Genomic DNA, 48,964 nt, shown 5'->3' on the forward strand with positions numbered 1-48,964 from the left:
TCCGTCTGTTTAATTTTTAGCTGTATTTGCGCAATTTCGATAATCTCGTGCCTTAGAATTTTATTTAATAAGGATCCCAGGACTTGCTGAAGTTGATTTCCTTCTATTTTGGTTTTATTGCGTTGCAAAAGAAAATTCTGTGTTTCAAGCAACCAATAGGTTGGAAATGGGATAACAACAAAAAAGATGAGGGCAAACAAAATAAATCTTTGTCGATAGGTGAACTTTCCTTGGAATCGATTAAAAGCTTTTGTTAAATGACGAAACATACTTGCATCTAGAAAATGTTAAGGAATAGGATATGATTTATTCTTTAACTTTAACTGAGACTTTCGTCAATATGAATATTTAACAAGCTTAACAATAAGACAAAAGTTATGGATGTTAGGGGATGATAAGATTGGTTTTAATCAAGGTCTCTTGCTGTAGACGGAGTTTAGTATCACATGTGATTCATTTTAATTTGGGTATGAATTCAGAAGAAGTTCATATAATTTGATCATGTGAAATTTTTGTTTAATTTGTGCGGTTTTTATAGAGAAAATGCAGTTAGAACGGTTTGCAAAGAAAAAGGTTTAGGATCTCGACTTTGCTTTAAATTCTTGACAGATTCATATCGAGTCTTCATCCTTTAAGTGTACTTATTGAACGAGGAAACAACTGTGTTAGAATCTCCAAATTTTATCCCTTACGCCCGACAATCCATTGACGACTCTGATAGAGAAGAGGTGATGAAAGCTATGTCGGGAAGCTTTTTAACGCGAGGACCTTACGTACAAGCTTTTGAACAGGCAATAGCTGATTATTGCGGAGCGCAATATGCTGTGGCCTTTAATAGCGCATCCACAGGGTTAACGGCTGCTTGCCATGTCGGAAAAATTCAGCCGGGAGATCGCTTTCTCACAACCCCGAATTCTTTTGTGATCAGTTCCGGCGCAGCATCTTTAAGAAACGTGTCTCCTATTTTTATTGATATTGAGCGTCAAAGCGGCAACCTCAGTCTAGATCAATTAGCATATAATGTGAATCAGCCCATTTCTCGGGGGAAAAACGTCGTTCTTCCCGTGCATTTTGCAGGAATTCCTGTCGATATGAAAAAGCTCGACCAAATGATAAAAAATCCCGAGACTTTGATTATTGAAGATGCTGCCCATGCTTTAGGCTCGCGCTATCCGACGGGTGAAAAAGTGGGGTGTTGCACATGGAGTGCCATGACAGTTCTCAGTTTTCATCCTGCGAAAAATCTGACAACGGGTGAAGGGGGAATGGTTTTAACGAATGATCCAGATTTGGATGCTCGATTGCGTCGTTTTAGAAACAATGGAATGAAAAAAACGGCTGAAATGTTGAAAGAAATGCCCTGGTATTACGAAGTTGAAGAAATCACAGGGAATTTTCATATGACAGAAATGCAAGCTGCCCTGGGATTGAGCCAGCTCAAACGACTAGATTCATTCATTAAGAGACGGCAAAAACTCGTGTCCCTTTATCGCGAACTATTAAAAAATACACCATACATAACTTTTTTTTCACCCAAACATGATGCTTATAGTGCTTATCACTTGTTTGTGGTGCAAATAGATTTTAAAGCGATAAAAAAAACGCGTGCAGAAGTGATGCAAAAGCTTTATGAGGATGGAATTGGCACCCAAGTGCACTACATACCTATTTATAAGCACCCTATTTATAAATCGTCTTTAGGTGATATTTCTGAGTATTTTCCTGAAATGGAAGCGTATTATTCCGAAGCGCTTTCACTGCCTCTTTATGTGGATTTATCCGAAGAGCAGATTCAAAAAGTTTGCTATTCTTTAAAAAAGATTTTAGGGTTAAAAGCTTAACTATAAGCTAAAATTAAGGCTTTTGCCGTATTAGATATTGTTAAACTGGGTTCATTTTGAAGAATTTGGGCTAATTTAAGGCCCTCCTCTTTTTTTCCGAGCATAAAAAGTGCTTTTGCCACATTTAAAAGTGTCGGAGCATGATCTGCCTCAACTTTTAATGCTTGATCGAAACATTTTAATGCTTTAACAGGATTATTGAGTTGCAAGTATAACGCGCCTAGAGTTTGAAGATCGTAGGCGTTATTGGGGGATAAAGCAGCTAATGCTTCATAAAAAGCGAGGGCAATATCATATTTACCCTGCCTTAAATAGGCATATCCAGTAAAGCGTAGGTCATCCAGTTGCTCTTCCGTCCACCCTAAAGATTTTACCCAATTGATTTTAGCCATGCATTATCCCTGTAAGAATTGTCCGATTCGTCCGACGATGAATCCAAGCCATTCGTTAATTTTACTAATTTGCTTAAAACAGTTTGTGATTGCTTTTTTTTCTTGCTCTTCTTCAGCTGTGCTGCAAGGAATCGCTGCGAGTGTAGCTTCTAGCTCTTCTTGATCCTCATAAGAGCCCAAAGAAGGGGCGACGCGATAAAAAGCAAAGGGTGAGCGTCTCAAATCTCGAATGCGTTGAGGCGGATAGAAATAAGCCCAAGGGGTATGAAGGGGGACAATCCCTAGCAAAATATCAAGCTCTGTTAGCTTGGGATTAATATCAACAATTTGTGTTTGTGGAGGGATCGAAGATGCTGACTTAAGGCTGAGTTGTTGGTCAATTTGCTCCAACATTTTGGTGCGAATTGCATACAAGTTATAGACGCTTAAGTCTAGTTGGTCAATGGTAGCCATACATCACCTCATTTATATCATACTGCTGCATAAATCGTCGTTTTAAAACGTCCGATTAAACAATGTTCCCCATATATTTACAATTAGCTTTTAGGCCATTTGTTTTAAATGGGGAATTTTCGTTAATTTTTAATAGAATTGTTGTGTGTTTAACTTTTCGACCCTTATATTTAGTTTAACACTGTGAGATTTTCTTGTAAATTGGACTCTCATATCTCTTGTCTTTCGTGTGAATCTCATTGCATGAATGCCCTAACTTTGGTAGGCTTTATATCTTATCCCAGTCTAAATTGAGATGTTATGTCAAAAGTCCATCAATCTGTATTAATGAAAGAGGTGATTGAATCCTTCAGTCCCTGTTCTTTGCGTATTTTCATCGATGGAACAGCTGGCGCGGGTGGTCATTCAGCTGCTCTTTTAGCCGCCCATCCCGAAATCGAAAGGTTGATTGCAATTGATCAAGATCCTCTCGCTCTTACCGTTGCGGCTGAGAATTTAGCGCCTTGGAGTGAAAAGGTGACCTTCGTTTCAGGAAATTTTGAGAATTTAGAGAAATTCTTAGATCAACTAGAAATTAGCACTGTTGATGGGATTTTGCTTGATTTAGGGGTATCCTCCATGCAGCTCGATATTGCCGAAAAAGGATTTAGTTTTTCAAAAGAAGGTCCGCTGGATATGCGGATGGATCCCCGCAATCCCCTTACCGCTGCGATTGTTGTGAATACTTGGCCGCAAAAAGAATTGGAGCGGATTTTTCGAGATTACGGTGAGGAAAGGCATTGGCGAGCAGCTGCGCGCGCGATTGTGCAGGCAAGAGCGGAAAAGCAAATCTTAACGACTCAGCAATTAGTGGAGGTCCTTCGACCAGTACTTCGCTTTAACCCAGCTAAAAGAATTCATCCTTGCACACTTGTTTTTCAAGCTTTAAGAATTTGTGTAAATAAAGAATTAGACGTGGTGGAGCGTGTCATTCCTGCGGCGATTAGAAGATTGAAAAAGGGTGGCCGCCTGGGAATTATTAGTTTTCATAGTTTGGAAGATGGGATTGTCAAGAATCTTTTTCGCCATGCGGCCAGTGATAAGTGGGATACGCGAGGATTAGCTGGTCTTTTTCGAGATAAAGATCCAGAGGTGCGCCTATTGACGCGAAAGCCGCTTGTTGCAAATGACGAAGAAGTGGCTGCTAATCCGCGCAGTCGCAGTGCTAAGCTTCGAGTCTTAGAAAAATTATGAATACGCGTAAGGTGTTGTTTTTCCAAATTCTTGTTTGCATTTCTTGCGCGGCTTTTACGCTTTATGGCTTAATCGATCGACAAAATGAATTGACGGAATTGCGTCTTGCGATTCCATCTCTTAAAAAAGAAGTTGAGCGTATTGAAAAAGATAATATTAGACTCAGTTATGAGATAGATCGATTTGAAAGTCCTATCCATTTAATGGAACTTCAAAGGAAGCCTGAATTTGGTCATTTACATTATCCCTATAAAAATGATATCGTTGTATTAGAAGAACCTCAACCACTACAAGATTAAGCACGTCTCTTAAATATTTAAGAGGTTGTGTAGAAGTGTCAAGTAAATCAATCAATAAGAACCCTCACTTTTTCTTTGTTTCTCCCTTTTTGTCGCTCCGTTTTTAATTGTGTCTGGAGATCTTTTACGGTTGCTTTTTTTCTTAACCATCTGATAGCATAATTCCTTTAGTCAAAAAGGAAGGAGAAACCTTATAAATGAGTAATAAATTTAAACGTGCGTGGGAAGAAAGTAATATCGTTGATGATGTTATGTTCGATGAAAAAGACGCACAAGCATTTAAAGCAATGTTAGATCAAAAAGGGGGAGATGTATCCATCGAAGAACCCACTGCGATGATTCCTGGTACCGTGCTAAAAGGAAGAATTGTTGAGATCACGAAGGATCATGTCGTTGTCGATGTGGGTCTTAAGTCTGAAGGACTTGTCCCCATGGAAGAATTCTCCGATCCTTCGCAAATCGTGTTAGATGGTGAAGTAGAAGTTCTACTCGATCAGGCTGAAGATGACAATGGTCAAATCGTGCTTTCTCGTGAGAAAGCTGAGCGTCTTCGTCAGTGGGAATACATCTTGCAGCATTGTGAAGAAGGTTCGATTGTTAAAGGAAGAGTCTTGCGTAAAGTCAAGGGTGGTTTAATGGTTGATATCGGGATGGAAGCTTTCTTGCCTGGTTCCCAAATTGACAATAAGCGTATTAAGAATTTGGATGACTACATCGACAAAACTTACGAATTTAAAATCCTTAAGATCAATATCGAAAGAAAAAACGTTGTTGTTTCCCGCAGAGAACTACTCGAAGCAGAGCGCGTATCGAAAAAAGCAGAAGTTCTTGAGAGAATTCAAGAAGGGGATATTCGTGAAGGAACTGTTAAGAATATTACAGACTTTGGTGTCTTCCTTGACCTGGATGGAATCGACGGTCTCTTGCACATCACAGATATGACTTGGAAGAGAATTAAACATCCTTCCGAAATGGTGCAGTTAGGCGATAAATTGAAAGTGAAGATCCTCAGCATCGACAAAGAAAAAGGCCGTGTTGCATTAGGTCTCAAGCAGAAAGAGCCAAATCCATGGGATCAAATTGAACAGAAGTATCCGCCAGGAACACGTGTAAAAGGTAAAATTGTTAACCTACTTCCATATGGCGCATTCATCGAGATTGAACCTGGAATTGAAGGTTTAATCCACGTTTCCGAAATGTCATGGGTAAAAAATGTGACAGATCCAAGCGATGTTGTGAAAAAAGGTGATGAAGTAGAAGCGATCGTTTTGTCTGTTCAGAAAGATGAAGGGAAAATTTCTCTTGGAATCAAACAAACAGAACACAATCCATGGGATGACGTTCAAAACAAATACCAAGTTGGCACCAATGTAAAAGCTGAAATTAAAAGCTTGACCAATTACGGCGCGTTTGTTGAGTTAGAGCCTGGTGTTGAAGGTCTCATTCATATTTCTGATTTGAGCTGGATTAAAAAGGTTTCTCACCCATCTGAAGTTCTCCGAAAAGGTGATGTTGTAGATGCCGTCATTCTTTCTGTTGATAAAGATAGCAAGAAAATCACCTTAGGTGTAAAACAGTTAAGTGATAATCCTTGGGAAAGCATCGAGAAGACAATGCCTGTAGGCACTCTTGTAAAAGGGGTTGTTAGCAAAATCACAGCTTTCGGAGCATTTGTAGAGCTAGAAAGTGGAATTGAAGGTCTCATTCATGTGACAGAGCTTTCAGATAAAGCATTTGGCAAAGTTGAAGATGTTGTTGCAAAAGGTGATGAAGTGATCGCAAAGGTCATTAAATTAGATCCAGAGTACAAAAAAATTGCATTGTCAATTAAAGAATACTTGATCGATCAAAACCAATGCAACCATGACGACATTGTTGTTGCTCCATCTAAACGCAAGAAAAAAGATGCGGAAGAAGGGCGTAAAGACGATGACGAAAATACCGAATCAGATGAATCTGACGAATCATAAATGATTCACTGCAAGCGCCTCTTAAAACTTTAAGAGGCGCTTAGGATATCCTGAAGACTCTAGCCAATCTCATGAATGATCTAAGTGGCAGTCAAGACAAGAAAAATCCAGAGCAAGCTCAATGCACAGCCTCCGCAGTAGATTCGATAAAATACAAAAGATTTTTCTGCTATTTATCAAAATAGCAAGAAGCTGGGATATAAATAAGCAACAGCAATAGATGCAAAAAAATAACCAATAATTCATCAGTGGTACAAAGATTCTGAGTTGTGTGCCACAGAGGTAAGAGGCAAAAACATGAACAAAGATCTAATTGCAATCTTTGAGTATTTAGAGCGTGAAAAAGGAATTAAGCGAAATATTGTTGTAGCTGCAATTGAGGAGTCTTTGCGAGCTGCTGCTAAGAAAAGTATTAGCGGAGCATCAAATGTGACGGTCACGATTAACCCAAAATCTGGGAACATTGATGTTTACTGCGAAAAAGAAATTGTAGAAGAAGTCGAAGTCGAGGCTCAAGAAATCTCTTTGCAAGATGCGCGTGAAATTGATCCCGATTGTGAAATCGGTCAATTTATTGATGTCGTTGCTACACCAAAAGACTTTGGGCGAATCGCAGCACAAAAAGCAAGACAGATTATTACACAAAAATTACGCAATGCTGAGCGAGATGTTATCTATGAAGAATATAGACATCGAACGAATGAACTCATTTCCGGCACAATCAAACGTTTTGTGCGTGGATCAAATGTCGTAATTGATCTTGGAAAAGTTGAAGCTATCATGCCGACCAAGCATTATCCGAAAACAGAAAAGTATCATGTTGGTGAAAAAGTTTTAGCTCTTCTCTATGAGGTTAACGAAACAGAAAATGGTGGTGCAGAAGTTGTACTTTCTCGCAGTCATCCTGAATTTGTCAAGCAGCTGATGATGCAAGAAGTCCCCGAATTAAATGATGGGATTGTTGTGATCGACCGTATTGTACGTGAAGCTGGTTACCGAACAAAAATGACGGTGCGTTCAACAGACTCAAAAATCGATCCAGTAGGTTCTTGTGTTGGAATGCGCGGGATTCGTGTAAAAAATGTTGTTCGCGAATTAAACAATGAAAAAATTGACATTATTCCTTATTCTCAAGATCCAGTAGAGTTACTGCAAAACGCACTAGATCCTATCGAAATTCGCAAGGTCAGTGTTAATGAAGATGACAAGACAATCTCAATTGTCGTTGATGACGCGGATTTTGCAGCCGTTATCGGTAAAAAAGGAATGAATGCGCGTTTAAATAGCCAACTGATTGGGTATGAACTAGAAGTTCAACGCATGGCAGAATACAACCATGCGATGGCCGTCGAGCGTTCAGAGCTTGCGACCTCTCAAGAACCTTGGCTAGATAAACCACTAAAAAATATTGAAGGTGTGAATACACTCATTTTCGAGCATTTAATCGCAGAAGGATATAGCACACCGCGAGCGATTTTAACTGCTGCTCCGGAAAAATTGGCTACAGTGCCTGGAATTAGCATTGAGCTCGCAGATAAAATATTAGAACAAATAAGAAAACAAAGGACATAAGGCCTTGGCAAAAAACCTTAAGTTAACAATTAAAAATACCCAAATCGCAAAAGCCGTAAATTTGGAAGCAGTTAAAAGCAAGCTGGCAGCAAAGAAAAATGCACCCGAATCTGAAGAGCAACTAGAAGCTAAGCCTGTAAGCAAGCCTTCTAAAAAACCTGCATCGGAAGAAGAGGTTAAAAGCCATAAAGAAGAAGCTGCTGCTCCACGCATCCGAGCTCGTTCCAAATCTGTTTTTGCAGAACCTGGCGAAGGGAAAGGGATTTCAGAAATAGCTTCAAGTGAGGATGTTGAAAATCAGCTATCTGAACAGATAGAAGCTGAAGAAACAATCGATGAAAAAGTAGCTAAATCTTCAGTCGTTGAAGAATCTATCGCACCTATCGCCGACGCCGAGAGTGCCAAAGAATTGATTGAAAAAGAAGAAGAGGCTGTTGTCGAATCTCTTTCACAAGTAGCGGAACCTAAAATTGAAGAGACCGTTGTTTCTGTGGAACAAGAAGAAATCATAAAAGAAGCGCCTAAGCCCGTTAAAGAACCTGAAGCTCCAGCACCTGTTGAAGCTCCTGCTCCAAAACCAGCCCCAGTTCGCGAGAAATTAGGCCCCACAGGGCGTCATATTAAAGATTTGCTACCACCTCCAAAACCACCTGTAGCAAAGCCTAAAAAAGTAGAACCTGCAGCACCTGTACGTACTGAAGCTGATTCTCGCGACGGAAAACCAAAACCGAAAGTAAAAAGACCTACTGAAGTGGCATCACCAGAAAAGCAAGAAGAATTAGTACAAGCTGAGAAAAAAGGGCCAAAGTTTAAAGATTTCCGCGATGTTAAACCGGTTAAGCGTCAGCCTACTCAAATGAGGTCTTTTGATTCACGTGACAGACAAGGTTTGCGTGAAAATGATGAAGATCAAAATTGGAGAAAAAGAAGAGGTAAATCAGCTCGTCAGCAAGAAGAAACTGTTACACGACCAACTTCTCTTTCTATTCGTTTACCTATTTCCTTAAAAGATCTAGCAAGTGAAATGAAGCTTAAAGCTTCTCAATTAATTGCTAAAATTTTCTTGCAGGGAATCGTTGTGACAATTAACGACATTCTTGAAGATGAAACACTTGTTCAATTACTTGGAAATGAGTTTGGTTGCGAAATTACCATCGACACGACAGAAGAGGAAAGAATTCGCGTTACAGATAAAAGCATTAAACAAGAGATTGAAAGTACAGATCCTTCCTTGCTAAGAACTCGTCCACCGGTCGTTGCCTTCATGGGACACGTTGACCATGGAAAGACAAGTTTGATCGATGCAATCCGTAAAAGTAATCGTGCTGCCGGCGAAGCGGGAGCTATTACTCAGCATATCGGTGCATTTTGCTGCCACACAGATGTTGGCGATCTAACCGTTTTAGATACTCCTGGTCACGAAGCGTTCTCATCCATGCGAGCTCGCGGTGCGGATGTCACGGATATTGTTGTTCTCGTAATTGCTGGAGATGAAGGCATTCGTCAACAAACAGTCGAAGCGATTCAGCATGCAAAAGAAGCAAAAGTGACAATTATTGTGGCCCTCAATAAATGTGATAAGCCAAATTTTAATGCTGAAAACGTTTACCGACAGTTAGCAGAACACGAACTTCTCCCAGAAGCTTGGGGCGGTCAAATCATTACGGTGAATTGCTCTGCAACAACAGGCGAAGGCATTAAAACATTGCTTGAAATGTTGGCTTTGCAGACTGAAATTCTCGAATTAAAAGCAAATCCTTCGGCCAGAGCTAGAGGAACGGTACTTGAATCCGAACTTCATAAAGGCATGGGTTCTAAAGCCACAATTTTGGTTCAGAACGGAACACTGCGTAAAGGCGACGCTCTTGTTTTTGAACAACTTTGGGGGAGAATTAAAACAATTCACGATGAATTTGGTCGTGAAATGGATGAAGTTCCACCTTCGACTCCAGCTGAAATTACAGGCCTTTCAGGCTTGCCAGATGCAGGACAAGAGTTCATTGTTGTGAGCAGTGAGAAAGAAGCCAGAAGCATTGCCGAAGCGCGTATGCTTGGAATTAGACAAGTTAACCTGCAAAAGATGAAAAAGGCTTCTCTGGAAAATGTATTCCAACAAGCGACAGAAACAGCTAAGAAAGTCTTGCACGTTGTTCTAAGAGCTGACGTACAGGGGTCTTTGGAAGCCTTGAAAGTTGCCTTAGAAAAAATTAAATCCACAAAAGCGGAATTAGTGATTATTTCAACAGGTGTAGGTGAAATCGCTGAATCTGATGTGCAATTAGCTGCTGCTTCAAAAGCTGTAATTCTCGGTTTTCATACAAAAATTGAAAGCCACGCAGACATTTTAGTTAAACAGTTGGGTGTTCAAGTACGCTTACATGATATTATCTATCATGCAATCGATGACATTAAAGAACTCATGTCAGCGTTATTGGATAAAATACCGATCGAGACTGAGAAAGGACAAGCTGAAGTTAGAGCAATATTTAAGTCTTCCCATCTCGGAATTGTCGCAGGCTGCTACGTGACCGATGGTGTTATTCGTCGAAATGACAGCATTCGTGTTAAGCGAAACGGCCAAAAAATATGGCAGGGGCCGATTTCTTCGTTAAAACGTGTCAAAGAAGATGTTCGCGAAGTTGCTAAAGGACTTGAATGTGGAATTCTTTTAAACAATTTTGGTGAAGTTCAGGCTGGAGATATCCTGGAAGCTTTTGAAGTCACTTATATTTCACAAGAGCTCTAATCATATGTCAGTACAAAGAACGGACCGCCTAAACTCTTTATTACGCGAAGTGATTACGGAAGTGATTAAAAAGGATGTGCGTAATCCCTACGTAAGTGAAATGACAACTGTCACTCGCGTTGATATCACAAAAGATTTGCGACATGCAAAAGTCTATGTGAGCATTATGGGAACCGGGGCAGAGAAGGAGGATACTCTTCAAGCTTTGCGATCTGCAGCAGGTTTTATTGCTGTGAATTCATCTCAGAAGGTTGTGATGCGCTTTTTTCCAGAACTTACTTTTGTTTTGGATGATAGCGTGGACCGCCAAATGCGTATTGAAAGTTTACTTCGCGAAATCGAAGATGAAAAAAGTACAAGAAGTGAAGAATCTGATGACAATGACGAATCTTCCTCAGAATAGTTCAGATATTGAAGGTGTACTTCTTCTTGATAAACCAAGGGGATGTACAGCCTTTAATTTAGTTGCAAGACTTCGCAAGGTGCTGGGTGTTAAAAAAATAGGGCACGCAGGAACTCTTGATCCCTTTGCAACAGGCGTCATGGTCATGTTGATTGGTCGAAACTTTACGCGTCTATCTGATCAATTTCTATGCCAAGATAAAGAATACGAAGCGGAAGCCTATCTTGGTGCCGCGACAGACACTTACGATTGTGAAGGACAAATCCTATCACAATGTGGCAGAGTCCCCACACTTGAAGAAATCCAGGTCGCTTTACAGAGCTTTCAAGGAGAAATCCTGCAAGTTCCTCCCATGTTTTCCGCCAAAAAACAGAATGGCAAAAAACTTTATGAATTGGCAAGACAAGGAAAAACAGTCGAAAGACCTCCTGCAAAAGTATTTGTGCAAATCACTTTATTAAGTTATGCCTATCCCTATTTGTCTCTAGCGGTTTCTTGTAGCAAAGGCACCTATATTCGTAGTTTAGCGCATGATTTAGGGCAATTATTAGGAGTAGGGGCTCATCTCTCCCAGCTTAGAAGAGTGCGAAGTGGCCAGTTTTATTTAAAGGATTGCCTAGATGGTGCTCCATTAAAAGCCTCTACCTATACACTTGATGACCTCAAACGACACATTCAACCAATGCATACATGAAAGTCATTCATCACTTACATGAGTTTCCAAGCACAAATCATCCCATCGTTTTAACGATCGGCAATTTTGATGGAATGCATCTTGGGCATCAGAAAGTGTTACAAGCCCTTAAAGAATTTGCAAAACTCCAAAATGCTCAAACGGCCGTTTTCACATTTGTCAATCATCCTTCCACAGTATTAAATTCAGCAAAATCGACTTGTCAGCTATGTACATTAGATCATAAGCTTTTTCTCTTAGAACAAGCAAAGATTGATTGGGTCATTTTACTTCCTTTTACTTTAGAATTTGCTGGTCAAACCGCAGAGATCTTCTTAGAAAAATTACAGGCATCCATTCCCTTTTCTCATTTAATTCTCGGGCATGATGCCTTTCTAGGAAAAGATAGAAAAGGTGATCGCTCCACTTTAAATCAGATTGCTAAAGAACATGCTTTTGAGCTCACTTATCTTCCTGAATATTCTATCGATACAAAAAAAATATCGAGCAGTGCAATTCGACAACTGATTGCAGATGGAAAATTGTCTGAAGCCAGTCAACTGCTTGGTCGGTCCTATTCTTTTTATGGCATGGTTAAACCTGGACAAAGAAAGGGACGACACCTAGGTTTCCCCACAGCTAATTTCGATGTCACAGGGATGTGCTTACCTCCCTATGGAGTATATGCCGTAAAACTGTGGCATCAAGGGATCTGCTTTCCTGCTGTTGCTAATTTAGGCATTGCTCCCACTATTCGAGAGGAAAATAATCCCGTTTTAGAAGTTCATCTTCTAGATGCTCAAGAAAATGATCTTTATGATTCTTTTTGCGAAGTCGTTTTTCACTCCTTTATCCGTCCAGAACAAAAATTTTCTTCTATTGAGCATTTAAAAGCTCAAATATCCCAAGATGTTCTTCAAGCTAGACAATGTTTGACCTAGTTTAATACATACTCCATGATTTGAGCTCAATAAAACTGTTGACATCTACCGACTTTTTCTAGCATTTGAATGATCATACATGCATTCAAAACTCTACTTCCTTTGCAGCATAGCATCTATAAATCGACCGACTACGAGGTATCGCGAAATGCAGGCACTTTCAGAATTTGGTAGAATGGATTTGTACCAAAATATTTACACTAGATATGAAATATTCGATAAGTATTTAACGACAGAATACTTGCCCACATTATGCGGTGTATTACTAGAAGTCGTTTTTGATTTGAGACCATTTTCAATAGAGCTTCTCATGGAAAAAATTTGTGAGGTGTTCGAGCAAAATTTTAAGAAAATTTCTGGATTGGACGAGGTTTTTTCTTTTCTGGAATTTCTTTTTAAGCTCAATGGAAAGTCTGAACTTAATTCAGAGCTTAAGGCTAAAATTATAACCTTCATTTTTCGTGCCTTTATTTCTTTTCAAAATGATGCAATATGTCCTCCTACTGAATGGGATTATTTGTTTAAAAGATTAAGTCAGCATGTCTCTTTCAGCTCAGATGAGGAAAAAACAGCATGGTTCAATTTAATAGGCTCTGAGCTTAAGGAACAAAAAAACCATTCCCCAGAGGATTATGAGGTTGGGAAAAAAGCTTTAATTGCTTTTTTTGCCTGTGCTTGTAAACAAGAAAGTCCGCTAGAAGAAACTCGGGATAGACTTTATTTGAATATGACGCGCCTGATCCTCATAGATCTTAATAACACCGATATTGTCAAAAAAGAAATCTCCTATTTACTCAATCACCCAAAACGGGAAGATCATGACATCCGATTAATCCTAAGTGCTTTTGAAAAACACGCATTTTCAACATTCCAACGTTATGCTGAGATGAAAAAGTATTTAATTTTTTTGAGTCGTATAAATTCAAATTTACCTACGCCAGATGAAATGTTTCTTTTAATATGTGAGCACTTATTTAAAAAAAGCTTAGCTGATTCGCATGTTTATGCTGCAGATTTTATGGCGTTAGTGTCTGTCTTGATGCTATTTCCAGAAATAGCGAAAACACAAATCTGCTATCAATCCTACGTAAAAAAAGTGCATGAAATTTTAGAGAAAAAAGTTATGCAATGTGACTCCAATCATTTGGAAAGTATTCGCCAGATACGGCGTGAATTATTTGGAAGAGAGCCGCAAGAGAAAGATCGAAAAGAATTAGGCTCGAAAGTTTATGGTAACTTTCAAAAGAAAATAAATTTCATGACGCAAATGTTCAACCTTTTTGGAAGATCAGATGAGCTGAATCAAAATGGTTTTTCGATTATTTGTTTGTATTTTAAACATTTTGTAATGGGTTTGAACAAGGGGGGAATAAAAAAAGTTTTTTTTCTAATTTCAAAAAGTTACAGAATTCAAGGGGTTTCTGAATTCAATAAAAAGCTTATTTTGCAAATCGTTTTGGACTTATGCTTATCCAAACGATTTAGAAAATATGCTATCGACTTTTGTAAAGTTTTTAAACAATGCTTTTGCATAGATCAAGCTTGGCTAGGTGAAATTAAAATGCTTTGCCAAGCGACTCCTTCTCTGGCTATTGAAAAAAATCTAGGATTTTTAATCACTTTAATCCCCACTTTATGCGTGCCAAGCAATTCTGATGGCAGGTCGTCTGTAAAGGAAATAAGAAAGCAAATTAAAATTGAAGCCGCTAAGTTTCTCATCCCTTGTTTAAATGATCCAAAAAAAATCATTCAGATCCTGCAAAAATCCATACAAAATGGCGATACATTTAAAGCATTTATCAAAATTATTCTATTTATTATGGACCATCCATCTCATTCACGCGCGTTCCAATTCAATCTGGGCAGTACAATTCTTGATCGAGCGTTAAGTGAAAAATATTATAAATATGGGGATTTTTGTGAGCTGTTAAAAATTCTAGGAAGAACGATAGAACACTTTGAAGGTTCGATGAATGCTTTATCCAAGATTCTATGTAAACCTTTTTATTTTAGTAACATAAAACATGTTTCAAAGTTATTCGAAGAAAATGGCGCATTAAAAAGTTTAGAAAGCTTTTGGGTGCTGACTCGGCCATTCACAGAAATATTGCAAGAAAATCGTGATGCTGTTGCTTCTAAGATTTATTATAATTGGATGACTGCTTGTGGAGAGGGAAGTGCATTAAATGTTCTTGTGGGGATTTGGAGAATGAAGGTGCGTGCAAGTGGCTATGACAAACGTACATTTGCCCTTTTAAATGAACAAATTTTTGGCCAAATGAATTTCTATAAAACACGCTTACTCGAAATCATGCAAATATGCCATGAAAATATACAGGAGCTTGATAATGATCAGATTAGAAAACAAGCAGACATTCATTTAATGAAGCTCAGTCAAGGCTTAGAAATCATTGCGAAAAAAATATGCGAATAAAATTCTAGTAATAAGGCTTCCACAGCTATTTCAGGAAGTAAAAGAAAAGGTTGGATATTCAAGAAAAAATATAGGCGTTGACTCGTTTCCGAAATTTTAGTATGGTAGTCTACACCTTATTTGGATTAAAGTTAAGAAAAAGTCGCTTTAAGCCTTCAAAATGCATCGTAGCATATGGATCGCATCTTAACTTTGAAATATAAAATTTCTTCTACAGCTTGTTTTGAATTCTATGAAAAAAACGCTTGTTATGAAGTTTGGTGGTGCGTCTGTAGCTTCTCCAGATCATTTTTCGCAAATTGCAGATATCATTTTAGCGCGCAAGCAAGAATATGAACGAATTGCTATTGTGATTAGTGCAATGGGTGATTCAACAGATCAATTAATTGCTTTAGCGAAACAAGTTCATCCTAATCCTCCAAGAAGAGAATATGATATGCTCGTCTCGGTAGGGGAAAGGATCAGCATTTCCTTGCTTGCAATGGCTTTAGCTCTGAAAAATCAGCAGGCTGTTAGCTTTACAGGCAGTCAATCAGGAATTATTACATGTAATCATCATAGCAGTGCTAATATTATTGAAGTCAGGCCACATCGAATTCTTTCCGCTCTAGACTCTGGCAAAATCGTGATTGTTGCAGGCTTTCAAGGTGTCAGTCGCAATGGAGAAATCACAACACTGGGTCGTGGTGGATCAGATACATCTGCCGTGGCGTTAGGTCTTGCTTTAAAAGCTGAATGTGTCGAATTTTTTAAAGACGTTAAGGGCATTTATTCCGAAGATCCTAAAATAAATCCCAATGCCACTCTATTTTCCCAGATGACTTATGAAATCGCTGCAAACATCGTCCAAATAGGCCATAGTGTCTTGCACCCTCGCTGTATCCGTTTAGCAAGCAAAAATCAGCTGGCGCTATATGTGCGCTCCTTTATTGATTTTGCAACATGTGGTTGTGAGGGGACCTTAATCGGTGAATTAAATCAACTCAATGATTGGGTTGTATACGAAGAGGAAAACACGATAGATAACAGTTCGGTGATCTCTTCTTTAAACTGCACGGCAGCACTTTAATGAAAATTTTAACGAAAATTTCTAAAGATATGTCTATTCCGCCTATTGACATCGATTTTGGTGAACAAGAAGAGAGTGTAAACTGTTCTCTTTATCAGGAAATTGTGAAGAACATTCTAAAAAGGATTGTTCCTGAGGATTTGTTTGATCAAAATCAATCGATTTGTGAGCAACTAACAGGCTTGAATCGTGTATTGCCTATTATTAATGTCTCTTCTAAGCAAAATGTACCTTCCACCATGTCATTTTGCATATTCTGTAAATCTCGCCCGAACGTATTTAAGTTTTTTATAGAGATGCTCAGTCGCTGGCTTGTACCAGGAAAACGTCTCAATGTCATTTTGTCACATGCGGTTGATTTTTGTTTTCCTCATTTAGGACCCGATGTATACATGGTTTCAGAAGTTATGATTGCTGTAGAATGCATACATGATCTGGAATTGATCCAAAGAAATCTACCTTTGCTGATTACAGAGCTCAAGTTAGGTGTTAACTCTGGATATTATGCAGGTCGGATTCTTGAGGTTAAGGGATTATCGAATGATGATAAAACTGTACGCGTACAAGAACACATTGCGGGTTTGATTGCTCGTTATCCCAAATATTTTAATTCAGATTTGTTTTCCGAAATGCAAAATGTGTTGGTGATGTGTGAAGATCGATTTAAAGTTGGTCGAGAAAGTTATCACTTGTGTCGCATGATTTGTTATCAATATTTATTTCGAAATTTCCTTTTAAAAGCTGTTAAGAGCGCTCCCAAATCCCGACATATGGATCTAAAAATCTTTCGATCAAAAGTGAAAGTTGGGGGAGAAATTAAAAATGTGCTTTCAATTATCATTGGAATCAATTTTTTGCAGGATAAAGAAGTTTTAGATGAAATGCATCTGATTAAAGGCATTCAAAACTACATTCCTCAAGCTCAGGCTGTTGAAAATTCTTTCTTTTGTAATCGTCGAGGCACTTTTAGTATTTGTACTTTCTATATTGAAATTGAAAAGAAAGATAATAGCCCCATTACCACCCAAGAGATTCAACTTCTCCGTAAAAAGTTATTTACCGAAGTTGAAGAACAAATTGAACAGGTTATGCATCCAGTTTTCATGCCTCGCAATGAAGAAGAGATGATGCGCAATATGTTGATTTTGAGTAATCAGATTAAATATATTCGCGATATTCCCCAGGTGATTATTACATTTGATGAACAAACCCATTTACATCTATTTTTTACCATTATTCTAGTGCGCGTTCTCAAGCCTAAAGATATGTCCATCATGGAAATGTTTAAGAATCGTTCAACTTTTTTAGAGTATATTCACGATGGGTGTAAGCTTGTCGGGACATTGCGTAAGAAACATGAAAAAGAAGCCACGATTTTTCGCGTAAAGGTATCAAAAGATCAATTCTTACGACGCGATCATTCTATTAATCTCTATGAAGCTAGACAGGCGGTGGTATCCGAAATCTCCAGAATTGTGGGAGAGATTCGAGATTTTAATGGAGGGATGATATCCAAGCAAAATGAGCTATTACTTGAGCTTAAAAATTTATTGTCATCGACGCGTAACTATAATGAAATCTTGCTAGAAAATTTCTTCTACTCTTTAAAGCCTGTGATCATGCGTACTTTTTTAGAGGTTGAAGCCCTAAAATCGCTTTTTCTTCTATTGGTCGAAGCGATTGAAGAAAGATTTTTTAATGAGGAGGTCTACACTCTTAAAATTCAAAGCGAATCCGATTTTGCTTTAGCAATGGTCGCTGCAGAGGATTGGGCCTTGGAAGAAGAATTGCAACGCGTATTTAAAAAACTCAATTATCCATCCATTTCTTTAGCAAGTTTTTGCGTTAGAATCTATGAAGCTTCTTATATCGGCTACATTTATCGATGCGATGACTTTTATAAGCAACGTCATTTTTTTCAAGCTATCCAGCAAACTGTTGAAGATTGGGATAGCCATAAAGATGCCTCAAGCGCCTGAAAATAAAAATCCCGCAAGAGATAAAATCAATACAATCGCTAAGGGTGTCTTAACGGGCTTAAAGTGATAAAGCTTGTAGAGGATATTGACGATTGACAGCGTAATCATCATGGGATAGCAAAAAAATAAAATGGGGGCCAGAAAATGAATGATTCCCTCAAAGTGCCACAGTGATACAAAAAATGCGATCACTAATGTGATGACAAGTGACCATTCATAAGATATTTTTTTCCCACTTAAATCTTGATGGATAAATTCTGAAAAAGCTGTAGCAAGCGCGATTTCCGTCGTAAGACATGCAAGAAGAACTGCTGCTATTGTAAAAATGCTTGCATGTTGTCCCAGTGTTTGAGTCGCTACAACCCGTAGCAATTCATCTTTAGGGACGTTCTGAAGACTCTGGCTATTAAAGGCCGCCACCCAGCTAAATCCCCAGCTCACTAAACCTAATAAAATAGCACAAATAAAACTAGCTTTAAGCGTTAGCGTCATCAGAGGTTTAAAGTTTTGTGGTATTTCACTTTTTACACTCTCTTTTAGGGACAAGATGATTGTCGAAGAAAAAAAGAAGGCCCCAAGCAAATCGAGCGTTTGATAACCTTGAATGAAACCATTCGAAAAAGCTTTGTGCCAAGAAAGGGAACTTATAGGAGCCGATGGTGAATTAACAAAGCCGAATCCGATAATGACAAGAACTGAAAACAGTAAAAAAGGAGTTAAAATATAACCTAAAATAGTCACTAAGGCACTTGGTCTCCAGCTTAGCCAAAAAATAATGAGGCAAGAAAGCAGGCTAAATTGCCATAGAGAGATAAGAGGTAAATACATTTTGATGGTAGAGTGGGATAAAGCAATGCAACGTGGTAGCGCACCAAAAGGGCCAATGAGGCCTAAAATTAAGGCTGTCATGATAAAGCCCGGTGTATTTCCCATGCGACCAAAGAACTCCTTATAATTGCCTTCAAACATAGCCATCGCAATAAGGCCCAGAAGAGGGACTCCAATGGCCGAGATAAGTAATCCTATAGAAGCATAAATATTTTGGCTTTCACTTTGAATGCCTACCAGAAGAGGAAATACGATATTACCTGCACCAAAAAACATGGAGAACATTGCCAGGCCAATTGCAAGTGATGAGCGAGAACTCGAGTTCATAGGAATTGCTTATTTAAAAATTGAGAAACATGTATATTTTGTATATGCAATTTTTTAAGATTTAAGCAAGGGCTCTTTCGAACCGATTAAATTAACGAGAATGATTGAGCAACTATTTTAAAGAAATTGGGTGGATTACAAAATGTAAAGCAGGGATCTACGCATAAATGGAGATCTTGTCCTTTCAAAGCGACTTAATGAAAGGGGGCAATTCTTCTTATGCCTCTCAAAATGATCATGTGTAATAGCGAGGAGCGAAATAGATTTTCATCGTCGACAAAACTTTAAAATTTGGCATAAAGGAAACCCTTCGACAGATTTTTTGAAATAAAGATAGATGGATTTGGGTAAAGATAATATAAAGGTGGTTTTTTAGAAAGGCTGTTTGCTTGGAAATCGATGGTAAAATAGCTTAAAAATGCCGCATTTCCATAAGGTTAAAAATCTTGACTTTTGCTAATATAATCATATATGACAGTAGTCAAGCTTTATACTTTGCTAAGGGTTAGTTTACCAATGAAAAATCATTCTCTTAAAATTGCTCCCTCTATTCTCTCCGCTGATTTTGGCCGAATGGCCGATGAAGCCCTCCGTTTAGAGGATGCTGGAGCAGATTTTATCCATATCGATATTATGGATGGAAATTTCGTTCCTAATCTCACTATGGGTCCTAAAATGGTTGCGGCGATCAATCGCGCGACTTCCGTCTTTTTAGATGTGCATTTAATGGTTTATCATCCCTTTGATTATATTGAACGGTTTGTCGAAGCCGGTGCCGATATGTTGACCTTCCATTTTGAGGCAACAGAAGATGTGGAAGAAACATTAGCCTATATTCGAAAATGTAATATTAAAGCAGGACTTGCTTTTTCTCCTGAAACCTCTTTGTCTATGATTCCAAAATATTTAGACAAGTGCGATATGATTCTACTCATGACGGTGAATCCGGGTTTTGGCGGACAAGAATTTATGCCAGAAGTTTTGGAAAAAGTGGAATTTACTCGGGATATTTGTAATAAACTGAATATTTGTGAAGGGGGTAAATATGCACCTGAAGGTGCAGATCCTGCAACAATAAAGCCTTTTTTAATCGAAGTTGACGGGGGAATAAACCCTCAAACAGCTGAATTGTGTGTGAATGCAGGCGCTAATGTTCTCGTCTCTGGATCATATCTTTTTAATGCTCCTGATCTGAAGACAGCTGTAGAGTCTTTACGTGTGAAGCAATAATGCTTCAATTTGTTTTTAATTTATTCACTTTAAGAAGTCGTGGTTAACTATGGTTGCAAGTAATCAAATTACTCCTGGAATGATTCTTTCTATTAGCGGCAAGCTGTATCGAGTAGAATCAAGTGTTAAAGTCACCGTGCCAAAAGGTACCCCTTTTATTAAAACCAAGTTGAAAGATCTTGCGACTAATCAAGTTGTTGAAAAAAACTTTAAAATCGGACAGACGGTCAGTGATGTTCCTCTAACCGAAAGACATTTAGAATATCTATATCTGGAAGGAAAAAACTACTTATTTTTAGATATTCGTAATCTAGATAAAATTTTAATTCCTATTGCAGTGATTGGCTCTAAAGTTAATTATCTGAAAGAGGGAGTTGATATCAAAGCTTCTTTTTACGGGGACACAGTTTTTTCTGTTGAACTTCCACAGTTTTTAGAGCTCATGGTATCAAATGTTGAAAATGAAAAGGGTAAAGGAGCGAATCCAGGATCTAGGATTGCTATTTTAGAAACGGGTGCTTCGGTTCAAGTTCCCCCTTTTATCGATGTTGGAGATATCATCAAAGTAGATACAAAGACAGACGAATATATACAACGCGTTTAGATCGTATTGGGAGGCTTTCAATTGGAACTTAAGCAAATTAAAGAACTCATGGCTGCAATGGGCCGGAGCGATATGAAAGAACTTTTCTTAAAAAAAGGGGATTTTGAGCTCAGATTAGAACGAGGAACTGTCATTCCTTACTTGGAGGCAGAATTTCCTCCATCTTCTCCTCATTTTACAGGCCACTATGATGACTCTTATCACCGCTCTGCAAGGCCTAAAACGGGGGATATACCCTCTTCTCTTCAAACCCCTATTCCTGATGAAGCTAAACCCGAATCAGCTCTCGGAGCTTATGTCAAGTCTCCCATGGTTGGAACATTTTATTCCTCACCAGCTCCTGACGAGCCAGCTTTTGTGAAAAAAGGAGATGTCATTACCAAAGATACTGTGATCTGCATTATCGAAGCGATGAAAGTCATGAATGAAGTAAAAGCAGGTGTAGATGGGGTTGTCGCTGAAGTATTAATTGAAAACGGCCAGCCAGTTGAGTTTGGTACTAAGCTCTTTAAAATTTCTTAGGAATATAGTTTTTTCATGATACAAAAAGTTCTAATCGCCAACCGTGGCGAAATTGCTGTTCGGATTATTAGGGCATGTCACGATTTGAATTTGCAAACCGTGGCCGTTTATTCGGAGGCAGACGCTGAAGCTTTGCATGTCTTGCATGCAGACGAGGCCATTTGTATTGGAGAGGCACCTTCGAGCAAATCTTATTTAAAAATTCCCCACATTCTATCTGCGTGCGAAATTACAGGAGCTGACGCTGTTCATCCTGGCTACGGCTTTTTAAGTGAAAACACAAACTTTGCGTCTATCTGCGAAAGTTGTGGCCTTAATTTTATTGGTCCTTCACCTAAATCCATTGCTCTTTTAGGAGATAAGGCGCGAGCGAAGGCAACCGCAATGAGTGTTGGATGTCCAGTCATTCCAGGGTCCGATGGCGTTGTTTCCGATATTATTCAAGCGTTGGAAGTGGCTAAAGAAATCGGTTTTCCGATCTTTATTAAAGCTGTTGCTGGTGGAGGTGGAAAAGGGATTCGTATCGCTTATCATGAAGCAGAGTTTAATAAGCTCTTTTTGGCTGCTAGAGCAGAGGCTGAAGCTAGTTTTGGAAATCCTGATGTCTATCTAGAGAAAATGATTATGTCTCCACGTCACGTTGAAGTGCAAGTTGTGGGCGATAAACATGGCAATTACATCCACTTGGGAGAGCGTGATTGCACAATTCAAAGACGGCGTCAAAAATTGATTGAAGAGGCCCCTAGTCCAGTTCTTTCGGCAAAACTTCGAGAAAAAATGGGGCAGGCTGCAGTCAAGGTTGTAAAGGCGGCAGGATATCATTCCGTAGGTACAGTCGAATTTTTGTTAGATCAAGATCACCATTTTTATTTCATGGAAGTCAATACCCGTATTCAAGTTGAGCATACTGTCACAGAGGAATTGACGGGGGTGGATCTTGTGCGTGAGCAAATTAAAATTGCAATGGGGAAAGAACTTGCCTATACGCAAAAAGACATTCACTTTGAAGGGCATGTCATTCAGTTTCGCATTAATGCAGAAGATCCTATGAAAGGGTTTACCCCTTCTCCAGGTCAGCTTGAGTATTATCTACCACCGGGAGGTCCAGGCGTGCGTGTAGACAGTGCTTGCTATTCTGGATACAAAATTCCACCTAATTATGACTCAATGATTGGAAAATTAATTGTGCGTGGAAAAAATCGGGATGAAGCGATAGCTGTTGGAAAAAGGGCTTTACGCGAATTCCATATCGGTGGAGTCCATTCCACAATCCCTTTTCACCTATACATGTTAGAAGATGCGAAATTTTTAGAAACAGACTTTGATCTTGCATACATTGATCAACTGATTTCTGAAGGATCACAATTCACACGAGATTAAGGATTTGCGCCCAAAATCTTGGGCGCCCCTTAGACCTATCTTCAAAGCTAATCTAAAATTTATTTAATCTTAACACTGCCTTAATTATTCTGAGAGATATTGCGTGTTATTCGCAATTGTTGAACACAATAAACAATGGGTAAGAATGAGTATATCATTCTTTTCTCATGAAATTAAACAAAAGGAAAAGGCATGAAAGTTTTTTTAAAAAACTCATCAACCGCACTCGTGTGCACACTGCTAACTTTTTCAGGTGCTCTCCAGGCAACGACAGTACAGCCAGAAGAGATTGAGCCTCCAAAAGAGCATATCGTTGTTGGATCCCGTCCATTTTCTTTGGTAGATCACATTACCCTGCAAGAAGAGCGTGCAGCCGAAGAGGGAGAAGTAAATGAAATAACTTCCGAACAAGAAGAAGTGGCTTCAGAAACAAAAATTGATGAAGAAGGAAATGAGCTTCAAGCCAAGTTTTTCCCATTTACAACCTCAAATTTAACAACAACGCATCCAGGCATATATCAAAATCCATTAGCTGTTTCTCCGCTAGGAGATACAGTTGAATTGAGCGATGGGTCTATTTGGAGTGTTCAAGCAAGCGATCGCTATAAAACATTTAATTGGTTGACAAGTGATCAAATCATTATCCGACCAAACCACAATTGGCTTTCTATTTATCAGTATAACTTGGTTAACCTGAATACGAAGAAAACTGTGGCAGCTAACTTGTCTTTAGGGCCTATCTACAATGGTGTTAATACACATTGGATTGTGGCAATCGACTATGTTAATTATCAGGTTTGCCTAGAGGATGGAACAGTCTGGAAAATGAAAAAATCTGATCGTATTGCATTCAACAAATGGATTGTAAATGACACGGTGATTATCGGTGTTAACGATGGGTATTTTTCAAGTAAAAGCAGTCCAAATATTTTGATTAACGTGAATGTACTCAACAATGCGCGTGGCGCAGTAATGTACTAAAGAAACTGTGGATCATGCCCCAGGTAAAGATTAGAAATTGATCATAATAAATAATAATAATAAGGAAATCATATGCCTAACGCGATATTTACTGACCGTCCATTTCATTATTCATGTATGGAAGGTGATAAGGAAGTTAAACGAGAAATTTCTACAAAAGCTAAAGTCGCAATCATCGCGATAGCGATACTGGCTTCTCCTTTTGTTCTTTTCTTTGGGGCCGTTCCGTTATTTTTTCTTGCATGTGCTTGGTACAAATCCCGTCAACCTGGTTTTGTTCGACCTCCTCGTGCAGAGCCTATCCGTGTCGATTTTAATAGACAAAATGAAAGAAGCAGGGGGGGGAATTTTGCGCGAGGAGTAAGAAGTGTATTTGGGAGTGTCTTCTCAGCTGTGTTAACGACTGATCGCTCAAGTGCGTATGCTAGAAGAAGTCGTGAACCTTATCATAGCACATATGGACACGTTCCGGCAGGAAGTAGAACAGCGGCGAGGGATTCAGCCGGAAGATCAGCACGTCAAACCGGCTTTCAAGGGGGATTCGCTAGAGAATACGAAGTGCGCGAAGAGGAAAGGTCTACTTATCCAGGGGAAAGGGCGCGAGTGGGTGTAGATGTTAGTCGTGGTGACCAGCGTGGACTCAATGCGCGTGCGCGAGCAAGACCAGAGGGTGGAAATGTTGGAGGTCGGGGGGGAGTTGGCCAAAGAGGTCCTCGTTCCTAACAAGATTTTTAAATGTAGAAAATAAATTAAAAATGGAGATTGATGATGAAAGTTAAAAAATATGGGTTCCTATTTGTGCAATTGCTGTGTGTATGTGCAATGGCATGTGGTACGGAAGATGAGCTTATTGAAACGCGGGAACAAGATGAGCGTGTGCATCTCGCGGTTGGGGAGAGAATAGAGTCCTATTTAGAAAGAGTACTTGTAAAAGAATCTCGTCAAGAAGTGTCTGAAGAAAAAGAAGAGGCTGAAGAGGCGCGCGTTAAAGACGTCTTGCTAACTTCTAAAAGCTTACGTCAAGAAATCAATTTTGGAAATTCTGAAGATCCTCGTTTATTAGCTTCTTCTAAATTACCTAAATTTACGGGTTATTACACAACACACCAAGGTGTCTATCAGCGTCCTTACCTTGTTGCCTATGATGGAGGAAGTGTAGAGCTTTATGATGGTTCAATCTGGACTGTTTGCTCTTATGATCGTTATAAAACATTGAACTGGCTAACATCTGACAGCATTATTGTGACGCCAAATAGCAACTTTTTTTCTATCTATGACTATTGTTTAGTGAATTTAAATACCAATGTAACGGTGCAAGTCAATTTATTCGCAGGTCCTCTTTACAATGGCATTTATACCTACTACATTACAGGGATCGATTATGTGAATGATTTGGTTTATCTCAATGATGGTTCCTCTTGGGGGATTTCCGTGTTTGATTCCTCTACTTCTGCAAAGTGGTTTCTGAATGACACTGTAATCTTGGGTGTTAACAATGACCCTCTTTCTATCCGTCCAAATATTTTAATCAACGTGAACATGCTAAATTATGTTCGCGCAACTTGCTTAAACTAATTTAGGAGATTGTAATGACAAGTCCAATATATGGTTATGGTCGTCCTGCGCCAGTTCAAGGTCACCCAGCATTGCCTGGTTCTCGTAGTGCGCGTCCTCAGCCTTTACCCTCGCCTGTAGCGCAGCAACAAGCATTGCGGGAACGAGAGGTTGTTTTAAGTGGCAGGGTTGTTCCTGGATCAGGGCAAGGACGTAATGTTCCAAGGCCGGTTGCATTGCCACAGGCTCGAGGTGTAGTTAGTATACAAGCGTCCTGCGGTGGGGCCCCTGTACGAGCTCCGGTTGGGGAAAGGCATTAATTCGCTTTTTATTTAACAGGCTCTCTTTTGGAGAGCTTGTTTTTCTAAATACTTAAAAATTTCGCTTGGCGTGGTCGCGGCGATAATGTCTTTCAATTCCATTTGCCACTTCTTCTGGATTATCTGTGATATTGATGAGGTCCAGATCGCTCTTGGAAATGCATTTATGGTCGGTAACCGTACTTCGCATCCAATCCATTAGCCCTTCCCAATACTCTTTGCCCATTAAATAAATCGGAAATGGATGGATCTTCTGTGTTTGGATGAGGGTTAATGCTTCAAATAGCTCATCCAATGTTCCAAATCCGCCTGGTAAAAAAACATAGCCTTGAGCGTATCGGATAAACATCACTTTACGGACAAAGAAGTAGCGAAATTGCAACTTATATTTTGTATCAATGAAATGATTGAGTTCGTCTTCCATTGGTAAATTGATGCCTAGTCCACATGACTTTCCTTGTACGGATTGTGCGCCTTTATTTGCAGCTTCCATGATGCCAGGTCCTCCGCCTGTGATGATAGCGAAATCCCGTTCTGCGATGTGTCGAGCAACTTCTACGGCTAAGCTGTAATAGGGGGTGTCTGGCTGAAGCCTGGCTGAACCAAAAATAGAGACGGATGGACCTAGTTGAGTCATCGTTTCGAAGCCATCAACAAATTCGGATATGATCCTAAAAACTTTCCAGGAATCTGTTGCTAGTAATTTTGCATCAAGGTCATCCATGTTTATCTTCCTTCATTTCAGAATGGTCATTCTCGTTAGGATTCTGTAAATTTAAGGTCTCAAATGTGTGTCGCAATCCTGTCGCGCCGCGGCGTTGCAGTGGCGTGCCGAATAGCTTTTCCGGATTGTGCTCAATCTTTTCAATATCTTCAAGTGATAGATAAGCACCCATGCCTTGATTCGGGGAAAACTCGGGCACGGTGGAGGGTTTAGGTCTTACATTGTGAGGGCAAACATCTTGGCAGATATCACATCCAAAAACATAGCCTGGATTTTTCTTTTGAATTTCTTCTGGAATTTCTTTTTTTGATTCGATGAGGTGGTAGGATAAACATTTTGTGGCATTTAAAACATAGGGGGCTTCAAAGGCTTGTGTTGGGCAAGCATCGAGGCATCGACGGCATGTTCCGCAGCGAGGGAGGCGTAGGTTTAGCGATTTTTCCTGTATGTTTAAAGAAGTAAAAAGTCCGGAAAGAAGTAAAAAAGTTCCGAAGCGCCGATGAATAAGGAGCGTATTTTTTCCAAACCAGCCGAGTCCAGCTTGTACGGCTAGGGCTTTTTCCATAACAGGGGTGGAATCGCTAAAACCTTTTGCAATGTTGCTTTGACCAGAGCGTTGTTCAAGCCAAAGAATGAATTTTTTTAATCTTTTCCGGTGGAGGTGATGGTAATCCCTTCCTCTTGCATAAGAGGCAACCACACCAGCATCATTCCGAAATTGCACTCTTTCTTGTTTGTAGTGCGTGACAAAAATAATGGCGGTTTTTGCACCGGGAAAAAGTTGTTGGGGATCACAGCGTATGTGATTTTCCATATACTGGAGATCCCCTTGATAATTGTTTGCGAGCCAGGTTTTATAGGCTTCGATATCATCTTCTGGAATGTGTGCTTCTGTGATTCCAACATCATCCCAGCCTAAGCGTAAAGCTTCTGCCCGAACTTCTTCAAAAGTAATTTCAGGAATCATTGGAATTTTTTTTGGATCCAAAAGCGCGCGACATGATAGATTCGATCCATTTTTGACTGCGATCAGTTTTAGAGCCCTGATTTCCATTGGCGACCTCATGCAGGTTTTCAATGGCAATAAAAGCTGAAGGATCTTCTCGATAGATGAGTTCTTTCAATTCAGCTAACTGAAGACGTTCAACAATGACGTATAAAATTTCTCTCGCATCACCTGAATAACCTCCACGTCCATACATGATGGTTAAACCTAAGCCGAGTTCATGAATAATGGCTTGTGCAATGGCATTGGAGTGCTTGGAGATAATGAGCATGGATTTCGTTTCGTCTAATCCCACAATCACCGAATCCATTACCTTGCTTGCAACCATAAAGGTAATCAAGGAGAGGAGTGGGGGATGCCAATCCTGAAATGCGATTCCTGCACCACCAAAGATAAAAATATTGCAAACGAGGACAACTTGTCCGACTGTGAAGCCAGTTTTCTTATTGATGATCAATCCTAGGATCTCTGTCCCATCCAAGCAGCCCCCATAACGAATGATTAAGCCCAAGCCAATGCCTAAGATGGCTCCCCCGATGACCACAACTTCCACAGAATCTCCATGAAATTCCACATGTAGGACAGATTCAATAAAGACGACGCACCCCATAAACAAAATCACAGCATACAGCATGTGAATTAAAAACACCTTTCCTATGTGCTTATAGGCTAGGTAAAGAAATGGAAGGTTGAAGATAAAAAGAAAAAGTGGAAATAAGCTTTGCTTAAACATATAACCAAAAATCATGGCAACGCCAACAATACCGCCGTCGATCAAATTACTGGGAATCAAAAAAACTGAAATCGAGAAGGCGGCCAAAAAAGCTCCAATAGCCATAAAGACGTAGTCTAAAATATAACTAGATAAAGGCTTAGAGGATGTAACAGTTGAATCTTTCATGATGAATATCCGGGAAAAACTGTGAATGAAGCATATAGTGTACTGAATAGGGGGAGGTTTTGTACAGCAAAAAAACGTGTCGATGCGATTTATATTCAGAATGAATTTATACTCATAAGATATTGATAAATAGGCTTTTGCGAAAAAATGTGCAGGTGAGAATAAAATCCGCTTGCACGGAAATAGTAAAAACAGTAAAGTTAATGCTTATTTCGCAAGGGCGTATAGCTCAGTTGGTAGAGCTCCTGTCTTACACACAGGCGGTCATAGGTTCGAGTCCTGTTGCGCCCAGTCCTTTACAATACTCTGCGGGAGTAGTTCAATTGGTTAGAGCACCGGCTTGTCACGCCGGAAGTTGCGGGTTCGAGTCCCGTCTCTCGCGTTTATCTACCACCTACATAGGTGGTGTCTTAGGCAGGTATCTGCTTCTTATTCACAATTATCATTCAATTATATTCAATCAGTGTAGTTTCTTATTTTGAAATTGCCTAATTGTTATGCTTTAAAAAAAAGAGATTCAGAGCAAATGCGCTTTGAATCTCTTTTTTAGCTTTAAAGAGAAAGTTGTTCGAAATGGTCTCGATGAGCTGTGAGGTGGTGGTGGTCGGTTAATTCTCCAACGTGTACAGGCACGGCTGTTAAATATCCTTGTTGAAGGAGTGGAATATCCGAGTCTGCTTCCTCTTCAAATTTAGCCAATTTAGCACCGAGCCAGTAATAGGAATTGCCTTGATTCGGATGCTCCCGCTTATCAGGATTTTCGACCCAATATTCTTTTCCTTGACGCGTTAGCTTAATCCCTTTGATTTCATTTAAATGCTTTGGGGGGAAGTTAACATTTAAAAATGTTCCATTTGGAAGAGGGTGTTGCAGAATATGACGAACAATTAAGGGAATGTATTTTTCTGCCGTAGCATAAGCGGGGTCATGAAAGTCATAGCAAGAGAATGCAATGCCTGGAATATTATGCATAATCCCCTCAATAACACCTCCAACAGTACCGCTATAAAGAACATTTCTGCCTGCATTTGTGCCACGATTGATCCCAGATAAAATTAAATCGGGGGGGCTCTCTAAAACAACATTTAAGCCCAGTTTTACGCAATCCGCCGGGGTTCCTGAAACACTCCAAACATCCACATTGGCTGGCCATGTGACTTTTTCGATATGTAAAGGATTGCGAATCGTAATGGAAAGACTAACAGCGGATTGTTCAGTTGCAGGTGCAACCACAGTGACATCAGCAAATGAAGAAATCGCTTGCCATAAATGCTTAATTCCTGGAGCGTGAATTCCATCATCATTAGTGATTAAAATAGAGGGCCGTTTAACTTGAGTCATAGATAAACCGTTTTTGTGAAGAAATAATATGATAATACGAAGCATCTTGTCAAGGAGGAGATGATGACTCTCTATGAAAATGGCCCCCCCGACGAACGCGTTGTGCTTGCACAAGAACGAACGGGACTCGCTAAAGAGCGGAATCGACTTGCAAATCAGCGTACATTTTTGTCATGGATCCGTACAGGTTTAGCTGGAGTAGGTGGTGGAGTTGCCGTCGTTCGCTTGCTCACATTTGCGAATCCTGTGCATGAATTTGCCGCAAGAATTGTGGGAATGATTCTTATTTTTTGGGGAATTCTGATTTTTATTTTGTCATTTATCAACTACAAACGAAGTTCAATCCGACTTAAGGTTGATTATCGAGAAGGGATTTCGCCGCAAGTTTTTGCTGTGCTATCAATAACTCTTGTTGTGCTATCTTTGGTTTTACTGTTTATTGTGTAAAAAATGCTCAATCGATAAATTGCGCGCAAAAGTGCGATCAGCAATTTGTGTAACAGGACGAAAGCCCATTAAAGCATTGCATAGATAAGCAGAGGCATTTGAGGGGATCTCTTCAAGTATATAGGCTCCATGCTGAATTTTCCAACCTTGTTTGCTCGCTATTTTTTCAAATGTTTGTACACCAATTCCATAAAGCAAGGGCAAGGTGGGAGAGGGGGTATAAAAAGTTTGCTCATCCATCCAAAAGATATTCGCAACAGTCGTTTCAAGAATTTCCTTATGAGAAGTTAAAATAAGCATGTCATCAAAACCTTGTTGGATCGCCATTTGCTTAACAGCAAGTTGATCGAGGTAAGCTAATGTTTTGTGACGAGCAAAAGGGCGCATAATGGGTTCTGGAAAAAGACCCAAAAAAAGAGGTTTAAAAGGAATCTCTATGTAAGGTGTTAAAGTCATTAAAACTTGACCTTGCCGCTGAGGAAGGACTAAAGAGGCCGAATCGCCTCCTGTAATAATGATTTTTAACTTCCAAATACCCGTTTCGGCATGATTGCGTGCGATAAGTTCTTGAATGATTTTTTCATTAATAGGAGAAAAACAAATATTCAAAACTTCTGCACTTTTTTTTAAACGTTCGAGGTGTAAATCGAGGTGTGCAAGGATTCCCTCTGAAAGCCGTATAGAGGTAAAAAAACCGTCTCCATACAAAAAGGCGCGCTCCTTTGCCGTAAACAAAGGAGCTTCACTTGGATAGAAATGTTCATTAAAATAAATCACATCAGTCATGCGCGGATTTACTCTCAGGCTTTTCTTGATATCTCAATTGAAAAGGAGAGAAAGTCTTTTCCGGAAATAAAGTTCTTAATTCAACGGAACTCTTTTGGAAAGACTTTAATACATCTAATATTTTGGCAGAATTTTTTTTCCCTTCCTTGTGAACGATAAGGGCGGTTTCTATCTTTCCTTGGATATTTTGCAAATCGGAAGAAATGATCAAATTCGTGTTAAGCGTAATATAACGAAGCCCTAGATGAACTTGAACACAGTCTTTGTCTTCAGGATTGATTTTAGGATAGATTGCATATTGTAAAGGAATCTGAATGCTGTATTGATCTTTTTCTACAGTCAAGTGAAAGCTGCGTTTTACATCGGCAGTGCTTCGCATTAATAGATCACACGAACCATTGTTTAAATCTGGCAAATAGGTTCTATAAATAGAAGTTGCGTACCCCAGGCAGTTGACTGTACAAAGTTGCAAAGCTTTATAAGGGGGAACTAGAAGACGTAAAAGAGTGTTTTCACTTTTTCTAATCGCCACATTAATGCTTTGAGCATATGTGTCCATTTTGCGCTCAAATTGGCTTTTTTCCTCATTTTTAGACGCTTTCCAATTTAAAACTTGTTGGACAATTTTCCAATCGACCAGACCTTTATTAATTGTATCAAGAAAGCTGAAAATTTCGTGAACTGATAAGGGGTCTTCTCTATCGAAATAAGGGATCTCAGCAAAGGCTTTTTGCATATTTTTCAAAAGCTTAGGTTGCAAAGACTCAAATTTTTCCATAAGATTCCTTGGGATTTGGAATTTGAGTGTTTCACAAATCAGGTCCCAGTTGACTGTTGGAGATAAAAGAGCTTCATGGATGACTCTTAAGGCTTTGGGTTCTCCGTATACAAAAAATAGAAAGAGAGAGACTTGGTCAGTAACAGCTATTTCGCTTAAGCCTTGTGCTGCATCAATCGCTGTGATAAGTGTTGTAAATAATTCTTCTTTTGATTCTATAAGCGTGTCTGCTTTGATCAAGTGACTTCCATTTAAAAAAACATCCGCAATGATTCGGTTGGTTTCTTTAGGGCTAAGCGAGCGCATGATTTCTGTAGCAGGAATTTTATATGTCGTCTCAGATTTCGTTTGAGTCCAATAAAATGTGTTTGAGATATTCCAATCGAGCATGAATTGAATAAATTTTAAATCTGATTCATCTAAAGCATAGAGGGGATTATGGCTGCTTTTTGTTTTTATAAAATAGCTATTTAATTCAATTAACTTGGCGATTAATGGTTGAAAGTTTCGAAGTTCTTCAACTTTATTGTAGATGTTATTTTCAGGAGAAGAAGAAAGTAAGTGTTCTAATTGTTGTTTAAATACATTAAGGGAATCTTCTTTGTCGACTGTGTTTTTTTTGAAATATTTTTTTAATTCATTTTCGATAGCTTTTAATTTTACCATAAAGCGTGTGAGCTGTCCGAAAAAGCAATCTGTTTGAAAAATTTCAAAAGATAAATTGTCGAAATCTTTTTTTAAAAAAAATTTCATTTTTTGTTCGATATATTTGATTGCTTTTGATTCTTTTTCTTTTTCCGAATCTCTTGGTGAAAGAGGTGAAGAAAAAGGATTCTTAACTAACTGACGAGAACCGACTTGTGCGACATCGGATGATTTTCGAATATTTTCAGAGGACTTTCGACTTGTTTTAGCTGTCTCTATAAAAGGAGCTTGGCGTATTTCATGCATTGCTGCGACAGAACGGCTTCGAGTTCGCTTTTGATTATGGAGAGGAGAAGTCAGAGAAGTTTCAGCTCGAGATAGATGAAGTGCCTCTGCTGAAACGGCCTCCACTTTTTCCACTTTTGAAGCAAGATTAAGTTGTGGCACATTCGGTTTAGTGGAAGAAATACTCAGGGGATTTGCCGATGAAAGCGCACCAATGCGCACTTGCTTTAGACGTGGGGAAGTCATTGAATTTTCGGCTTTGAGCATTTCCGCTGAAACGGCATTTGTTGTTTTATCTACTGCAGAATGGGAGAGATTGAGTTTGGGCACTTGGTTTTTGGATTCGGAAGCGTTTTGAGATCTAGAAGAATTCGCTGAAGAAAGCGATCCAACGTGGGATGAGGATAGAGGAGCTTCATAAAAATTAATAAGGTTGGAAATGCCGGATCCTGATCCAGATCCTGATCCTATTTTACTAGTCATAATAATTCTCAAAAATAGTTAAAAAATGCAATCAACGTACACAAATGTTTTCGTTCCTAAATAGTTTTAAACAAACCAGATTTGATGTATATAAGCAATCATATTTTTAATCATTGATGAAGTTAATTTATTTTGAAAAGATTAGTTTTTTAAAGAGAGCTTTACAAAAATGAATGCCCTTCATAGTCTATGAAAAGATGATAAAACCGAAATGTGATGAATGAGGTTAAGTGTATGTTTTTTAAATACTTAAGTCTTTCAGATAAGGTTTTTTTAGGGACTGCTCTAGCTCTATTTATTCTTTTAATACCCTCGCAAGTCGTGATGGCTTATGATGATACGCCAGCTTGCTTCAAAGAAATAGAGGTCAATTTTTTTTCCTATGATGTGTTGAGTGAAGCCTTGAATATGAACGGGGTGGCTCAAAGTCAATGGATGCTCGTTTACCAATCTCTCAGAGATAGAAGAGAGCGGATTGTGGCGCAAGTCAAAAATATTGCCAATCAAATGCGTCCGAACCCATTACTAAATCCTTTTGATCCAGATCGGGCAGTACGCATTCTCATGCAAGTTTTATTTGCGGAATATAGCGATGTGATGCTTGCTTTAAATGTCGCAAATCCGATAAGTCCAGTTGTAATTCGATCTAGTTTTGAATATATCAAGGGGCGTCATGCGACACGATTAAAAGCTTGCTTAGATAGTCGGAGGCTAACGCCAAACAAAAATCCAATTCCATATTGAGTTTAGTCTTATCCAAAATTAAGGAGAGAAGAATGAAGCTGTTAAATTGTGCGCTTTCATTATATTTGGGAGTCGTGGCTTTTGCCATGCCCTTTGAAGCTAAGGCTGCAGAACAAACAACAGAAGATTGTTCAAAAGAGCTTTTGCTTTCATATTTCCCCGAATCTTTTGTTAGCGTGACTTTAAAAAAATTTAAAGTGCCTGAGAAAGAATGGGCTGCAATTATCTCTGAGCTTAAACAACAAGACAAAGAAGTGATTAAGCTTGTTGAAAGCAAAGCGGCTAGCATGAACCCAAACCCCCTCAAGGATCCAAGTGATCGTCAAGCCGCTGTCAAACTTTTCAGAGAGACACTTTTAGGGGTTTTTTCAACTGTTTTGAAAAAACATGGGATTCAAGATACAAAGCAAATTCAGGTAATGCTTGATGATATTCAGCAACAAAAAGCCCAAAAATTTGCAGCATGCATGAAAAAATCAGATTCAAATGATGATGATGATGACGATGACGACGATGATGACGATGAGGATGTTGATGACGGGAAAAAAGAGGGAGATAAAAAAGTTCCTTCTTCTACAAAGATTGTCCCGGATGTTAATAAAAAGCCTTAATCGTTGCTCTATGATTGCCGTAGCCTTCAAGGTTTGCGGCAACATTTTTTAGCCCTTCTCAAAGCTTCTTTCTCTAAAATACTCCCTTCCTTTTCTGATCGGCTTTCCAAAAAGCCATGCAGGAAGAATAAAAATACAAAATGCATACAAGGCATCGAGAGCTGAGAAAAAAATGAGGTCAGTTAAAATCCAATTTGGATGAATGTGAATGTTTTTCTCAAACGTATAAACCAATAGCAGTAAGATTGTCGAAGTCAATACAGAGAAAAAGAAAGTCATGATAGGTAATGTGCTCAAGCTATCTGCAAAAAAATGGCGTTTAAAACCAAAAAGGATCCACGTTGTGCAGACATAGGCAAAAGCATGGATGCCTAAACGTGAGTGGGAGGAAAGAAGATCGATAATTACTCCACATAAGCAAGCACTCCACAAACAAACCGATAGTTTTTTTTTGTAAAAAAGGATAACGAGAAAAGGGGAAAAAAACAAGATGCGCAAGGAGTGAAAAAGAGCGGGTGTAAGAAACGTGAAAAGTAAACTAATGAGAAAGGCGCTGTTAATCTGCTTGGAATAGAGGTTCATTCCTAATAAGCGCCTTTAGATGTGAAAATAGCAGGGATTGTTTTCGCAATGAGTTTAAGATCCAAGATAATCGATTGGTCTTCAACATATTTTTGATCCAACATAATTCTAGTGTCGTAAGAAACATCGCTTCTACCTGAAACCTGCCAAGGTCCTGTAATTCCAGGGCGTAGGCGCAAAATGTCTGCTGCCTTAACTCCATAGTGCTTTGCAATCTCGTCTTGGACAACCGGGCGTGGTCCAACGACACTCAGATCTCCCTTCAAAACATTCCAAAATTGAGGAAACTCATCGAGAGATGTTTTACGTAAAAAAGAGCCGAGTGGGGTCACGCGAGGGTCATCCTTGAGTTTATGGGATTGATTCCATTCTTCCCGTGTTTTGGGACAGATGACCAACATTTCCTTTAGGCGAACTTCTGCATCCGGATACATGGTGCGAAACTTGTAACATTTAAAAGGTTTTCCTCCTCTTCCAATCCGTTCGTGCGAGAAGAAAACGGGGCCTCTGGAAGAGAGTTTAATGCTAATGGCCACAATAATAAACAAAGGAACACAAACGAAAAGTGCAGATAGGCTGAAAAAAATATCAAATAGCCTTTTAGCAGGGTTGTGCTTAACCTGTACTTCCAGTTCGTTCGGTGCGTAACTTGTATATTCCTGATTCATCAGATATCAATTTGTTAATTGCTTTGAAAGGTTTACTTATCATCAAGCGGTATATCTAAACTTTAATAAACAGGCAACAAAAAAATTATACATGAATGTGTGGGCAAACTTTAGCAACAAGTTGATTTAATAGGTCGGTTTTTAACGGCAATTTTTCAAGCTTTGCTAAGGCTGTTTGAACATGTTTTTGGGCTAGTAATTGAGCTTTTTCAACCCCTAGAAGCGTCGCATAAGTTGTCTTATTGTTTTTTAAATCGGAAGCGACAGAATCTCCATGTTTGGCGTGGCTGGAAGTGATATCCAAAACGTCATCAATAATTTGAAAGGCAAGTCCAATCTCATTTCCGAATTGTTGCAAAAGAGCGCGTTCTACAGGTGCGCAACCCGAAACAATGGCACCAAACTCAACTGCACAAGTGATCAAAGCACCTGTTTTTGTTTGATGAATGTGTTGCAGATTGTCCAATGTGAGCGTTTGGTTAACAGCCGAGATATCCATGATCTGTCCGGCGATCATTCCGTGACCTCCAGCACTTTTAGCAAGCAAGGCAACAAGTTCTACGATTTGCTGCGCAGTCAAACCAGGGGAAGAGCACAAAACTTCAAATGCGTAGGTAAGAAGAAAATCTCCGGTTAAAATGGCATGTCCTTCTGGAAAAACTTTATGTAAAGAAGGTTTTCCCCTTCTGAAATCATCATTGTCCATTGAGGGTAGATCATCATGTACCAATGAATAAGTATGAATAAGTTCTAGAGCGCAGGCTGGCTGAATGGCTTGCGTGAAGGTTCCCGTCAAGGCCTGAGTCACAGCTAAGCTTAATAGGGGGCGAATGCGCTTGCCTCCACCAAGCAAAGAATAGCGTGCTGCATCAAAGAGGGATTGATAGGGCATGTGGCTTTCAGGAAAAAGCTTTTCTAAACAGGCTTCAATATGTTGGAGAGCTGCTTGCTGAAATTCCTCTAGGTAAATTTTCTCACTATTTTTATGACAGCAGGGTGACATTGGCTGAAGCATGATCCTCAATGGGTGGAAATTTTGAATCTAAAAAATGTTTTCTTTGTTCAGCTAAAGCTTGTAGCCGACCGATACTGATATAGTCAAATCCTTTTTTCGACATATCTTCTGGGGTGTATTGATTACGTCCATCAAAAAAGGCATTGCCTTTCATGACATTTAAAATCATTTTAAAGTCGAGAAAGCGAAATTGTTTCCATTCGGTGATTAACGCGATTGCATCTGCTCCTTGAGCAGTTTCTTGTTCGCTTGAGCAGAAGTGGACAGCGGCATGGGAGCCAAAAATTTTGCGGCCGTTTTCAAGTGCAACTGGATCAAACACTCGGATTTGCGCTCCTTCGGATAGAAGATGTTCAATGAGTTTAATTGAAGGTGCTTCTCGCATGTCATCTGTCTCGGGTTTAAAAGCCAAGCCCCATACAGCGATGGTTTTTCCTTTTACCCCTTGTTCATCTTTTTGGGCAAAGTAATCACAAATTTTTTCACTCAAGACCATTTTTTGACGTTCATTTACAGAAAAAGTCGCTTCTAACAAAGGTGTTGGGTATCTCAATGATTTGGCATGGGAACAAAGTGCGCGAATATCTTTTGGAAAGCAAGACCCTCCGAAGCCAGCTCCGGCATACAGAAAGTAGTAGCCAATTCTTTTATCGGCGCCAATACCTTTGCGTACTTTGTTAATATCTGCGCCTGTAAGTTCACAAAAACCTGCTAGTTCATTCATAAAAGAGATACGGGTTGCTAACATCGCATTGGCGGCATATTTGGTTAGTTCGGCAGAAGGAATATCCATAATAATTAAACGATCATGGCTGAGCATAAAAGGTGAGTAGATTTCGCGCATGATTTCGCTGACGCGTTCACTGTTTGTTCCAATAATGACACGATCAGGTTTCATGAAATCATGAATCGCATCCCCTTCCTTTAGAAATTCTGGATTGGAAACGATATCGAATTCAATTTTTACCTGGCGTTCGTCTAAGACTTCTTGGATTAAGGAGGAAAGCATGCTCGCTGTGCCCACGGGGACTGTAGATTTGCTAACAATAATCCGGTACTCTTGCATATGCTCAGCTAAAGAACGCGCGACATTTTTGACAAAGGTAAGATTGGCTTTTCCATCTGCAGATACAGGCGTATCGACACAGATAAAGCAAACCACAGCAGAGGCTACAGCCCGCGCATAATCTGTGGTAAATTGGAGGCGGCCAGCTTTCATATTACGCTTAACCATTTCTTCCAATCCAGGTTCGTAGATTGGAATTAAACCTTGATTAAGGCCATCAATTTTTTGATGATCAATATCTAAACACAAAACATGGTGTCCCATCTCAGCAAGACAAGTGCCTGTGACTAATCCCACATATCCAGTGCCAATAAATAATAAATCCATAGAACCCTTTTTGTGATTAGTAAAAAGAAAACAATAGCATAATTGAACAAAATTACAAATGGTTAAAATTTAAGAGGGAGTCAAATCTTAACACCTCCATTATATGCGCTATCGGTTTAGGAATAAGAGTTTGAGTATGCATAAAATGTCCGTTTGTGTAGCGCTGAATGACTTTATTCCAGAAAGCAATCGCTCCTTTATTTTCTGGGATTTGCATGACCTCCCATAAACCAGGAAATTGCATGAAAATCTGCTCAGCCGCAGTGCGGCCTACACCTTTTCCTTGAAACTTAGAAATCACAAAAAATTCTCCCATGTTCCAATCAACTTCGGGGATGCTGCCTACTTTGTTAATTAAAACAAATCCAGCCAATTCATGATCCACTTTTATCAAAAAAGAATATCTATCGGAGTCTGTGAAGTAAGAGCTTAAATCGTCACATGTGTAAAGACCGTTTGGTGGCGTCTCCCAGCCGGGTAAAAAACCGCAGTAGCGAGCCATATCGTAAACGTAAAATCGCGCAAGATTTTGAACTGTTTGCCAATCATCTAAAGAGGCTTTAGAAATCGTCATATTCATTAGAACTCCAGAGAAGGCCAAAAACTGCGTGAACAGGAAGTATCAGGACGTTTCATTCCCACAGAAAAATATAAGGCAAGACGGTCATCATCTTCTTTGTGTCGATAAGAAAGTTGAACATGCCAGCAGGAACGAATAATTGTGTTAAGATCAATCTCAAATTCATTGTATGAAGGTTCTCTCATTCGATTCCAGCCATGGCGAGATTCAAATTCAATGGACCAAGCGGGGTGAAAACGGTAAAAAAGATGAAATAGCAGTGTATCGCGGCGGTCGGATAGTGAAGAATGCCTCAAAGAATTTTCTTTGCGAAAAGAATCTAAAATGAAATTTGTTTGATCCACTTTTCTCCAGTGGAAAGCACTACGATGTCGATATTCACACGCAAAAGCAATGTTTTGGCTGATGGTCCAATCGGTGTGAAAATTAAACTCATCTAATTGCTGATGCTCAAAGTCCCACGAAGTGACTAAAATATGTCGCAAGGTCTCAAAAGAGGCAAATCGGACTTGCGCATAGGCCTTAGGAACGGCACTGTGAATGGTGGGAGTATCAAAAAAAGCATATGCATACAAATCAGCAAAAATGGGGCGTTGGAAGCAGCCAATTCCTTCTTTACAATACAAACTTTGACTAACCCCAAAGCGTAATAAATTAAGGCGATACCAACCATCATCAATATCAAAAATATAGTGATCGTTTGGAGATACGGTAGGGCTAGTTAAATAACGATATTGCATATAAGGTTGCACGGCATGTTTGCAGTTTCCAAAAAAACGCTCAAATTTTGTATGTGCATTGAACCCAAAGTCTCCAAATGTAAGCAAACGGTCATCTTTTTTGGGGCTATTTCCGTAATAAATCAATTTTCCGCCAACTTCTGGGCTGATATTAAAAATCCCAGCTTTCCAAGAACGATAAAAACGCTGTGTATAAGCCAGGCGTGTGGCATGGTAATCGGGGACATTCCATTTATTTGGGGTGGAATAAACAAAATCTAGATAGGAAGCTGTAAAATGCATATCCGTAATAACGCGGGTGGGGCCTAAGACAAAGGGTCTCCAACTGGTTTTGATAGTTGGCAGTTCTTGCTTCAGCGTTTGAAAACCATTTGCACGCACGACAGTATAGAAGTTTGTAATCCATTGTTCGTGCTGGCGGCGAACATGCAATTGTGTGCGTAAGGCTGTTTCTAGCTCAAGGCTTTTATCTTGATAATCGGTAGCCATCTCTTTATCACTTAACTTGTCGTAGGTCAGATCAATGGTGACCTTATCATCCAGAACAGAATTGTGGTAAATACCTTGAAAGCGGTAGCGTAGCTTTTCGCTAGGGTGTAAAAGAGAGGAATCTCTAGCAATATAGCTAATCGACTGAAATTCGGCCCGATGATCAGGAGAGCGGTAATAAGTTTCAAAGCCAGCTCCAGGGCCACGACGAATTCGATAATCGAAACGAAAAAATGTTTTCCAGTTATTCCAAGAGAAAACCTCGTAAGTCATTCCAATACGAGGGCCTTGTCTTCCGCCCCAACGCACATTATAGCGAATTGGATTATCCAGAATGGTATTAAGGTTTAGCTTAAAAGAAGGAAGCCAAAACAAAGGCATTTTGACAAAAGTAAAATAAACATTTTTGGCTGCGACATTGCGTCCATCTGTTAATGATGCTTCATCGGAAGAGATTTGCCATTCCGGAATGTAATTTTCGGATGTTGTGACAAACCCATGGCGTACTCGGTAGTTGCCATCCGCGCATAATTCGATCTCTTTCCCTCCAAAATACCAAGGCTCAATGCCTGTTCTTGCATCGTAAATAACTCCAGAATTTGTTTGAAAATCGTAATCTAGGCGGGATCCGACAAACACATAATCTCCAAACTCTAACATGACAGAGTCTTGTGCATTCAAAAGACAAACTGGTTTTTTATCGAGCTTTTTTTTGGTATAGGTAATTTCTTTTGCTTGAATGCGAATATCGCGTCCTTGGATAACGCCTCCTTGATCTGTATGTAAAACGCCATCTGAAAAAGAAGGAGAGCGTAAATCGACGGTAATACCTTGGGCAAAAAGGTCATCGACTAATTTCTCGTCATCATTTGCCTGCATAGAGCTAAGAGGAACGAATAGAAGTAAGCTGAAAAAAAAGTGAAATTTTAACAGTTTAAGATGATTAATTTGTGATCGCAAATAAGTGTACATGTATGGAAAGCGTAATTTTATTGAATAGATCTTAATAGAAGCCCGGCAAGAGCATATTTATTTGTTTGATTGCCATTTTGTATCGCTTCTAATAGGACTTGGATCCCTTCATAATTTTGGGAACGGGCCAAAGCTTCAAAAGAATCAATCAGCAGGCGGGAGGTCTCGTGTGGTGTTAGATGGTAGGGGGAAGAAGAAATGTCGGAGCGCGTTTCCCAGGGAAGAAAAGGGCGGAATCGAATCAGTTCATTATCTTTTTGCTCAAGAACCCATTTTTTTAAATTTTCTTCATAGGGGCCGGGAATTTTTAATTTATATAGAGCCAAGTTGCAGTAATTGCGGATAAGGGGTGCTCCCGCTTTTTGCTGAAACCTTTTGAGGAGTTCGACCGCTTTCGGCGTTTGCACGTTTTCTAGTAAATCGACTAGGCAGGGGATTAAATCATTCTGTTCCTTTTCAAAAAGGACTGTGGCAATGTCCAAGAAATCTTCTTCAGGTAAGTCTAGCGTTTCCACTAAAACTTGCTCGCGCATCGATACGGATAACTCATAGGCAGAAGGGTTATTGGCGAGATTATGATGAGCGGAAGGGATGATTTTCCAATAGAACAAAGATGATCCTGGAGAATTTGCTTTGACGAATGCTAAATCGCGGGAATCTTGTAATAAAATGTCTGCAAGAAAAGGTAAGCAGCGTCTATCACCTTGTCGAAGCAAACTTAAACAGGCATTTAATTTAATCACAGCAGAACCAGATTTAGACAGCTCGTACAGGGTAGATTCATATCCTTTGATGTCTCCTAAAAGTGTAAAGGCATAGGGATTCTGGATTTTTGCGGCAGCAACTATTCCTTCACAAGCTTCTTTGTGCCCCAATTCATACAACGCGTTTAAAGCCGCTAGGCGAATAGAGATTGTTCCCGATTGAGCAAGTTTCTCTAAAAGGGGAATGGCTTGCTCATCTTTTAACATCCCTAAGACATAGGCGCAGATTTCTTGTTGCCGTACATCGTGCTGAGAAGCAAGAATGCGAATCTGAGGCAAAAAATCATCTCGACCAGCCTTTGCAGCACAATGAATTGCAGAAAGACGTGTATCTTGATTGGGAGAAGCCATTAATTTGCGAATAATCTGAAAGGCTTCAGCATTTCCGGCTAGGGCAAACAATTGAGGAAATAGAGGGTGTAATGCATCAGGCACTTTGTACATTAAAGATTCAATTTGAGAGACAGCCTGTGGGTGCTTTTTTCTGGCCAATTGAAAGGCGGCTTCTAAACGGATTAAGAGTTCATTTGAAAGCATCGCATGCATTAAAACATCATCAGCTTCATCATCAAAAGAACTTGCAAGTAAGTTTAAGCTGATGAGTTGCAGCATGGGATTCGGGCTTTTTAAGCCTTCTTCAAGCATGTACAATGTTTTATCATTTGTCGCCATGCCAGCTCCAAACATCGTCAGAAGCTGAACTTCTGGATCGCGCGTGCGTAGCCCCTGATCCAAAAGAATCAAACCCACTTGTTCAAGTAGCTCGAAATCGTGTTTGCCCGTTTCATCACATATTTGGCGATAAAGACTCAAAGCTTGCTGGGTATTTCCTCTTTGCATGAAATACAGCACTTGTTTTTTTTGGGGAGAGTCAGTTTGGCTATAGACAGCAAAGCAAGCAAACAAGCTAAAGATACTGAAAAAATAAAAGGGATATTTCACAAGTGCTCCCAGAGATTAATTCCAACTTTTGCTAACAAAAGTTTTGTGGTATGGACTGGCAATCCCAAAACATTATAATAACAGCCTTCAATTGAACGAATGATGATGCTCCCATTTTGTTGGATAGCGTAGCCTGCTGCTTTATCTTGCCATGCAATTTTGTCATGGTATAAATCGATTTCTTCGGGTGTGAGGGCATGGAATAGCACTTGCGTTCTTTCAAAAGAAGAATGGTGTTCTTTTGCATGTCGAACAGTCACTCCTGTGTAGACCTGGTGCCAATGTCCAGCTAATTGTTGCAAGATATCTTTGGCCTCTTCTCGATTTTTTGGTTTGCCATAGACTTTTCCATCTTTATGGACAATGGTGTCTGCAGTTAAAATGATGGCCTTTGGAAATTTTCGGGCTAATTCTTCAGCTTTCCCTTGTGAAATAGCGCAAACGTATTCTTCTGGATTATTTTGAAAAGCAATCGAGTCTTCATCGAAAGAGGAAGAAATCTGCTCAAAAGGAATTGAAAAGTATTCTAGGATTTCTTTACGTCTTGGAGATTGTGAACCTAAAATCAAGCGAGTCATGGAGGCCTATCCAAAGAAGAAAATTAACTGATAAAAATTTGGGGGAATACAACAAGCTTAATCGTTTCTTCTTCCAAAGAAGGGCAGTACTCTTTGAATTTTTGTTGGACAAGGCGTTCGTATTCTTTTAATTCGGAAAGAGTCAATGTTTCCTGAGGTAAAAACATTCCAACATAATCCTTTTGCTGATAGTGGACTTCGCAAAGCGTGCCATCTTGTGGTTTAGATTCAATCTTGACTTGTTTCCAGGCGTGGCTTTGGTTAAGCTGTAACCGCAATTCAGCATGTAAACGACATCCGACGAAAACTTTGACAAGAATGCGCTTTTCGATTTCTGTACTCATGCATTACCCTTCTATTTTTAGGAAGCATTGGACTATTGGTTAGAGTCTACGTCCGAATCGGGTTAAAAGTCGAGCTTAAAACCCAAGTTTATGTGGTTCTGTTTCAAGTTAGGAAATTTTTTGGAAGAGTTTAAAGAGGGGAGGTCTCTTTTAGAGGAATTTCTGCGCCCTCTTCTTGCAGAATTTTATTATGATGGATATAGATGCGTCGTAGGCGGGAATGACTGTCAAACTGCAGGATAAATTCTAGCCACCCTTCATTGAAATAGTAAGAAAAAAGGGAGTTCTGTGAAAACTTGTCTTTTTTACAGGCGGATTCAAAGGCGGCTTCTGCATCTTCACGCGGCATGTATTTTTTAAGTCTTTTAGGTGAACAATTTGGATCAATAAGTTGTTCAATAAGCTGATCAAACGTTAAAAAATTTGAGAAGGAAATCCCAAGGGCTTGTGCAATATCTTCAGGAAGAGAAACGGGATAACGAAATCGCATCAGAAGACGACAAAACCCTTCAATTAGATTGAGAGACATAAGAAAAAAGATGTTCCTGTGATTCTTAATAAAAATTGAAGTAAATTTAAGTATTAAAATTCAATTTAGCAAATATTAAAAAAATAATCAATCAATAAAAAATATAGAGACTCTCTTGTTAGCAATCTTTATTCTTGTTTTCAGAGAAGAAAGTTTGTTAAATTGAGAGATAAATACTCCAATATCGGAAGTTTAATTCCTGAATTTATGTGGTTTTATGCAAGCTGTATTTTTAGATTTAGAGACAACAGGTTTAGATTGTACTAAACACGTGGTGATAGACATCGCTTTTAAAGTTGTGGATTTATCAAGAAATCAAACCCGTGCCACCTATCAAAAGCTGGTTAATCATCCCTCTGAGATTTGGCAAAAAACTGATCCTATGAGTTTAGAGATTAACGGTTACACGCGTGAACTGGTCTTAGGGGGAGATGCTCCTTTGCACATTCGAGAAGAGGTCATTGCTCTTTTTACTCAGCTTGGAATCGAGAGGGGAAAATCTGTCTTTATTTGTCAAAATCCAAGTTTTGATCGTCCTTTTTTTAATCAACTGGTCGATACCTATACACAAGAGCGTTTGAACTGGCCTTATCATTGGTTGGATTTAGCTTCGATGTATTGGACGAAAAGAGTCGAGCTTTGGCAAATGATCAATGAAGATGTCCCGGATGCAATAAGTTTATCAAAGGACTCCATCGCAAGCTATTTTCATTTGCCTCCTGAAGCTTCGCCGCATAGAGCGATCAATGGGGTGAACCATTTGTTACTCTGTTATCAAACACTTTTTGGTGTTCGCTTTTTGGATCAGAAGTAAGCCAGGTGCTTTTTGGCGGTTGACCCAAGTTTGGTAGCTGCAGCTCCATTCTTGTGGTCGAAGCTTTTGAACAAAGTTCAAAATTGCTTCTTCCTCCCTTTTTCCTTCTTCATGCCCAGGATAACATGTAAGGCTCACAGCTCCTCCTGGAGCAATTAAAGAGAGGGCTGCTTGTAAGCTTATAAGTGTTGTATTCACACATGTTGTGAGGGACTTGTCACTTTTTGGTAAATAACCTAAATTATAGACAATCAATTGAACCGAATTTTCGGTTTGAATCGGAAAAATAGAATGGCAGGCGCAATGCAAATGTAGGCGTTCCATTTGATTTGCGGATAATTCTTTTGCAAGTTTTTCGCGTGTGGCTGCAATTGCTTGTGGTTGCACATCCATTCCTATCACGCATCCTGAGCTTGAGTCGAGCACAAGTTTGGCTAAGATGAGTGTATCATGTCCATTCCCACAGGTTGCATCAATCACCGTGTCACCGGGGTTGACGAGTTTTTTCCAGTGGTTATGTGCCACATCTAAATGAGATTGAAAGAGAGGATATTGTGTAAACATACATTAAAAATCTTTGGCTTTATATTCGAGGAGTTTGGCTTCATAAGTGTTTTCTTCAGGATTGTGTAAGATATGACAATAGGGACTTAAAAAAGTGTGAGCCTTACTAGATAAAAAGGAGATATCTTGTACAACTTCTCCGCTTATAAAATTTTTCCGAAGGGCATGTATTTGAGAGGCTTCTTCCTGTGAGAAATTTTGTTGCCATAAAGCTTTTCGAAAATTTGTCCCATTGTTTAAAAAGTCTTCTACCGCGCTTTTTGCGGTTGGATATACAATGATTCGATATAGATAATTTTTATTTTCGATAACGTTAACGGCGTGAATGAGTTTTTCTTCATGCATTCTGCTTAAAATATAAACCTCATCTTCATTGAGGGATCCTGGAACGGATAATTTTTGTCTTAGTTCATAGTACAAAGATTCGTGAGAATTTAAAGCATTCAAATCATGTGTAATTTGGCAAAGGAAATCAATTTGTAGATTGGTTAAACCATAGACAGCTAAATGAACGTCGGCTATGTTTAAAACGTTTTTTTGATAACCTTGCGAAATAAGTTCCCTGTTTCGCCACTGGTCTGAAGGCTTTTTAACGATTAGGTCATTTTCATCTATTCTTGCATACCAATTATCTTCATCTAAAGTCCAAGCATCAATCACTTTATTTTTGACAAGATAATCTAGTACTTTGGCTTTTTGTGTGGAAAAAAGTTTGCTTGGAGGTAAAAGAAAGGCTTGATCCCAATTTTTAATCAATCGTTCATTAAATTGGACTTCGAGCTTTTCGATAACAGAAAGAAAATAGCCAAATTCTTTAGGGGAGAAATTGTTAGTGGGTAAATTTCTGAGGTCGTTAACTTTTTGCCGGAAGACCTTGAGTTTTGTTATATCTACTAGGGCTTCATCTTTAGGAAGCTTATTCCTGTCAAAATAAATTTTGCAATCCATGCCCGCTAAAATATAGCCAGCAATTTCACCTTCCGAAATCATTGATCGCAAAATAGCCTCATATGTGTTTTTTTGAAAGGGGCGTTTTTTGAGATTCACAGACGCAGAGGATTTGTCTTTTTGTTTTTCAAAGATCGCAATGATGTCTGTTAGTTCTTTAGATGAAAGTTCCTCTGCATTTTTAAGTCCTACTCTTGAATTTTGATAGTTTTGCAGCCTTTTGGTTATCGGCTCAGAGGGATGAGTCTTTGGGGTGGAAATTAGAGGGTGAGTGACATCTGAGATTTTTTTTTCAATGCTTGAGCGATCGATAAAATGGATTTGTCCCATTTTAAGTTCATTTGTGATGAATCGTTGCGTCAGTTTGGATAAAAATCTTTCCCACGCATTTAAAGTGACCGCCGCATATCCTGATTCTGTGTGGTTTTCGACAATGAAGGTTCTTTTCCAATGATGCCATTTGCCTTTTTTCACTTGATCTGAAAAGGGTTTTATTAGAGCGGCATTAAGTGAGTAAGATTTTATTAATACTTTCATTATTAAACCCTTTTATTTAAGAAATTCCAAGCAATATTATCAGAATTTATTTTTTAAGAAAACTATCTAAAATATATAAAAAAAATATTGACAAGATGCGAGGGGATTCTTACATTCCAATTTAAAAGGTTAGGTTTTGATTTTTTCTAACCCCAATTCTTAAATATTTGAGGAGAGTTATTATGAAAAAAGTGATTTATCTATTGCCTGCATTGGGAATGCTTTTTACAGCTTGTGAAAAAAAAGAAACTCCAACAGGTCCTACACCACCAAATCCGAGCTCTTACTATACAGCTGATGCAGATAGTGCATTAGATGCGACAAGCACGAAGTCTAAAGATGCTTCAATCACGGACACGCATCCTGGCGATCAAGCTGATTCTTATGCAGACAGACCTTGGTTGCGAAAAATCCGTCAAGCGATCGCAGAAGATAAGGATCTTGAATCTCAAGCGGGTAACATCAAAATTGTGATCATCAAAGGGACGATTAACTTAAAAGGAACAGTGCCAAACGAAAAGGCAAAAGCTGATCTTGTTAAAAAAGTTAAGCAAGTTGTAGGAGATCGTAAAGTAGAAGATCAAACGGAAGTTTCCAAATAATTCGGAAGCTCCCTAATAAAGTTAGGGAGCTTACTTTTCTGGTAAGGCTTTAGGTTTTTCTTGGAAGTTAATCGATAGATAGAAATCGTTTCGATAGCCCAATGTACGAGTAAAAAGTTCGCTAATATTCTCTTCAAATTGTTTAAGAAATGTCCCTTGTTCCTCTTCAGGCATAAAAGGTAAATCAGCTGTTAAATAAATCTGATTCTTTTTAATCTGAACCTGTGTGGGTATCGCATGATGGGGAAATACTTGCCTCCAATAAAGATTTAAATATTCTTCGATTAGAGATTGATCCACTTCGACAGCATTTTTGCCTGAGCGAATCACGTAGCTTTTGCGTCGGGAAGTGAGGAAGAGTTGAAAAAAAATAGTGCAACTAATGAGCACAAAAATGGCGCCCGCAGAAAAAATGATCCATGTTCCGTCTGTAATGAGTCGCAAAATTTCAATCCGCATTTGCGGGAAAAATGAAACAAGCAAGCATGCAATTCCAACTAAAAGAAAGAAGAGAGCTAAAACAAAATTCATTAAAAAATAAAACAGATTTCCCATCGGATTTGCTTAAAACTCGTCGTTATATTCGTCTTCTAGGTTTGATTCCACGGGCATAGGTGCACTTGGTCCGAGAATTTTTTTCATTTGTGAAGGAGAGACGATATTCTTAAATACTACATGCACGCGTGATACATGAAGTCCCGTCATTTTTGTGATCTCTTCTGCGATTTTAGTTTGAATTTCTTCCGCCTTATCAGGAATCGAAACCCCATAGCAGATGTTCACTTCTACTTTGATGTCAACGGTATGTGTTTTGTTGTCTTGTTCAGAGTAGATCCCCTTGATTCCACCCTCCACATTTCCACGTCCTAGAATACTATCGATAAAGTTTCCTTCCACAAGGGTGATCCCCTCTACTCTGGCTAAGCATTGTAGAACAATCCCTTGAAAGACACGATTTTCAATATCCCGGATGAAAACAGTTTCAGGTAGTTCGAACTCTTTGGTATCGACTTTGCGAGTTTTTTCTTCTCCCATATCTGGCAAGCTCCTTAAACAAACAATCTGATTGTTTTTCAATGTAACATGCCAAACTAATAAAATAAACGTTCTTTTGCATTTTAGAATGAATTCAATAAAATATTTTGTTTTCTAGAGGATGAGGTTGACTTTTTCAAGGAATCGCTGTATAATAAATCTTATCAAAATGGACTGAACAAGGTTCAGTTATTATTTACAAGGTAGTTTGTGCATTTTTTTTCTTCACTTATTTTTTTAGCCTTAGTTGGAAGTCTTGCCCCACAATATGCGCGAGTTAAAGGGCGTGATCCAATCCTGGGGTGTGTTATTGGTATGTTATTCAGTCTTCTTGGACTGCTTGTGTTATTTCTGTTACCCGATCTT

Annotated in this window: 48 protein-coding genes, 2 tRNA genes and 1 pseudogene; 27 read left to right on the plus strand and 24 right to left on the minus strand. The window is 39.2% G+C overall.

Annotated features, from left to right (window positions below; translation table 11 throughout):
- A pseudogene (locus AB7E63_RS03025) lies at positions 1–269 on the minus strand (methyl-accepting chemotaxis protein); the annotation flags it as partial.
- A 393-nt stretch (positions 270–662) separates the two neighbouring features.
- Between AB7E63_RS03025 and AB7E63_RS03030 the strand changes: the two are divergent.
- Complete coding sequence (locus AB7E63_RS03030) at positions 663–1,841, plus strand: DegT/DnrJ/EryC1/StrS family aminotransferase (RefSeq protein WP_006340093.1); 1,179 nt, start codon at positions 663–665, stop codon at positions 1,839–1,841.
- Here the strand turns inward: AB7E63_RS03030 and AB7E63_RS03035 are convergent.
- Together AB7E63_RS03035 and AB7E63_RS03040 are read right to left on the minus strand one after the other, a co-directional pair.
- Entirely contained in the window at positions 1,838–2,233 is a 396-nt protein-coding gene (locus tag AB7E63_RS03035; protein WP_006340094.1) for a tetratricopeptide repeat protein, read from the minus strand. The two genes, AB7E63_RS03030 and AB7E63_RS03035, sit on opposite strands and share 4 nt — an antisense overlap.
- A 3-nt stretch (positions 2,234–2,236) precedes the next feature.
- A complete protein-coding gene (locus tag AB7E63_RS03040) occupies positions 2,237–2,686 on the minus strand; it encodes a DUF5399 domain-containing protein (protein WP_013925283.1) in 450 nt (149 codons plus the stop codon).
- 300 nt (positions 2,687–2,986) lie between these two features.
- On the opposite strand from AB7E63_RS03040, the gene rsmH reads away from it, so the two are divergent.
- From rsmH to AB7E63_RS03095, 11 genes are all read left to right on the plus strand, one after another.
- Complete coding sequence (gene rsmH, locus AB7E63_RS03045) at positions 2,987–3,919, plus strand: 16S rRNA (cytosine(1402)-N(4))-methyltransferase RsmH (protein ID WP_284452551.1); 933 nt, start codon at positions 2,987–2,989, stop codon at positions 3,917–3,919.
- A complete protein-coding gene (locus AB7E63_RS03050; RefSeq protein ID WP_013925281.1) occupies positions 3,916–4,218 on the plus strand; it encodes a hypothetical protein in 303 nt (100 codons plus the stop codon). Before rsmH ends, AB7E63_RS03050 begins: the two co-directional genes overlap by 4 nt.
- Before the next feature lie 197 nt (positions 4,219–4,415).
- Complete coding sequence (gene rpsA, locus AB7E63_RS03055; protein WP_013925279.1) at positions 4,416–6,188, plus strand: 30S ribosomal protein S1; 1,773 nt, start codon at positions 4,416–4,418, stop codon at positions 6,186–6,188.
- 297 nt (positions 6,189–6,485) lie between these two features.
- The gene (nusA, locus tag AB7E63_RS03060) at positions 6,486–7,760 is read left to right on the plus strand and encodes a transcription termination factor NusA (RefSeq protein ID WP_006340100.1); all 1,275 of its coding nucleotides are present in this window, start codon (positions 6,486–6,488) and stop codon (positions 7,758–7,760) included.
- Positions 7,761–7,764: 4 nt separating this feature from the next.
- Complete coding sequence (gene infB / locus AB7E63_RS03065; RefSeq protein WP_006340101.1) at positions 7,765–10,506, plus strand: translation initiation factor IF-2; 2,742 nt, start codon at positions 7,765–7,767, stop codon at positions 10,504–10,506.
- Between the two features lie 4 nt (positions 10,507–10,510).
- On the plus strand, positions 10,511–10,909 hold the full coding sequence (rbfA, locus tag AB7E63_RS03070; protein ID WP_006340102.1) for a 30S ribosome-binding factor RbfA: 399 nt from the start codon (positions 10,511–10,513) through the stop codon (positions 10,907–10,909).
- Positions 10,887–11,603 carry a tRNA pseudouridine(55) synthase TruB gene (gene truB, locus AB7E63_RS03075; protein WP_006340103.1) on the plus strand — a complete coding sequence of 239 codons (717 nt, stop codon included), beginning with the start codon at positions 10,887–10,889 and terminating at the stop codon, positions 11,601–11,603. Before rbfA ends, truB begins: the two co-directional genes overlap by 23 nt.
- Complete coding sequence (locus tag AB7E63_RS03080) at positions 11,600–12,523, plus strand: bifunctional riboflavin kinase/FAD synthetase (RefSeq protein WP_006340104.1); 924 nt, start codon at positions 11,600–11,602, stop codon at positions 12,521–12,523. The genes truB and AB7E63_RS03080 overlap by 4 nt, the downstream gene beginning before the upstream one ends.
- Positions 12,524–12,671: 148 nt before the next feature.
- A complete protein-coding gene (locus AB7E63_RS03085) occupies positions 12,672–14,957 on the plus strand; it encodes a hypothetical protein (RefSeq protein WP_284452550.1) in 2,286 nt (761 codons plus the stop codon).
- Positions 14,958–15,189: 232 nt separating this feature from the next.
- Positions 15,190–16,026, plus strand: coding sequence for an aspartate kinase (locus AB7E63_RS03090; RefSeq protein ID WP_006340106.1), 837 nt, complete (start codon positions 15,190–15,192; stop codon positions 16,024–16,026).
- The gene (locus AB7E63_RS03095) at positions 16,026–18,005 is read left to right on the plus strand and encodes a hypothetical protein (protein ID WP_006340107.1); all 1,980 of its coding nucleotides are present in this window, start codon (positions 16,026–16,028) and stop codon (positions 18,003–18,005) included. Before AB7E63_RS03090 ends, AB7E63_RS03095 begins: the two co-directional genes overlap by 1 nt.
- On the opposite strand, the gene AB7E63_RS03100 is transcribed toward AB7E63_RS03095, so the two are convergent.
- On the minus strand, positions 17,994–19,160 hold the full coding sequence (locus AB7E63_RS03100; RefSeq protein ID WP_079891762.1) for a branched-chain amino acid transport system II carrier protein: 1,167 nt from the start codon (positions 19,158–19,160) through the stop codon (positions 17,994–17,996). The two genes, AB7E63_RS03095 and AB7E63_RS03100, sit on opposite strands and share 12 nt — an antisense overlap.
- A 516-nt stretch (positions 19,161–19,676) precedes the next feature.
- Here AB7E63_RS03100 and rpe point away from each other — a divergent pair.
- The 8 genes from rpe to AB7E63_RS03140 all read left to right on the plus strand — a co-directional run bounded on the left by rpe (position 19,677) and on the right by AB7E63_RS03140 (position 25,751).
- Positions 19,677–20,390, plus strand: a complete 714-nt coding sequence (rpe, locus tag AB7E63_RS03105) for a ribulose-phosphate 3-epimerase (protein ID WP_006340109.1) — start codon at positions 19,677–19,679, stop codon at positions 20,388–20,390.
- 49 nt (positions 20,391–20,439) lie between these two features.
- Entirely contained in the window at positions 20,440–20,994 is a 555-nt protein-coding gene (locus tag AB7E63_RS03110) for an elongation factor P (protein WP_006340110.1), read from the plus strand.
- Between the two features lie 21 nt (positions 20,995–21,015).
- Positions 21,016–21,516 carry an acetyl-CoA carboxylase biotin carboxyl carrier protein gene (gene accB, locus AB7E63_RS03115; RefSeq protein WP_013925275.1) on the plus strand — a complete coding sequence of 167 codons (501 nt, stop codon included), beginning with the start codon at positions 21,016–21,018 and terminating at the stop codon, positions 21,514–21,516.
- Positions 21,517–21,534: 18 nt separating this feature from the next.
- Positions 21,535–22,896, plus strand: a complete 1,362-nt coding sequence (gene accC / locus AB7E63_RS03120; protein ID WP_036745861.1) for an acetyl-CoA carboxylase biotin carboxylase subunit — start codon at positions 21,535–21,537, stop codon at positions 22,894–22,896.
- Positions 22,897–23,088: 192 nt separating this feature from the next.
- Positions 23,089–23,877 (plus strand): hypothetical protein, encoded by a 789-nt coding sequence (locus AB7E63_RS03125; RefSeq protein ID WP_006340113.1) that lies wholly within the window; start codon positions 23,089–23,091, stop codon positions 23,875–23,877.
- Between the two features lie 72 nt (positions 23,878–23,949).
- Positions 23,950–24,600, plus strand: coding sequence for a hypothetical protein (locus AB7E63_RS03130; protein ID WP_013925274.1), 651 nt, complete (start codon positions 23,950–23,952; stop codon positions 24,598–24,600).
- Positions 24,601–24,642: 42 nt separating this feature from the next.
- Complete coding sequence (locus tag AB7E63_RS03135; RefSeq protein WP_006340115.1) at positions 24,643–25,452, plus strand: hypothetical protein; 810 nt, start codon at positions 24,643–24,645, stop codon at positions 25,450–25,452.
- Between the two features lie 14 nt (positions 25,453–25,466).
- The gene (locus AB7E63_RS03140) at positions 25,467–25,751 is read left to right on the plus strand and encodes a hypothetical protein (RefSeq protein WP_144016259.1); all 285 of its coding nucleotides are present in this window, start codon (positions 25,467–25,469) and stop codon (positions 25,749–25,751) included.
- Between the two features lie 52 nt (positions 25,752–25,803).
- Here the strand turns inward: AB7E63_RS03140 and AB7E63_RS03145 are convergent, their stop codons facing one another.
- The 3 genes from AB7E63_RS03145 to AB7E63_RS03155 are packed head-to-tail and all read right to left on the minus strand — an operon-like array spanning position 25,804 to position 28,382.
- The gene (locus tag AB7E63_RS03145; RefSeq protein ID WP_006340116.1) at positions 25,804–26,475 is read right to left on the minus strand and encodes a TIGR00730 family Rossman fold protein; all 672 of its coding nucleotides are present in this window, start codon (positions 26,473–26,475) and stop codon (positions 25,804–25,806) included.
- Positions 26,468–27,529: a tRNA epoxyqueuosine(34) reductase QueG gene (gene queG, locus AB7E63_RS03150; RefSeq protein ID WP_237753971.1), complete on the minus strand. Its 1,062-nt coding sequence runs from the start codon at positions 27,527–27,529 to the stop codon at positions 26,468–26,470. Before queG ends, AB7E63_RS03145 begins: the two co-directional genes overlap by 8 nt.
- On the minus strand, positions 27,432–28,382 hold the full coding sequence (locus AB7E63_RS03155) for a YitT family protein (RefSeq protein WP_013925271.1): 951 nt from the start codon (positions 28,380–28,382) through the stop codon (positions 27,432–27,434). The genes queG and AB7E63_RS03155 overlap by 98 nt, the downstream gene beginning before the upstream one ends.
- A 218-nt stretch (positions 28,383–28,600) precedes the next feature.
- On the opposite strand from AB7E63_RS03155, the gene AB7E63_RS03160 reads away from it, so the two are divergent.
- Together AB7E63_RS03160 and AB7E63_RS03165 are read left to right on the plus strand one after the other, a co-directional pair.
- Positions 28,601–28,673, plus strand: a tRNA-Val gene (locus AB7E63_RS03160).
- Between the two features lie 17 nt (positions 28,674–28,690).
- A tRNA-Asp gene (locus AB7E63_RS03165) sits at positions 28,691–28,764 on the plus strand.
- 170 nt (positions 28,765–28,934) lie between these two features.
- Here the strand turns inward: AB7E63_RS03165 and surE are convergent.
- Positions 28,935–29,723 (minus strand): 5'/3'-nucleotidase SurE, encoded by a 789-nt coding sequence (gene surE, locus AB7E63_RS03170; protein ID WP_006340119.1) that lies wholly within the window; start codon positions 29,721–29,723, stop codon positions 28,935–28,937.
- A gap of 60 nt (positions 29,724–29,783) precedes the next feature.
- Between surE and AB7E63_RS03175 the strand changes: the two genes are divergently transcribed.
- The gene (locus AB7E63_RS03175) at positions 29,784–30,170 is read left to right on the plus strand and encodes a YidH family protein (RefSeq protein ID WP_006340120.1); all 387 of its coding nucleotides are present in this window, start codon (positions 29,784–29,786) and stop codon (positions 30,168–30,170) included.
- On the opposite strand, the gene AB7E63_RS03180 is transcribed toward AB7E63_RS03175, so the two are convergent.
- Positions 30,153–30,956 carry an aminotransferase class IV gene (locus AB7E63_RS03180; RefSeq protein ID WP_006340121.1) on the minus strand — a complete coding sequence of 268 codons (804 nt, stop codon included), beginning with the start codon at positions 30,954–30,956 and terminating at the stop codon, positions 30,153–30,155. The two genes, AB7E63_RS03175 and AB7E63_RS03180, sit on opposite strands and share 18 nt — an antisense overlap.
- Positions 30,949–33,147, minus strand: coding sequence for a hypothetical protein (locus AB7E63_RS03185; protein WP_006340122.1), 2,199 nt, complete (start codon positions 33,145–33,147; stop codon positions 30,949–30,951). Before AB7E63_RS03185 ends, AB7E63_RS03180 begins: the two co-directional genes overlap by 8 nt.
- Before the next feature lie 234 nt (positions 33,148–33,381).
- Here AB7E63_RS03185 and AB7E63_RS03190 point away from each other — a divergent pair, with 234 nt between their 5' ends.
- Both AB7E63_RS03190 and AB7E63_RS03195 read left to right on the plus strand, forming a co-directional pair.
- Positions 33,382–33,891, plus strand: a complete 510-nt coding sequence (locus AB7E63_RS03190) for a hypothetical protein (RefSeq protein ID WP_006340123.1) — start codon at positions 33,382–33,384, stop codon at positions 33,889–33,891.
- Between the two features lie 32 nt (positions 33,892–33,923).
- Positions 33,924–34,502: a hypothetical protein gene (locus tag AB7E63_RS03195; RefSeq protein WP_050784540.1), complete on the plus strand. Its 579-nt coding sequence runs from the start codon at positions 33,924–33,926 to the stop codon at positions 34,500–34,502.
- 48 nt (positions 34,503–34,550) lie between these two features.
- On the opposite strand, the gene AB7E63_RS03200 is transcribed toward AB7E63_RS03195, so the two are convergent.
- The 10 genes from AB7E63_RS03200 to AB7E63_RS03245 form a co-directional block, all read right to left on the minus strand.
- Entirely contained in the window at positions 34,551–35,084 is a 534-nt protein-coding gene (locus AB7E63_RS03200) for a hypothetical protein (RefSeq protein ID WP_013925265.1), read from the minus strand.
- Between the two features lie 2 nt (positions 35,085–35,086).
- The gene (locus AB7E63_RS03205; protein ID WP_006340127.1) at positions 35,087–35,752 is read right to left on the minus strand and encodes a sugar transferase; all 666 of its coding nucleotides are present in this window, start codon (positions 35,750–35,752) and stop codon (positions 35,087–35,089) included.
- Positions 35,753–35,837: 85 nt separating this feature from the next.
- Positions 35,838–36,767, minus strand: coding sequence for a polyprenyl synthetase family protein (locus AB7E63_RS03210; protein WP_241208955.1), 930 nt, complete (start codon positions 36,765–36,767; stop codon positions 35,838–35,840).
- Positions 36,736–38,160 carry a UDP-glucose dehydrogenase family protein gene (locus AB7E63_RS03215; RefSeq protein WP_428418711.1) on the minus strand — a complete coding sequence of 475 codons (1,425 nt, stop codon included), beginning with the start codon at positions 38,158–38,160 and terminating at the stop codon, positions 36,736–36,738. Before AB7E63_RS03215 ends, AB7E63_RS03210 begins: the two co-directional genes overlap by 32 nt.
- A 52-nt stretch (positions 38,161–38,212) precedes the next feature.
- Positions 38,213–38,740 (minus strand): GNAT family N-acetyltransferase, encoded by a 528-nt coding sequence (locus tag AB7E63_RS03220; RefSeq protein WP_013925263.1) that lies wholly within the window; start codon positions 38,738–38,740, stop codon positions 38,213–38,215.
- The gene (locus tag AB7E63_RS03225) at positions 38,740–40,848 is read right to left on the minus strand and encodes a hypothetical protein (protein WP_006340131.1); all 2,109 of its coding nucleotides are present in this window, start codon (positions 40,846–40,848) and stop codon (positions 38,740–38,742) included. The genes AB7E63_RS03220 and AB7E63_RS03225 overlap by 1 nt, the downstream gene beginning before the upstream one ends.
- A gap of 110 nt (positions 40,849–40,958) precedes the next feature.
- Complete coding sequence (locus tag AB7E63_RS03230) at positions 40,959–42,647, minus strand: HEAT repeat domain-containing protein (protein WP_006340132.1); 1,689 nt, start codon at positions 42,645–42,647, stop codon at positions 40,959–40,961.
- Positions 42,644–43,225 (minus strand): Maf family protein, encoded by a 582-nt coding sequence (locus tag AB7E63_RS03235; protein ID WP_006340133.1) that lies wholly within the window; start codon positions 43,223–43,225, stop codon positions 42,644–42,646. Before AB7E63_RS03235 ends, AB7E63_RS03230 begins: the two co-directional genes overlap by 4 nt.
- 23 nt (positions 43,226–43,248) lie before the next feature.
- Positions 43,249–43,569, minus strand: a complete 321-nt coding sequence (locus AB7E63_RS03240) for a hypothetical protein (RefSeq protein ID WP_006340134.1) — start codon at positions 43,567–43,569, stop codon at positions 43,249–43,251.
- A 130-nt stretch (positions 43,570–43,699) separates the two neighbouring features.
- The gene (locus tag AB7E63_RS03245; RefSeq protein ID WP_006340135.1) at positions 43,700–44,098 is read right to left on the minus strand and encodes a hypothetical protein; all 399 of its coding nucleotides are present in this window, start codon (positions 44,096–44,098) and stop codon (positions 43,700–43,702) included.
- Between the two features lie 217 nt (positions 44,099–44,315).
- Between AB7E63_RS03245 and AB7E63_RS03250 the strand changes: the two genes are divergently transcribed.
- Positions 44,316–44,912, plus strand: coding sequence for a 3'-5' exonuclease (locus tag AB7E63_RS03250; RefSeq protein WP_013925261.1), 597 nt, complete (start codon positions 44,316–44,318; stop codon positions 44,910–44,912).
- On the opposite strand, the gene AB7E63_RS03255 is transcribed toward AB7E63_RS03250, so the two are convergent.
- On the minus strand, positions 44,862–45,476 hold the full coding sequence (locus AB7E63_RS03255) for a class I SAM-dependent methyltransferase (protein WP_006340136.1): 615 nt from the start codon (positions 45,474–45,476) through the stop codon (positions 44,862–44,864). The two genes, AB7E63_RS03250 and AB7E63_RS03255, sit on opposite strands and share 51 nt — an antisense overlap.
- Before the next feature lie 3 nt (positions 45,477–45,479).
- Entirely contained in the window at positions 45,480–46,961 is a 1,482-nt protein-coding gene (locus tag AB7E63_RS03260) for a hypothetical protein (RefSeq protein WP_006340137.1), read from the minus strand.
- 182 nt (positions 46,962–47,143) lie between these two features.
- Between AB7E63_RS03260 and AB7E63_RS03265 the strand changes: the two genes are divergently transcribed.
- The gene (locus tag AB7E63_RS03265) at positions 47,144–47,563 is read left to right on the plus strand and encodes a BON domain-containing protein (protein ID WP_006340138.1); all 420 of its coding nucleotides are present in this window, start codon (positions 47,144–47,146) and stop codon (positions 47,561–47,563) included.
- 30 nt (positions 47,564–47,593) lie between these two features.
- Here AB7E63_RS03265 and AB7E63_RS03270 read toward each other — a convergent pair whose 3' ends face one another.
- Together AB7E63_RS03270 and AB7E63_RS03275 are read right to left on the minus strand one after the other, a co-directional pair.
- Positions 47,594–48,118, minus strand: a complete 525-nt coding sequence (locus tag AB7E63_RS03270) for a hypothetical protein (RefSeq protein ID WP_006340139.1) — start codon at positions 48,116–48,118, stop codon at positions 47,594–47,596.
- Between the two features lie 9 nt (positions 48,119–48,127).
- Positions 48,128–48,598 carry an Asp23/Gls24 family envelope stress response protein gene (locus AB7E63_RS03275; RefSeq protein ID WP_006340140.1) on the minus strand — a complete coding sequence of 157 codons (471 nt, stop codon included), beginning with the start codon at positions 48,596–48,598 and terminating at the stop codon, positions 48,128–48,130.
- Positions 48,599–48,964 lie beyond the last annotated feature (366 nt).

The organism is Parachlamydia sp., from assembly GCF_050255895.1.
Lineage (GTDB): Bacteria > Chlamydiota > Chlamydiia > Chlamydiales > Parachlamydiaceae > Parachlamydia > Parachlamydia acanthamoebae.

What these genes read in the sequence shown, in the direction of transcription:
- AB7E63_RS03035 (WP_006340094.1), bottom strand. Translation starts at nt 2,233, where the DNA reads ATGGCTAAAATCAATTGGGTAAAATCTTTAGGGTGGACGGAAGAGCAA.
- AB7E63_RS03040 (WP_013925283.1), bottom strand. Translation starts at nt 2,686, where the DNA reads ATGGCTACCATTGACCAACTAGACTTAAGCGTCTATAACTTGTATGCA.
- rsmH (WP_284452551.1), top strand. Translation starts at nt 2,987, where the DNA reads ATGTCAAAAGTCCATCAATCTGTATTAATGAAAGAGGTGATTGAATCC.
- AB7E63_RS03050 (WP_013925281.1), top strand. Translation starts at nt 3,916, where the DNA reads ATGAATACGCGTAAGGTGTTGTTTTTCCAAATTCTTGTTTGCATTTCT.
- rpsA (WP_013925279.1), top strand. Translation starts at nt 4,416, where the DNA reads ATGAGTAATAAATTTAAACGTGCGTGGGAAGAAAGTAATATCGTTGAT.
- nusA (WP_006340100.1), top strand. Translation starts at nt 6,486, where the DNA reads ATGAACAAAGATCTAATTGCAATCTTTGAGTATTTAGAGCGTGAAAAA.
- rbfA (WP_006340102.1), top strand. Translation starts at nt 10,511, where the DNA reads ATGTCAGTACAAAGAACGGACCGCCTAAACTCTTTATTACGCGAAGTG.
- truB (WP_006340103.1), top strand. Translation starts at nt 10,887, where the DNA reads ATGACGAATCTTCCTCAGAATAGTTCAGATATTGAAGGTGTACTTCTT.
- AB7E63_RS03080 (WP_006340104.1), top strand. Translation starts at nt 11,600, where the DNA reads ATGAAAGTCATTCATCACTTACATGAGTTTCCAAGCACAAATCATCCC.
- AB7E63_RS03085 (WP_284452550.1), top strand. Translation starts at nt 12,672, where the DNA reads ATGCAGGCACTTTCAGAATTTGGTAGAATGGATTTGTACCAAAATATT.
- AB7E63_RS03090 (WP_006340106.1), top strand. Translation starts at nt 15,190, where the DNA reads ATGAAAAAAACGCTTGTTATGAAGTTTGGTGGTGCGTCTGTAGCTTCT.
- AB7E63_RS03095 (WP_006340107.1), top strand. Translation starts at nt 16,026, where the DNA reads ATGAAAATTTTAACGAAAATTTCTAAAGATATGTCTATTCCGCCTATT.
- AB7E63_RS03100 (WP_079891762.1), bottom strand. Translation starts at nt 19,160, where the DNA reads ATGAACTCGAGTTCTCGCTCATCACTTGCAATTGGCCTGGCAATGTTC.
- rpe (WP_006340109.1), top strand. Translation starts at nt 19,677, where the DNA reads ATGAAAAATCATTCTCTTAAAATTGCTCCCTCTATTCTCTCCGCTGAT.
- AB7E63_RS03110 (WP_006340110.1), top strand. Translation starts at nt 20,440, where the DNA reads ATGGTTGCAAGTAATCAAATTACTCCTGGAATGATTCTTTCTATTAGC.
- AB7E63_RS03125 (WP_006340113.1), top strand. Translation starts at nt 23,089, where the DNA reads ATGAAAGTTTTTTTAAAAAACTCATCAACCGCACTCGTGTGCACACTG.
- AB7E63_RS03130 (WP_013925274.1), top strand. Translation starts at nt 23,950, where the DNA reads ATGCCTAACGCGATATTTACTGACCGTCCATTTCATTATTCATGTATG.
- AB7E63_RS03135 (WP_006340115.1), top strand. Translation starts at nt 24,643, where the DNA reads ATGATGAAAGTTAAAAAATATGGGTTCCTATTTGTGCAATTGCTGTGT.
- AB7E63_RS03140 (WP_144016259.1), top strand. Translation starts at nt 25,467, where the DNA reads ATGACAAGTCCAATATATGGTTATGGTCGTCCTGCGCCAGTTCAAGGT.
- AB7E63_RS03145 (WP_006340116.1), bottom strand. Translation starts at nt 26,475, where the DNA reads ATGGATGACCTTGATGCAAAATTACTAGCAACAGATTCCTGGAAAGTT.
- queG (WP_237753971.1), bottom strand. Translation starts at nt 27,529, where the DNA reads ATGGAAATCAGGGCTCTAAAACTGATCGCAGTCAAAAATGGATCGAAT.
- AB7E63_RS03155 (WP_013925271.1), bottom strand. Translation starts at nt 28,382, where the DNA reads ATGAAAGATTCAACTGTTACATCCTCTAAGCCTTTATCTAGTTATATT.
- surE (WP_006340119.1), bottom strand. Translation starts at nt 29,723, where the DNA reads ATGACTCAAGTTAAACGGCCCTCTATTTTAATCACTAATGATGATGGA.
- AB7E63_RS03175 (WP_006340120.1), top strand. Translation starts at nt 29,784, where the DNA reads ATGATGACTCTCTATGAAAATGGCCCCCCCGACGAACGCGTTGTGCTT.
- AB7E63_RS03180 (WP_006340121.1), bottom strand. Translation starts at nt 30,956, where the DNA reads ATGACTGATGTGATTTATTTTAATGAACATTTCTATCCAAGTGAAGCT.
- AB7E63_RS03185 (WP_006340122.1), bottom strand. Translation starts at nt 33,147, where the DNA reads ATGACTAGTAAAATAGGATCAGGATCTGGATCAGGATCCGGCATTTCC.
- AB7E63_RS03190 (WP_006340123.1), top strand. Translation starts at nt 33,382, where the DNA reads ATGTTTTTTAAATACTTAAGTCTTTCAGATAAGGTTTTTTTAGGGACT.
- AB7E63_RS03195 (WP_050784540.1), top strand. Translation starts at nt 33,924, where the DNA reads ATGAAGCTGTTAAATTGTGCGCTTTCATTATATTTGGGAGTCGTGGCT.
- AB7E63_RS03200 (WP_013925265.1), bottom strand. Translation starts at nt 35,084, where the DNA reads ATGAACCTCTATTCCAAGCAGATTAACAGCGCCTTTCTCATTAGTTTA.
- AB7E63_RS03205 (WP_006340127.1), bottom strand. Translation starts at nt 35,752, where the DNA reads ATGAATCAGGAATATACAAGTTACGCACCGAACGAACTGGAAGTACAG.
- AB7E63_RS03210 (WP_241208955.1), bottom strand. Translation starts at nt 36,767, where the DNA reads ATGCTTCAGCCAATGTCACCCTGCTGTCATAAAAATAGTGAGAAAATT.
- AB7E63_RS03215 (WP_428418711.1), bottom strand. Translation starts at nt 38,160, where the DNA reads ATGGATTTATTATTTATTGGCACTGGATATGTGGGATTAGTCACAGGC.
- AB7E63_RS03220 (WP_013925263.1), bottom strand. Translation starts at nt 38,740, where the DNA reads ATGAATATGACGATTTCTAAAGCCTCTTTAGATGATTGGCAAACAGTT.
- AB7E63_RS03225 (WP_006340131.1), bottom strand. Translation starts at nt 40,848, where the DNA reads ATGCAGGCAAATGATGACGAGAAATTAGTCGATGACCTTTTTGCCCAA.
- AB7E63_RS03235 (WP_006340133.1), bottom strand. Translation starts at nt 43,225, where the DNA reads ATGACTCGCTTGATTTTAGGTTCACAATCTCCAAGACGTAAAGAAATC.
- AB7E63_RS03240 (WP_006340134.1), bottom strand. Translation starts at nt 43,569, where the DNA reads ATGAGTACAGAAATCGAAAAGCGCATTCTTGTCAAAGTTTTCGTCGGA.
- AB7E63_RS03245 (WP_006340135.1), bottom strand. Translation starts at nt 44,098, where the DNA reads ATGTCTCTCAATCTAATTGAAGGGTTTTGTCGTCTTCTGATGCGATTT.
- AB7E63_RS03250 (WP_013925261.1), top strand. Translation starts at nt 44,316, where the DNA reads ATGCAAGCTGTATTTTTAGATTTAGAGACAACAGGTTTAGATTGTACT.
- AB7E63_RS03255 (WP_006340136.1), bottom strand. Translation starts at nt 45,476, where the DNA reads ATGTTTACACAATATCCTCTCTTTCAATCTCATTTAGATGTGGCACAT.
- AB7E63_RS03260 (WP_006340137.1), bottom strand. Translation starts at nt 46,961, where the DNA reads ATGAAAGTATTAATAAAATCTTACTCACTTAATGCCGCTCTAATAAAA.
- AB7E63_RS03265 (WP_006340138.1), top strand. Translation starts at nt 47,144, where the DNA reads ATGAAAAAAGTGATTTATCTATTGCCTGCATTGGGAATGCTTTTTACA.
- AB7E63_RS03270 (WP_006340139.1), bottom strand. Translation starts at nt 48,118, where the DNA reads ATGGGAAATCTGTTTTATTTTTTAATGAATTTTGTTTTAGCTCTCTTC.
- AB7E63_RS03275 (WP_006340140.1), bottom strand. Translation starts at nt 48,598, where the DNA reads ATGGGAGAAGAAAAAACTCGCAAAGTCGATACCAAAGAGTTCGAACTA.